The sequence below is a fragment of the Polymorphospora sp. NPDC051019 genome (assembly GCF_040683055.1).
Lineage (GTDB): Bacteria > Actinomycetota > Actinomycetes > Mycobacteriales > Micromonosporaceae > Polymorphospora > Polymorphospora lycopeni.
The window spans coordinates 248,495-306,165 of the sequence record NZ_JBFBCH010000001.1 but is presented as its reverse complement, the minus strand read 5'-3'; the positions used below and the strand labels follow the sequence as shown (position 1 = coordinate 306,165).

Genomic DNA, 57,671 nt, shown 5'->3' with positions numbered 1-57,671 from the left:
TGCGGGAACCGCCGGCGACACTGACCGGTCGCGCCGAATCCGACATACGTGCCGGTGCGGCCGCCCCGCACCGGCTGCCCGGCACCGGGACGGCGTTGCCGCCCGCCCGCCGCGGTCCGCTGACCGGGGGGCCGGCCGCGTGACCGGATGGCAGCCCGCGAACGACAGCGAACGGGAGATGGCGCGGGCCCTCGCCGCCGACGACCGGGCCGGCTTCTTCCGGATCGTCGCCGAGACCACGCTCTACCTGCCGCAGAGCGCCACCGCCCGCGACGAACCCGGCGCGCAGACGTTCGTCACCGCCGACCTCTTCGGGCAGACCTTCCTGCCCGTCTTCACCTCGATGGAGGCGATGCTGCCGCAGGTGACCGGCATCGCCGACGCCTACACCGTCACCGACTACGCCGAACTGCGCGAGAAGTGGCCGTCGCCGGCGTGGCGGCTCGCCGTCAACCCGGGCACCCCACTCGACGCGTACGTCGCCGTCGAGACGGTCGAGGAGGCCGCCGCCGTCCGGGCGACCGTTCCCGACGCCGCCGAGGCGCTCCAGGGGGTGGCCGAGGAGGACGCGCTCGCCGAGATGGACGACGCCGACCGCGTTTCCGCCGAACGGCACCTGGACACCCCGGACGGCCTGCTCGCCGACTTCGGGGCGGCGACGGCCGGCACCCCCGGCCCGGCCCCGGACACCGACGCGCTGCTGCGGGCGGCCGCCGGGCGCGGCGACGCCGTCGCCTTCATCGCGGCGCTGCTCGACGCGATGGTGCACCTGCCGACCACCGGCCCGGTCGACGATCCGGCCCGCGTCGTCGACGCCGACTTCCCGTGGCGGGTGGTCGGTCACGACGGCGAGCCGGCGATCGAGGTCTTCACCTCCGAGCGGCTGATGACCGCGGCCCACCCGGCCCGGCCCCCCTACCTCACGGTGACGCTGGTGTCGCTGCTCACCGTCTGGCCGGAGGAGCACCTGCTGCTGGTCAACCCCGGCACCGACCTGTCGGTCACGGTGCCGGCCGACCAGGTGCCGGCGATGCTGCTCTTTCCCGACCAGGACCCGACGAGTTGACGGAGGATCCGCGTGTTTCGCGTACCCGGTGACCGGGCCGGCCGAGCCGGTCTGGTCGGCGTGCTGGCCGGCGCGGTCCTCGCCGGACCGGCCCTGGCCGCGCCGGCGGCCGCCGTGCCCCCGCCGGCCACCCTCCCGGCGCCGGCCGCTGTTCCGGTGCCGGCCGCTGTCCCGGTGCCGGCCGCTGTTCCGGTGCCGGCCGCTGTCCCGCCGCCCGCGCGGGCGCCGCAGAACTGCGCCGACCCCGGACAGGCCGTCACCGAGGTGCCCTGGGCACAGTTGACGCTCACCCCGGAACGGGTCTGGCCGTTCACGACCGGGGCCGGCACGACGGTCGCCGTACTGTCGTCCGGGGTCGACGCCGACCACCCGCAACTGCGCGGCCGGGTCGCCGCCGGCCTGGACGCGGTCGCCGGCAGCGGCCGCGCCGACGACGACTGCCTCGGCCTCGGCACCCAGGTCGCCGGGCTGATCGCCGCCCGGCAGACCGACTCGCAGGGCTTCGCCGGGCTCGCCCCGGGCGCCCGGATCCTGCCCGTACGCGTCGTCGACGACGCCGGCTTCGGCCGCCCCCAGGTCCGGGCCGCGGTGCTGGCCCGCGCCATCACCTGGGCCGTCGACCAGCGCGTCGCGGTGATCGCGGTCCCGATCCCGGTGTACGACGACGACCCTGCGGTCCGGGCCGCGGTGGCCCGTGCCGTAGCGGCCGGAATCGTGGTCGTCGCCGCCGCCGGTGACGAGGGCGGCACCAACGCGGCGAACCCGACCCCGTACCCGGCCGGCTACGAGGGCGTGCTCGGCGTCGGCGCGATCGGCCCCACCGGCGCCCGCTGGGACAACTCCCAGCACGGCCCGTACGTCGACCTCGTCGCTCCCGGTGACCAGATCCTGACCCTGCAGCGGGGCAGCGGGCTGACCGGCGCCAGCGGCACCGGACTCGCCACCGGCTTCGTGGCGGCGACGGCGGCGCTGGTCCGCAACAAGCGCGGCGCGCTCGACCCCGGGCAGATCGAGCGGCTGATCCTCGGCACCGCCGTACCGGCCCCCGGCGGCCCCGGGTTCGGCCACGGCATCGTCAACCCGTACGCCGCCGTCAACGACCAGTTGGCCGGCGGTGGCCCCGCCGCGCTGCCCGGCCTGACCCCGTCGGAGCCGGTGGTCGACGCCGCGTGGCTGCGCAGCCGAAACGTCGCCGTGCTCGGCGCGCTGGTCGCGGTGCTGCTCGTCGGGGCCGTGTGGGCCGGGGCGGTGGCGCTGCCGCGAGCCCGGCGCCGGTCCTGGCGGGCGGCGGTGGCCCCACCGACCCCGCGCGGCGGCGAGCCGGTCGAGCCCGGCCCGCCGCTGCAACTGTTCGACGGGGCGTCCGGCGGCCGGCGGTGACCCTTCACCGGCCGGACCCTCCCGCCCGGCATCCCGACGGACGATCACCGGAGCATCCCGCCACCGGGGATACTGTCCGCATGACCACCACCGCCGAGCGTCTTCCGGACGTTCTGCCCATCACCCCGCTGACGGCGCCACCGGTTGCCACCATGCGGCCGCCCGGCTCGAAGAGCATCACCAACCGGGCGTTGCTGTGCGCCGCCCTCGCGTCCGGCACGAGCACCCTGCACGGTGCGCTCTTCGCCGACGACACCCGGGCCATGATGGACGCCGTCACCGCGCTCGGCGCCACGGTCGTGTCCGACCAGGACTCGAACACGGTCACCGTCACCGGCACCGACCCGCGCGGGTCGACCGGAGCCGCCACGGTCGACGCCCGCCAGTCCGGCACCACCTCCAGGTTCGTCCTGCCGGCGGCGGCCCTGCGCCCCGGCCGCACCGTCGTCGACGGCACCGCCCAGTTGCGGGCCAGGCCGTTCGGGCCGGTGCTCCAGGCGCTGCGCGACGTCGGCGCCGCCGTCGAGGAACTCGATCACCCCGGGTTCCTGCCCGCGGCGGTGCGCGGGCCGGCCCGGGGCGGACCGGTCCGGGTGCCCGGCCACCTGTCGAGCCAGTTCCTGTCGGGCCTGCTGATGGCCGCACCGCTGATGGCCGACGGGCTGACCGTGGAACTGACCTCACCGCTGGTGTCGGTGCCGTACGTCGACATGACGATCGCGGTGATGGCGGCGTTCGGCGTCGAGGTGCGCGACCTCACCGTGCCGCCGGGCACCTACCGTCCGACCGAATACGTCGTGGAGCCGGACGCGAGCGCCGCCTCCTACTTCCTCGCCGCCGCGGCGATCACCGGTGGCCGGGTGACCGTGCGGGGGCTCGGGTCCGCGAGCCTGCAGGGCGACGTCGGGTTCGCCGACGTGCTGGAGCGGATGGGGGCACGGGTGGACCGTGGCGCGGACGAGTTGACCGTCACCGGTGGTGGCCCGCTGCACGGCATCGACGTGGACATGGCCGACATCTCGGATACCGCGCAGACCCTGGCCGCGGTCGCGGTCTTCGCCGACGCCCCCACCCGGGTGCGCGGGATCGGCTTCATCCGGGGCAAGGAGACCGACCGGATCGGCGCGGTCGTCACCGAGCTGCGCCGTGCCGGCATCGACGCCGTCGAGGACGACGACGGCTTCACGATCCGGCCGGGGACGCCCCGGCCGACCCGCTTCGCCACGTACGACGACCACCGGATGGCGATGAGCCTGTCGCTGGTCGGCCTGCGGGTGCCCGGGATCGAGATAGCCGACCCGGCGTGCGTCGGCAAGACGTACCCCGGCTTCTTCACGGACCTGAGCCGCCTGTCCTGACCGGACCGGCTGTTTCTGACCGCACGGGTGGTCCGGCCGTCAGCCGCCGGTGAGCGCGGGCCGGATCGCCGCCTGCGGATCCAGGGTCGGGCCCTGCGGGATGCGGCTGACCAGGGCCGCCGGCACCGCGACCGCCTCGGCCGCCGGATAGCCCAGCATCTGTAGCGCGGCGTCGCTGACCACCGGGTAGCGGATGCCGAGGTCGGTGATCACCTGGTAGCTCGCCGGCGAACCGAGCACCCGTACGACGGCGACCCGACCGGACGGCACCAGGATCCGGTCGGCCAGCCGGGACCCGTCCGGCGCCGCGCCGACGGTCGGGATCGAGGCCCGCACGCCGGGGAGTTCCCCACCCGTGGTCAGTGCCGGTACGCCGTCCGGCTCGCCGGTCACCGCGCACAACTGGTCGGCCCCCGGCGCCGACAGTTGCGGCGGTGCCGGCGGCGGCTGCACACCACCCGACGGGCGCCGCAGCTGGTCGCTCTGCGGCGCGGAGGTGGCCTCGGAGACGGCGATCGGCGCCGGCTCGCCGGCCGACTCGGCGTTGAGGATGGCCCGCTGCAACGCGGTGATCGGGGCGAGGCCGTCGCCGAGGACGAGGTAGTACTGCGGCCCGGCACCGGTCTGCGCGACCAGGATGTCACCGACCGTACGACCGGGCAGCGCGGCCGACGCCCGGCCCCGGTCGCGGACCTGCACCGGCGCGATGTCCGCGCCCGCCGGCAGCGCGTTGATCCAGGCGGTGCCGACCGGGGTCGCGGTGACCGACCCGAACAGGGCCGGGATGACCACCCGGGACGACTGGATCAGGTGCCGGTGCCCCTGCCAGACGAGGTAGTTCATGCCGAGTTCGGCGTCGCGGACGAGCAGTCCCTGCTCGCCGGTGCCGCGGCCGCCGGTCGGCGCGACACCGACCCCGACCACGACGGTGCTGACCGGCCGGCCGGCGTCGTTGGTGCCCGGTACGGCGCACACCGTCCACGGCAGGCCGATCCGCTGCTTGGCCACCGGCAGCGACTGGGGTGCGCCGACGATCCCGACGGTGATCCCGCGCGGCACCCCGGCCAGCGACGCGGCGGCGACCCGGGCGGCGGCCTGGCCGGGCCGGCCGGCGGCGAGCAGCGCGGAGGCGTAGTTGACGGTGGGGTGCAGTTGCCCGTCGAGGAAGACGAACGTGGCGCCGGTCTCGCGCTCGATGACGACCGAACCGTCGGTCTTCCACCGGTCGCCGCCGACCTTCGTGATCAGCCCGTAGATGCCGACCCCGGCGGCGATCAGCACCGCGACCATGACCCCGCCGAAGACGGCGCCGATGCCGCGCCGCAGCGGCGACTGGGCCGGGTCGGTCTCGCGCATCACGAAGGCGGAGATGACCCGCTGGGTCATGAACTGGTAGGAGTGCAGCTGGTCGCGGCGGGACGGCATCGCGGCGTCACCCGCCGATCGAGGCGAACAGGGCCCGGATGGCGCCGAACAGGCCGGTGACCGCGCAGGTCAGCGGGATCAGCGCCATGATGGCCAGCACGTCGGCGATGTCGGCGGCCCGTCCCACGTACGGGGTCGGCGACCGTCGGCTGTAGATCAGGCCGGCGGTCAGCGCGACGGCCGCGGCGGCGATCACCACACCCAGCAGCACGATCCGGGTGCCGGCCGACCCGGCACCGAGCAGGCCGCCGAACACCAGCGCGGCGAGGGCGGTCAGGCCGCCGACGATGAGCGGCACCCGCTGCTGCGGCAGCGGGAAGAGCCGGGCCCGTAGCAGCAACGCACCACCGGCGCAGACGGCGAGCAGGACGCCGGACACCGTCCCGTCGCGGGCGACCACGAGCGCCACCGCGCACGCGCTGGAGACGGCCGCGCCCAGCAGCATCCCGGTCAGCAACTCGGTCGACCGGGCCACCGTCGCGAAGACGTCGGAGCGGCGGGGGACCGGCCGGTCGGCGAGGATCTCCTCGGGCCGCCCCGGCAGCTCCGGCATCGGCATCCGGCCCATCCAGCTCGCCATCAGCGGATAGCTCGGCAGCAGCCCGATCGCCACGGTCAGCGCGACCGCCGCCGCCCCGGCGGCGGACAGCCCGACGAGGCAGAGCAGCCCGGCGAGGCCGCCGACCAGACCGGTCACGATGCCGGCCATGAAGAGCCGCTGTACGGCGGCGACCGCGGTGTAGCCGACGACGGCGGCGACCAGGAGCGCGGCACTGCCGAGCAGCACGCTCGGCGCACCGAGGGCGGCCAGCGCGGCACCGGACGGGGCGGCCAGCAGCGCGCCGCCGGCGAACGCGTACGGCAGGCCGGCCGCCGCGACGACCGCCCCGGCGGAGGCGTCGGAGAACGCCCGCGAGAGCAGGACGCCGACGACCGCGAGCAGGGCCGCGACACCGAGCGCCACGCCGCCGGCGAGCTGTCCGGCCGGGCCGGCGGTGAGCAGCCCGACCAGGCCGGCGCCGAGCGCCGCGGCGGCGACCGCCAGGCCGCAGCGGCGGGTGGCGAGGCCGCCCCAGGACCGCCCCGACCGCCGCGCGCCGCCGGCGATGATCTCGACGACGTCGTCGTACGCCATCTCCGGCCAGTCGTCGCGGCCGGGGGCCAGGTGCAGCACCTCGCCGTCGCGTACGCCCTGCACGGACAGGCTGCGGCCCGGCTCCAGGAGTGCGCCGGTGGCCCGCCGCAGCACCCAGCCACCCTGCTGCTCGCCGGTGTCACCGAGATCGTCGCCGGCATGCCGCAGCAGGTGCGGCATGAGTTCGGCGAGGAGCATGTTGTCGGGCAGGGCCACATCCATGCGCCGTTTCGGCGCCGCGACCGTCACCCTGGCCAGACTGAGGCCGCCGGGGGCCGTCACGCTGGTCACCTCCCCGTCACCCTGCGTCTTTGCCCGTCGCCCGGTCGTCGCCGGCCGGGCGGGCGGTCCCGCGCGGGATCGCGGACCGGACCCGCGGACGGTCAACCTAGCACCCGCCCGCTGCCGACGGTGCGGGTGCCGGTGCTGGTTAGGATGGCGCGGCTGGTTCGCGGTTGACTGGGGGGTCAGGGCAGGTGGCATCGACGATCGTCAAGCGTCCACCCCGCCGGCCGGCGCCGGCCCTGCCCAGCGGCGAGGTGCTCCTCGATCCACCACCGGAGATCCCGCCACCCGGCGGCAAGGCGTGGGGCCGGCTCCTGATGGTCCTGCCGATGGCGGCGGGCGCCGCGGCCATGGGCCTGATGATGGGCATGCAGCGCGGCGGCCCGATCACCTACGTCGTCGGTGCCCTCTACGGCGTCTCCATCCTCGGCATGATCGCGATGATGGCCACCCAGCAGAGCGGGCCGGGCAAGAAGGAGATGGTCGAGGCCCGCCGGCAGTACATGCGCCGGCTGTCGCAGTTGCGGGCCCAGGTCCGGGCCACGATCCGGGCCCAGCGGGAGGCCATCCACTACCGGCACCCCGACCCGGACAAGCTGTGGTCGACGGTCGGCAGCGGCCGGTTGTGGGAGCGCCGGCGCGGCGACGCGGACTTCGGCGTCGTCCGGATCGGCCTCGGGCCGCAGGAGGTCGCCACCCCGCTCGTCCCGCCGCAGACCCGCCCGGTCGACGAACTCGAACCGCTGTGCGCGATGGCGCTGCGCAAGTTCGTCTCCACCTACTCGGTGGTGCCCGACCTGCCGGTCGCCATCGCCGTACGCGACTTCTCCCACGTCTACCTGCGCGGATCCGACGCCGCCACCCGGGACCTGGTGCGGTCGCTGCTGGCCCAGATGGCGGCCTTCCACGCCCCCGACGACCTGCTGATCGGCCTGTGCGTGCCGGACGCCAACCGGGCCCAGTGGGAGTGGGCGAAGTGGCTGCCGCACGCCCAGCACCCGAGCAAGCTCGACGCCGTCGGCCCGGTACGTCTCTTCGCCACCGCGGTCACCGCGCTGGAGGCGATGCTCGACGACGTGCTGGCCAACCGGCCCCGGTTCGACCCCTCCACCGCCCGGCAGTCGCCGGGGCCGCACGTCGTCGTGCTCATCGACGGCGTACCGACCGCCGGCTCCGACCACCTGATGACCGAGGGCGGGGTCCAGGGCGTCACCATCCTCGACCTGTCCACGCCGCCACCCCGGCTGCTCGACGAGTCGTCGGTGGTCCTCGACATCGCCGACGACGGCACCGTCAGCGGCACCACCATGGACGGCAGCACCCAGGTCGGCCGCGCCGACGCGCTCGGCCCGGCCCAGGCCGAGGTGCTGGCCCGCGAACTCGCCCCGCTGCGGCTGTCGGTGTCGTCGTACGCCGACCAGCCGTCCGCCGTCGCCGACCTCGGCCTCGCCGACCTGCTCGGCATCGACGACCCGCAGGAGTTCGACCTGGCCCAGCTCTGGGCCAGCCGGCCCAACCGCGACCGGCTGCGGGTCCCGATCGGCGTCGGCGCCGACGGCCGGCCGATCGAACTCGACCTCAAGGAGTCCGCGCAGGACGGGATGGGGCCGCACGGGCTGCTGGTCGGCGCCACCGGCTCCGGCAAGAGCGAACTGCTGCGCACCCTGGTCCTGGCCCTCGCCGCGACGCACAGCTCGGAGATCCTCAACCTGGTGCTGGTCGACTTCAAGGGCGGCGCCACCTTCACCGCACTGGACCGGCTGCCGCACACCAGCGCCGTCATCACCAACCTCGCCGACGAGCTGTCGCTGGTCGACCGGATGCTCGGCGCGATCCAGGGCGAGCTGACCCGCCGCCAGGAACTGCTGCGCCGCGCCGGCAACTACGCCTCGCAGCGCGACTACGAACGCGCCCGCGCCGCCGGGGTCCCGCTGGCGCCGCTGCCCAGCCTGCTGATGATCGTCGACGAGTTCAGCGAGCTGCTGACCGCGCGCCCCGACTTCATCGACATGTTCGTCCAGATCGGCCGGGTCGGCCGGTCGCTCGGCGTCCACCTGCTGCTCGCCTCGCAGCGGCTGGAGGAGGGCCGGCTACGCGGCCTGGAGACCCACCTGTCCTACCGGCTCAGCCTGCGCACCTTCTCCTCCATGGAGAGCCGGGCCGTGCTCGGCGTCGCCGACGCGTACGAACTGCCGCGCTCGCCCGGTCACGGCTACCTCAAGGCCGGCACCGAGGGCCTGGTGCGGTTCAAGGCCGCGTACGTCTCCGGCGTCGTCCGCCGCGACGGGCAGCTTCCCGTCGTCGGCGGGCGCACCATCGACCCGGTACGCGAATACAGCACCCGGTTCCTCCCGCTGCCGCACGACGACCGGCCCGCCGACGCCCCCGCCGAGGTCGAGGAGACCGTCGTCGGCGACACCCTGCTCGACGTACTCGTGCGCCGGATGGAGGGGCAGGGCCCACCGGCGCACCAGGTGTGGCTGCCGCCGCTCGACGACTCGCCGACCCTCGACCAGTTGCTGCCGCAGATCTGGCCGACGCCGGACCGCGGTCTGAGCGTCGACGACCAGGCCCTGCACGGCGCCCTGCGGGGCATGGCCGGCCTCATCGACAAGCCGTTCGAGCAGCGCCGCGACCCGATGTGGCTCGACCTGGCCGGTGCCGCCGGCAACGTCATGGTGGTCGGCGCCCAGCAGAGCGGCAAGAGCAACCTGCTGCGTACGCTCGTGCTCAGCCTGGCCCTGACGCACACGCCGCGCGAGGCGCAGTTCTACTTCCTCGACTTCGGCGGCGGCACGTTCAGCGCGCTGGCCGACCTGCCGCACGCCGGCGGCCTCGCCACCCGCCGCGACGTCAACAAGGTCCGCCGTACGATCGCCGAACTCTACGGCCTGATGCAGGCCCGCGAGTCGCTGTTCGCCAGCCGGGGCGTCGAGGGCATCGCCGCCTACCGGCGGGCCAAGCGCGACGGTCACTTCACCGAGGACCCGTTCGGTGACCTCTTCCTGATCGTCGACGGCTGGCCCACCCTGCGCGGCGAATACGAGGACCTCGAACCGCTGGTCACCGAACTGGCCAACCGGGGCCTCGGGTACGGCGTCCACATCCTCGCCTCCAGCAACCGCTGGATGGACGTACGCGCCGCCGTCCGCGACATGTTCGGCACCAAGATCGAACTGCGGCTCGGCGACACCAACGACTCCCTGATCAACCGGCGGGCCGCCGTCAACGTCCCCGAGGGCCACGGCCACGGCCTCACCCCGGACGCGCTGCACTTCCTCACCGGCCTGCCCCGCATCGACGGCCAGCAGCGCGTCGACGACCTCGCCGACGCCGTCGCCGACCTGGTCAAGCGGGTCCGGGCCGGCTGGACCAGGGCCGGCGCGCCACCGGTGCGGCTGCTCCCCGACGAGCTGCGCCTCGACACCCTGCCCGCACCGCAGCGCGGCCGGATCCCGATCGGCATCGCCGAGATCGACCTCCAGCCGGTCTTCCTCGACTTCGACGCCGAGCCGCACGCGATCCTGTTCGGCGACATCGAGGCCGGCAAGAGCTCCTTCCTGCGCAGCCTCGGCCGCGGCATCGCCGCCAGCTATCAGCCGCACGAGGCACGGATCATGCTGGTCGACTTCCGGCGCAGCCTGCTCGGCGCCCTACCCGAGGAGAACATGCTCGGGTACGGCACCTCGCAGCAGGTCACCGCCGACCTGATCAAACAGGTGGCGACGGTGATGAAGGAGCGGCTGCCCGGCCCCGACGTCACCGCCGAACAGCTGCGCGACCGGAGCTGGTGGAAGGGGCCGGAACTCTACGTCCTCGTCGACGACTACGACCTGGTCGCCGGCGCCGCGGTCAACCCGCTCGCCCCGCTGATGGAGTTCCTGCCGCAGGCCCGCGACGTCGGCCTGCACGTCGTGCTGACAAGGCGCATCGGTGGCGCCAGCCGGGCCATGTTCGACCCGTTCATCGCCCGCATCCGCGAACTCGCCTCACCGGGCCTGATGATGTCCGGCCCGAAGGAGGAGGGGCCGCTGCTCGGCAACATGAAGCCGCAACTGCTCCCGCCCGGCCGGTCCTGGCTCTTCACGCGACGTGAGGGCGCCCGCCTGGTCCAGCTCGCCTGGACCGACCCCCCGAACTGAAACGGAGCGACCAGCGACCCGGGGGTCAGCCGTGGACGGTTGCCGGCCCGGTCAAGGTCTGCCCCGTGGGCCAGGTACGACCGCCGCGACAGCCGGCCGTGGCGACGCGCCGGGACCCGACGGCAGGTATTCCCCATGCACCCGGCGGAGGTAGGCGGTGGAGGCGTCGAGGACGAGTTCCTCACCACGCTGTTCGGAGCGCTCGCCGAAGTAGCGCCGCAGTTCGCCGCGGGCTACCTCGATCAGGGAACTGAACGGCTCGACGCCGAAGTCGGCGAGTGCGACCTCTGCCGTCCGTTCCCGGAAACCATCCCACCGCAGGTATGCGGTGAAGTCGAACCCTGGAGCCTGGATTCCGGCCCGGATCGCGTGGAGGGAGGCGCCGTTGCCGTCGCAGAGATGGAGCAGGCGGTTGCGTTGGTGCTGCTTCCACTCGATCACCACCAACGCCACGGGATCGTCGACGCCGTCGACCCGTAGAACCCGCTCATGCCGGCGGCTCTGGATACTGGCCGCGTCGAGGCGCTCGCCCCGCCACGAGATCTCCATCGGGTACTGCTCGAGAGCCAGGGCGAACGTCGTGGTGAGTTGGCCGGCCACGTCGTCGTGGCGCAACGTTTCCAACGCGGCGTCGGTCAACTGGTCGATCCGCACCAGGGTTCCGCACGGCCGGTGATCCGGACCTGCGTGAACGTTCATTCTCGGCCTGTGTCACCGAGATCCAGGTGACGACCTCGCCGAGACCGTACGACGCCCACCTGCCCTGTCCGGCCCGACCGTGTAGTTGCCGACCGCCGCTCGTGGTGACCGCGTGCGCCTTCCACGATCCGCCGAGGTGGCTGAAGTGGGCATCGGCCACCTGCCGGCTGATGCCGGTGCCGTCGTCGCGGATCTCGATCGCCCCGGCACCGCCGAGTTCGTTGAACACCACGTCGACCGTGATCCGGCCGGCATCGGCGTCGACGGCGTTCCACAGCAGCTCGTCCAGGCCACCCACCGGCCGTTTGATGAGCCGCTCAAGATGGTCTTGTTTGACTTCCACGATCAGCCGGGCCACCCGGACAGCTTCGGCGCGGAGTCGAGGTTGAGCACGGGGTCCGACACACTTTTGTGGGCCTCCATCAGCGGCCCGGCGGGCCGGTGAAGTGACGCTCGATCTCGGTCTGCGCCAGCCACAGGTAGCGGCTCGTGCCGTCGCCCATGACCGCCACCATGTCGTGCGCCATCACCTGGAGGAACTGCTCGCTGTGCGCCGCCAGCCGCAACGTCGACGCGGCCAGCGGCGCCTCCAGGCCGTCGAGGCGCTGCATCAGCACCAGCTGGCTGTCCTGGACGGTGGAGACCGCGGACTGGTCGAGGCGGCGTAGCACCGTCAGCCGGGTCTGCCAGGCGCCGAGAGGTGGGGCGGCGGCAGCGGCCGCCAGGCCGAGATCCTGGACCAGCAGGGCCGGCTGCTGCGGATTGCCCGCCGGCAGCTCCGGCTGGCCGCCGGGATGCACCTGCAGGCGGTCGTCGTGGCCGGTGACCCGCTCGCCGAAGCCGTACCAGGCCGCCGGGTCCGTGGTCACCACGACGACGCGGGCGCTGAGCGCGAGCGCGCGCAGCACCACGAGCTGGGCCGCCCAGGTGCCGCCGACCAGGGCGGTCCGGGTCGGCTCCGGGCGGAAGAACCGGACCGGCACCGGGATCCGGTTGCGGTCGACGCCGAGCACCAGGCCGGCCGTCGCGGTCGGGACCCTCAGCCGGGACAGGGCGGCCCGGGACACCGTGTGCGAGCCGATCCGCAGCCGGGCCAGGCGTCCGGCCGGCCCACGTCGGGGGTCGCCGGGCGGCGGCTGGCCGTAGACGGTGCCGGTCGTCGCCGGGGCCGGTGGCGCGGCGGCGGCGACCGCGGCGGCCCGGCCGGTGGCCCGGGTCACGGTGGCGGCCGCGACGGCCGCCTGGGCGGCGGCGGCCGGCGCGGCGACGGCGGCGGTTCCGGCGTCCGCCCCGGCCGGTGCGGCCACCTGCCGGTCCGTCGGCCCCACGGGTACCGGGTACGCCGCCGCGGCGTCGGGCTCCGCCGGCTGCCGTATCGCCGGCTCCGGGGCCGCCTGCACGGCAGCCTGGTACGGATGCCGTTCTTCGCGGGGGCCGGTCACCGGGCACCTCCACCGGTCGGGGCCGACGCGTACACCGCCGGGCCGTGTTCGCCGTCGAGCGGGAACAGGTCGGCGCCGGCCAGTTCCGCCGCCCGGGCGGCGGCCAGGCACACCGGGCCGAGTTCGGGGGGCGGCGCGGCCAGCCGGACCAGGCCGCGCAGGTCGACGCCGTCACCGTCACCTTCGGCGGCCAGCGTCAGCGCGGCACTGGTCAGCGCCGACGGCGTGGCGCCCACCGCGTCGAGCAGCGCCCCGATCTGGTCGGTCGCCGGCCACCGGCGGACCCAGAACGTGCGGTGTGCCAGCCGGCCGGAGTGCCAGCGCGACCATTCCTCACGCGGTTCGCCGCGGCCGTTGCCGGGGGCGGCCGCCCCGTCGAGGTCGCACGACTGCACCAGCGCGTCGAGCAGGCCGGCGTCGTCGAGCGGCTGGACGGTGAACCCGGCCCGGCGCAACGTCTTGGTCACCCGGTGCAGCAGCGCGGCGACCAGTTCGGGTACGTCGTCGAGCGCCGTACCGTGCTCGTCGACGACCGCCTCGGCGAGCGCCCACGCGTCGAGCCGTACGGTGATCCAGACCGCGCGGTGCGCCGGCACGACGGCCGACCCGAAACCGGTCAGCAGCTGCCGGTAGGACTGGCCGGCGTGCGAGGCGGGCGGGGTGTCCATGCCCGGTGCCGGCACGGTGAGGGTGACGACCTGGAGGACGGCACCCGGCTGCCCGGTCTCGGCCAGTGCCGCCACGAGCTGGTCGAGCGGCAGCGCGCCGTCCTTGCGCCGCCGGCCGGTGGACACCGCCGCGCAGGCGTACCAGCCGGCGTCGTCGCGGGCCACGCCGATGTCGGCGCTGTCGCCGACGGAGGCGTTCTGCACGGTCAGGCCGGGAGCGAGGTGGCGTAGCGCGGTGACCCTCGGGTCGCCGTGCGGGATCGGCCGGCCGCGCCGCCGGCGCCGCTGGGCCACGGACATCATCCAGCGTTCGAGCCACCAGCGGCCGCCCCGCCGGGCCAGGGTCGCCGCGACGACGGCGGCGCCGGCGACGCCGGTCGCCACGGCCGGCACCGCGCCCTGGGTGGCGGCGGCGAGCGTGCCGACGACGGCCGTCTCGATGAGCAGCAGTTGCAGCAGGTGGACGCGGCCGAGGTGGCTGGGGCGTCGGCGCGGGCGGGGCACCTCGGCCGGGCCGCTCGGCGCCGGTTCGCCCGGGGCGACCCGGGCGACGGCGCGGACGGACTGTGACGGTGCGGTCATGTCCGGCTGCAACCTCCACGTCGTCGGTCCGCCCCGGGGGCGGAGGGCGCGGCCCCCATCATAGGAACCGGTCCACCCGTGCATTCCGGACCCTTCGCGCCATGATCGTCGGGCGGGCGCCGGGGCGCCGGGCCGCACGTCGACCGGCCGCCACCTGACGATCACCCGCCGCCCGCCGCGGTCACCGTACCCGGAAGCCCAGCCGGTCCCCGCGCGCCGCCTCCCGCCGGTACGTCGCCAGCGCCCGCTGATCCCGGTCGATCACCCAGTCGCCCGAGCCCTTCTGGTTGAAGTAGACGAACCCGAGCAGCTTGGGTTCGGTGCGTACGGCCTCGAACAGTTCGCGTACGGACCGTTCCCGCATCGCGCCGGGCTCGGAGCCGGTCTCGACGACGAGGAACGGCCGGTCGGTGAACTCCTCGACCTCGCGCATCGTCGGTCCGAACAGGCCCTCGAAGGTCTTGGCGCCGGAGTGCGTGAAGTAGCCGTCGATGCCGATCCAGTCGACGTAGGCGTCGCCGGGGTAGAGGGGTTCCAGCGGCACCGTCGGCACCGGGTTGACGACGTTCGGGGTCCAGGTCCAGATGACGTTCGTGGCGCCGGCCTCGGCGTAGAGGGCGTGGATGTGCCGCCAGGCGGCGACGAAGTCGGCGGGGTCGTTGGTGTCGGCGCCCCACGGGTACCAGTGCCCGTTCATCTCGTGGGCGATGGTGAGCGCGATCGGGAGATTCACCCGGCGCACCTCGGCGGCGAACCGCCGGATGTACGGGTCGTGCCGGCCGGCGGCGATGTCGGCGAGTTTCGCCTTGTACGGCTCCCAGCGCAGGATCGGCAGCGCCCCGTACTGGAAGATCTTGCGGATCTCGGCGGCGGCGAACTCGTCGTCGAAGCTCTCGTAGATCGTGATCATGTTGGGTCGGTGGCCGGTCAGGTCGGCGAACCCGTCCACCTTGCCCATGTCCCGGGGCGCGCCGGCGAGGGCGACGCCGAGGTACCGACCGGGTGGTTCGCGCAGGTGGCTGACGTCGTACGCCGGTGCCGCCCCGACCGCGGCGGTCGGTGCCGCCCCGGTGGACGCGGCCGGCGGCGGCCCGGGGGTGTCGGGGGCGACCGCGGCGTAGCCGAAGACCAGGGCCACGAAGAGGACCATGGTGACGAACAGGTGGCGCGACCTCACCGCGAACCGCCCGCCGGCAGGTCCTTCGCCGGGTCGACCAGCAGCGCCTGCATCGCGATCGTCAGGAAGAACACCCCGCCCAGGAAGGCCGGTGCGAACGCCGCCAGGTCCGTGTGGACCATCTGGTACGCCGCGGCCAGCGTCCACACGATTCCGCTGCCCGCCGTCCACACCGCCATACCGGTCCACAGCCGTCCCGTCCTGTTCTTGCGTGCCGTACCACCGGTCGGCTGCCAGCCCATGCTCTGCCCGCGCAGCAGGTCCCAGACCGCGAACGCGTGCGACCAGCCGTAGATCATCTTGGTGGTCCAGGCCTCGAAGCCGTACGCGCAGCGGTGCCAGGACGGGAAGACGACGACGTTGTAGACCAGGCTGGGTGCGATCAGCAGGTAGTTCGAAAGCTTCACGTACTGCGGGAACACCAGCAGCATCAGGATCGGGATCAGCGGGCCGACGAAGGTGAACAGCGCCGTGTGCAGGTAGTAGAAGAAGCCGGACAGGTACGACAGGCGCTGGCGTACCGGCATCCGGGTGTTCCAGAACTTCGTCGACCCGAGCAGGCTCATCGACCCGGCGCACCACCGGTACTGCTGGGTGAAGAACGAGTTGACGTCGGCCGGGCACAGCCCGGTCGCCAGCGGCACCGGCACGTACCGCAGCCGCCAGCCCCGGCGGCGCATGTCGAACCCGGTGTGCACGTCCTCGGAGTGCTCGATCAGCGTCGACCCGCCGATCGCGTCCAGCGCCGTACGCCGGTACACCGCGCAACTGCCGACGCAGATCGCCGCCTCGTGGTGCTGCCTAGACACCTGCACCGACCGGTAGAACAGTTCCTGCACCGCGCCGGCGCCGCGCTCCAGCCAGCCCTGGTCCTGGTGCACCCGGAAATACTGCGGCGACTGCACGATGCCCACGTCCGGGTACGCGTCGAAGTACGGCATCAGTTCGTCGAGCAGGTCGTGACGCGGGGTGAAGTCGGCGTCGAGCACGAGGATGAAGTCACCCATGGTGCGCTGGTACGCGTACCGCATGTTGCCGGCCTTCTTGTACCACCCCCGGTTGGGCCGGCGCTGGTAGACGAAGCCGAAGCCGAGCGCCATCGCCTCGCGTTCGGCGGTGGCCGAGTCGTCGAGCACGTAGACGTGGACCGGCCCGGGATAGTGCCGGGCCATCGCGGCCACGTGCTCCCACGTGTTGCGCAGTACGTCGATCGCCTCGCCGCACACCGGCAGGAACACGTCGACCGGCGGATGCTCGTCCGGCGCCCACGACGCCACCAGCCGGCGGTGCCGGTCCAGGTCGAAGTCGGGGGTGAACAGGTTGACGCACAGCGAGACGAGGTAGTACGCGATGGTGAACGCCATCAGCGGCAGGAGCAGCAGCAGCCACGGCGACATCCGTACGAACAGCACCTGGCTCACGGTCAGCGCGGTGAAGCTGACCGCCGAGGCGACCATGAGGTACGGCAGCCGCCGGTGGCGGTAGGCGGCCTTCTCCCGTCGGGAGGGCGGCTGCGGCAGCGCCGGGTCGACCGGCACCACCGGCGGTGTGGTCCGTCGCCGCCGGGCCGGCGGCGGGGTGGCCGGGGCCGGCGTCGCCAGCCGGTCGTGCAGAGCCGTCACCGCGGTTTGCTCACGTACAGGACGATGGTGAACGCGCGCACCCGCCAGGTCTGCATCACCACGTAGCCGGACTCCAGCACGCCCGTCTTCCCGGCACCGAGCCCGGCCAGCGGGTCGTCCCGGTTGCCCTTGCGGACCAGCCAGATCCGGTCCGGCTGGCCGAGACAGTCGGCCACCTCGCCCGCCGCGCACTCCCGCGCGCCGACGCTGCCGCCGGTACGCGGCCGGGTGCGGGCCAGCCGGTCCTGCGGCGCGATCCCCGGTGGTACGTACCGCAGCACGGCGTCGCGGGCGAGCCGCTGGTCGCCTCCCTCGGTCGGGCCGTAGACGACGGTGTCGCCGGGGGCGGCGTGCGCCCGCATCACCGCGGCGATGTCCCGGGTGCCCTGCCCGTGCCCGGTCGGGGTGCGGATGTCGAGGTGGCCGGGCAGCCCGAGGAGGCCGATCGCGAGCACCACGCCGACGCCACGGGCGATCGTGGTGCGCCGTACCGCCAGCGAGGCCAGCAGCACCCAGGCCGGCAGGGTGAAGAGCAGGTAGCGGGGCAGCCAGGTCGGGACGACCAGGCTGACGGCGAGCAGGCCGGCGGTCGGCAGCAGGGCCCAGGCGGTCGCCACCGCCGCCCGGCCCCGCATCGACATCGCCAGGAACGCGCACGCCAGCAGTGCCCCGCCGATGAGGAGGTCGCCGAAGAGCACGGCCGGGGCCTCGGCGACCCGGGCCAGGCTCACCGGCGGAATCCAGTCGCCGTCGCCGCCGGCCTGTCGCCTCGCGAAGTGGACGACCGGTCCGACGAGGACGACGGCGAGCACCGCGGTCAGCGCCCAGCCGGCCACCGTACGGCCGTCCGGCCGCAGCCGCCAGGCGATCACCGCGTGTGCGAGCAGCAGGAGCAGACCGAGCACGTGCCCGAGGCCGAGCAGCACCAGCGCGGCGAGGTAGCCGAGGTAGCGGCCGATCCGGGGCCGGTCGAGCAGGCGGACCAGCAGCAGCGTCGCCAGTGCCGCGGCGAGGACGGTGAACGCGTCGGGGCGGGCCTCCTGGGCGTAGCGGGAGGTGGTCGGCAGGACCGCGAAGAGCAGCCCGGCGGCCAGCCCGACCCGCAGCCCGCCCAGCCGGACCCCGAGTGCCGCCACCAGTCCGGTCGCGCCCACCATCGCCAGCGCCGACGGCAGCCGCAGCATGGCGTCGGAGGTGCCCGCCAGGTCGGTCCAGACGCGCAGCAGAAGGTAGTAGGGCGCCACCCCGGCGTCGGTGCCGGCGAGCACCGACCGGAAGTCGGGCCACGACGCGGTCACCATGCCCCACGTCTGGAGTTCGTCCTCCCACAGCCCGGGCGTGCCGATCCCGATCAGGGAGAGTACGGCCACGACCACCATCGGCGCGGCCCACGCGACGACCCTCAGCCACGGCGCGTCGAGCGGCTCGGGTGGTGGCGGGCCGTCGTCGCGGCCGGGGCGCCACGGCTGTGCGGGCGGTTCGGAGCGTACGGGAGCGGTCTGGCGGGGGATGAACGCGGTCAGATCATTGCTTTTGACAGGCATCTTCTCGAGCGATGACGTGGCCGCGGAGGACGACGCCGTGGTTGACGGGCGGACTGTCGAATCTTCGACAGGCTAGTAGTAGTGCTTTGTTAGGTTCTGGTGTGTCGTTGCGTGACTCTTCCGGCCGGTCGTGATGGATTGTTCGGGTGGAGTCTGGTGAGTTGGCGCGTCTGCGGCCGCGGTTGGTCGAGTTCACCGCGCGGATGTTGGACGGTGCGGTCCGGCGGTCGGACCAGCGGGCCAAGGGCGAGTTGTACGTGCGCGGCCTGCTGACCGACGGGCAGCGTAAGTCGATGCAGCCGATGGCGGAGCGTCTCGGTGTCGATCATCAGGGGCTGCAGCAGTTCATCACGTCCTCGACCTGGGACCACCGGATCGTGCGGGCGAACGTGGCCCGGTGGGCGGTCGGGGCCGTCGACCCGACCGCCTATGTGATCGACGATTCCGGGTTCCCGAAGGACGGCACCGCGTCGCCGTGCGTGGCCCGGCAGTACTCCGGCACCCTGGGCAAGACCGGCAACTGCCAGATCGGGGTCAGCGTCCACCTGGCCACCGACACCGCCTCGGTGGCCGCGAACTGGCGGCTGTTCTGCCCCGCCTCCTGGGACGACACCACCATCGGCGACCCGGCCCGGGCCGCCGAGGTGCGGCGCAAGCGGGAACGGGCCGGTATCGGCGACGACATACGCCACCGGGAGAAATGGCGTCTCGCGCTGGACATGCTCGACGAGATGACCGACGAATGGCGGCTACCGAAACTGCCGGTCACGGCCGACTCCGGCTACGGCGACTGCACCCTGTTCCGGCTCGGACTCGCCGACCGCGGCCTGGCCTACGTGGTCCAGGTCGACCCGACCGCGACCGCCCACCCCGGCGACGCGACCCCGGTCACCCCCGCCCACACCGGTCGGGGCCGTCCACCCCGACCCGCCGACCACCCTGAAAACCCTCGCCCAGACCGCCCGCCGCCGGGTCCGGCCGGTCACCTGGCGCCACGGCAGCCGCCCCACCCCGACGAACCCGGACGCGGCGCTGCGCTCCCACTTCCTACGCCTACGCGTCCGCCCCGCCAACCGCGACATCCCCCGCGCCGACAATGGCAGCCTGCCCGACTGCTGGCTGATCGCCGAATGGCCACCCGGAACCGACGAACCCGTCAAGTACTGGCTGTCCAACCTCGACCAACACACCCCGCTGAAGACCCTCGTCCAACTCGCGAAACAACGCTGGCGCGTCGAACACGACTACCGCGAACTCAAAACCGGCCTCGGCATCGACCACTTCGAAGGCCGCAGCCACACCGGCTGGCACCGCCACGTCACCCTCACCGTCCTGGCCCAGGCCTTCTGCACCCTGCTCCGCCTCGACCCAAAAGCACATGCGCCGGCCTGACCCTGTACGCCGTACTCCGGCAGATACAACAACTCCTCACCGTCATGGCCGGCGCATGCCACACCTGCAACCGCCCATACCACGACACAACCTAACAAAGCACTAGTAGGCGAATGCCGCCAAACCGGCGCCGAGCCCGTGAAATGTGATCAACTCGTCGCGGCGAGCAGGTCGTCCAGGGTGAGGGTGCGCAGGTCGTCGCGGGTGGGTCGGCGGCCCAGCGCCCGCAGCCGGCCGGACTGCGCCTTGCGCATGCCCTCGAGCAGCTTGCGCGCCTCGCGGGCGTTACCGAAGTTGCGGTCCCGCTCGACCTGCCCGAACCATTCCAGCAGCCCGTCGTCCAGGCCGTCGGCGAGCAGGTAGTCGTCGTTGCGCGCGATCCGGTCGACGATCATGACGAGCTGGTCGGCGGTGTAGTTCTCGAACTCCAGCGTCTTGGCGAACCGGGACGCCAGGCCGGAGTTCGCGTCCAGGAAGTCACTCATCTCGTGGGTGTAACCGGCCACGATGACGGCCACCCGGTCGCGGTGGTCCTCCATCAGCTTCACCAGCGTGTCGATCGCCTCCTGGCCGAAGTCGGCGTTCGCGCCACCGGCCCGCGACAGGGTGTACGCCTCGTCGATGAACAGCACCCCGCCGAGCGCCTCCTCGAACACCGACGTCGTCTTCTCCGCCGTGTGGCCGATGTACTGCCCGACCAGGTCCCGCCGGGACACCTCACGGAACTGCCCGTTCGGCAGCACACCGAGCGCCTTGAGCAGTTGGCCGTAGACGCGGGCCACCGTCGTCTTGCCGGTGCCCGGGGCCCCGGTGAAGATCAGATGGTGGCTGGCCGCGCCGACCGCCAGCCCGGCGTCCCGCCGCCACTCGTTGACCTGCAACTCATCGATGAGCGCCCGCACCTCGGCCTTCACCCCGGGCAGGCCGATCATCGAGTCGAGTTCGGCGAGCAGCGTGTCCATCTTCTCGGCGTCCTGCCGGACCGCGCCGTCGCCGGCCTTTGCCCCGGCCATCGGGGCGGCACCGCCCGGCTCGGCCGGTTCGCGGACCACCGGGGCCGCCCCCTCGTCGAGCCGGATCGCGGGCGCGGCGGTCTGCTCGATCCGGCAGCCGTCGACCAGCCCCGTGCAGCCACGGCCGAACGCGATCCCGACCCCGCGGGTGTCGTGCACCCAGCACTCGGCGATCGTCGGCGCGCTCTGCAACGCCACCGAGATGCCGGCGTCGCCGGTGCCGGAGATGTCGCACCGTTCGAGCACCGGCCGGGCGGCCTGGTAGACGTACACGCCACGGTAGCCGCAGTCGGCGACCGTGCTGTTACGGATGGTCGGGTCGGCGCCGAGCCGGACGATGATGCCGTCGTCGCTGACCCCCCGTACCTCGCACTGGTCCAGGGTGCCGCCGGAGTCGTCGACGACGATGCCGTACTGGCCCTTGGTGACCTTCAGCCCGGTGGCCCGCAGCCGCGAACCGTCGGTGACGCTGGCGCCGGCCGCGTAGCCGGCCCGCAGTTCGCAGCCGTCGATCCGCAGCTCGCAGCGCGCCGCGTGCACGGCGGGGTAGTCGCCGGCGGCGACCGCCAGCCCGCTCAGGGTGACCTCACCGCCGGTGCAGCTCACCCCGGGGGCGCCGTGGCCGGTGGCGTCGACGGTCACCGTGCCCGGCTCGCGGGCCGCCAGGGTAAGCCGCCGGCCCGATATCCGCAGCGACTCGGCGTAGACGCCGGGCTCGATCGAGATGACGGCGCCGTCCTCGGCCACCTCCAGCGCGTCGGCGATCGACGGGAAGGCTCCCGGCTGTTGGGCAGAGACGGTCAGTGTGCGTGCCATGGCCCCGCTCGTTCGGACGGTCGGTCTGGGTCGCCCGGCCCACCGCGGACCGCCGTACGGCCGCGGCGGAGCCGGTCAGATCGTGAACGTTACATCCCGGATCGAATAGGTCAGCTTCCGCAGTTCGTCGGCCCGCTCCGGCGGGGCGGTCATCCGCAGCACCAGTTGCCGGTCCAGCACCCCTTCGGGGACGCTGCGCCAGTAGCTCAGGTAGACCATGCCGTACTGCGGTGCGTCGTCGACCCGGTCGGTCTGCGCCCAGGTCGTGAACGGTCCACTTCGGATCCACTGGAGGCCGAACGCCTCCTCGGCCGTACGCAGTTCGGTCCGCCGCCCCTCGTCGCAGGGGGCCGGGCAGTGCCGCACGATCAGGTCGCCGCCGGCCTTCGGCCCCTGTCCGGCCGGGGTGCCGCAGGAGTAGTGCGCGAAGCCCGACGTCGACGCCACGGGTTCGCATCGCCAGGTGTCCGGCATCCGGAACGAGAAGCCGAGCCCGGGCAGGTCGGTGACCTGCTGCGTGCGGTCCGCGGGACCGAACCTCGGGAAGTCCGCCGGCCAGCCGCCGCCGACCGGCGGCTCGATGCCGGGCGCGGCCGGCGCCGTGCCGGGCAGTGCGATGTCGACCGACGGCGTCGGGCTGGCGCCGGGCGCGGGCGCGGCGTCGCCGCCGAGGGCCGACATGGCGGCGGCACCGCCGGCCGCGCCCAGCGCCAGCGCGAGCACCGCGACGAGAACGGTGACCAGGATGCCGCGCCCCCGGCGCGGCCGGGCCGGTGCGGGTGGGAAGAGCGGCGGGTACGGCGCCGGGTACCCGGCCGGCGCCGGCGGGGGTGGTCCGGCCACGGGCGGCGGCCCGGGGAGCGCCGCCGGCGCCGGGAACGGGCCGGCGAGCGGCTGCGGAGGCGGGCCGGCCGGGCGCGGCGGGAACGGCCCGCTCGGTGCGGCCCGCGCCGGGGGAGCGGCGGCCGGCGGCCAGCTCGGCGGTTCGGCGGCCGGCGACGCCGGACCCCCGGAGACCGGGCCGCCCGCCACGGGACCCCCGGAGACGGGACCTCCCAGCGCGGGACCTCCGGAGACGGGACCGCCCGACACGGGAGCGGGTGGAGCCGAGACCTGGGCCGGTTGGCCGCTCACCGGGGCGGCCGGTCCGGTCGGCCGGGTGGTGGTCGCGTCCGGCGCGGCCAGTGCGACGGTCGGCGGCTCCGGGCCGCTGTCCGGCGGCTCCGGTAGCGCGGGAAGCTGGCCGGCCAGCGACACGGTCGGCTGGTCGGCCGGACCCGGGTCGGGCGGTGGGGCGGCGACGAGGTGCTGCCCCAGGGCGGTGAAGATGTTTCCCGCGCCCTGGCCGGCCTCGGCCGCGCAGGCGACCCAGGGCGTGGCCGCGACATGGTTGGCGCCGACCACCGGCAGGTCGTCGGCCTGGGACAGGGTGTTGGCGGTCGCGGCGAAGGCCGCCCGCCAGCGTGGGTCGCCGGCCACCGCCGGGTCGAGCACGGCCAGTGTCACCCGGCGGCCGGCCGAGTCCGAGGCGGCCCAGACGGTGCCGACCGGGCAGGTCGCCAGCGCGCCGAGCAGCCGGTAGGGACCGATGTGGTGCATTCGTTTTCCTCCCCGCTGTACCGGTCGGATGCTATCGACCCGGTCCGACGCCGTTCCGATCCGTCCCGCCCGACCCTTCCGCCGGCATCCGTCGCACCGGGGTGCGGGCTGCACGGCCACGGGACGTGCCCGGGCGGCCCCGGCACCGGCCGGGGATAATCGCCGCGGCGGATGCGTGGGTACGAAGGGACAGTACGGGCGGATGACGGCACCATCGATGGACACGAAGCTCTGGATTCGACGGTTCCACCCGGGGCCGGCGTGGGGACCCCGGCTGGTCTGTTTTCCGCACGCCGGCGGCTCGGCGGTCGCGTTCCACCAGACGTCCAAGGCCCTGTCGCCGGTCGCCGAGGTGCTGTCGTTGCAGTATCCGGGCCGGCAGGACCGCCTCGGCGAACCGTGCCTGGACAGCATCGGGGACCTCGCCGACGCGATCGTCGCCGTGCTGTCGCGCACCCTCGACCGGCCGCTGGTGTTCCTCGGGCACAGCATGGGCGCGGTGATCGCCTTCGAGGTCGCGGTCCGGCTCGAACGGCAGGGGGTGGTCCTGCGCCGGCTCTTCGCGTCCGGCCGGCGGGCGCCGTCGCGGGTCCGTGACGAGTCGATCCACCTCGGCACCGACGACGAACTCGTCGCCGAGGTGCAGCGGCTCAGCGGCACCGAGGAGTCGCTGCTGACCGACCCGGTGGTGCTGAGCATCGTGCTGCCCGCGCTGCGCGCCGACTACCGGGCGGTGGAGACGTACCGGCACGGCGGCGGGGCGCGCCTGAGCTGTCCGGTCACGGTGCTGACCGGCGACCGGGACCCCCGGGTCAGCATCGACGAGGCGCGCGACTGGGCCGGGCACACCACCGCGGACTGCGACGTGAAGGTCTTCACCGGCGGCCACTTCTTCCTCAACGACCATCCGGCGCAGATCAACGACCTGCTCGCCGCCGAGCTGACCCGGCCCGCCGGCTGAGTCCGGCCCGGGTCAGCGCCCCGCCGCGGTGCCGGGGCCGCCGGTGGCCGGGGCCGGCGTGACCGGCACCGGGGTGGCCGGCAGTGGCGTCGGTGGCCGGTCGGGGTGCCGCCGCCGCGCGAGCCGGGCGCCGAGCAGGACCGCGCCGGCGACGGCGAGTTCGGTGAGCAGACAGACCGCCCGGCTCGCGATCGCCGCCGCGCCCGCCCCGGTCGCCGGCAGGAGGCCGACCAGCGCGACCGCGATGAGCACCTCGCGGACCACCGCCCCGTCGGGCACCACCACGACCAGCGTGCTGAGCACGGTGGCCAGGGCGAACCCGCCGACGCCGGCGACCAGCGCCGGACCCGGCGGCGCGCCGAGCGCCATCAGCAGCAGCCACAGGTGCAGGCCGGAGACCAGCCAGCAGGCCAGTTGCCAGCCGACGGCGGCCCGGGTGCCGGTGCCGGTGCCGACGGCCGGCAGGTCCCGGCGGACCAGCCGGGCGCCGACCGCGGCGAGCCGGCCCACGACGCCGGGCCAGGCCAGGAGGGCGACGACGAGGGCGGCCGGGGCGAGCAGCCACCAGCCCCGGTCGCCGAGCACCGCCGGGCCGGCCAGGGCGCCGACGACCAGTCCGGTGAGCAGCATGACGACGACGTTGAGCAGGAAGGCGGCCACCGTCGCGGTGCCGGGCACCCCGGCGTCCGCGGCCAGCCGGGCCTGGGTGACCACCACCCAGACCCGCCCGGGTACGTACTTGGCCAGCACCCCGACGAAGTAGATCCGGGCGGCGGCCAGGTTGGGCAGCCGGTGCCCCAGGTCGGCCAGGGTGCTCGCCCACGACCGCATCGCGCACAGCAGCGCCACGATGTTGCACCCGGCGGCGGCGAGCAGGTACGGCACCGCGTGCCCGGTCACCAGCGGGCGGGCGACCGACCAGTCCTGTCCGCGTACGGTCCACCAGACCCCGGCCAGGATCGCGACCACGAGGACGGCGGTGAGCAGCGGCCGGAGCCGGGCGAGGCGGCGGGTCACCGGTGCTCCCCGGCCGGGTCGGCGACCGCCGGCCGGCCCGCCTTCCCCGGGGCGGGCACCGGCCGGCCGGCCCGGCGGGCGGTGACCGCCTCCTCGTAGACGGCGACCGTCGCGTCCACCGACGCCGACCAGCCGAACGAGCGCTCGACGTGCCGGCGGCCCCGCGCGCCGAGTTCGGCGGCGTACTCCGCGTCGGCGAGCAGGTTGCCGGCGAGCCGGGCCAGCTCGTCGGGGCGGTCGGTGGTCAGGCGCAGCGCGGTGGGACGTACGCCGTCGGTGCCGATCGTGGCGGAGAACCCGGACCCGAGCAGCACCGGCGTGCCCAGCGCCATCGCCTCGACCGAGACCAGGCCGAACGGCTCGTACGTGGACGGGAACAGGCACAGGTCGGCGGCCAGGTAGTGCCGGCGGACCTGCTCGCGGGACAGGTGCCGGTGGTAGACCCGGGTCCGGTCGGCGATGCCGAGCCGGGCGACCAGTCGGTCCACGACGGCGTCCTGGTCGGTGCCGGGCAGGCCGGTGCCGAGCAGGAACAGGCGGGCCGCCGGGTGCCAGCGGGCGATGTCGGGCAGTGCCCGCAGCAGGGTGTGTACGCCCTTGACCGGGCTGAGCCGGCCGGCGAAGACGAGGACCAGCGAGTCGGCGGGAAATCCGGCCTCGGCCAGCAGTTCGGCCCGGGTCGCCGCCCGGTCGGCCGGCGCGTCCCGGTCGGTGCCGGGCGGGTCCTCGTAGCCGTGCGGCACCACCCGGATCTTGTGAGCCGCGAACCCGTGCCGGACCAGCAGGTCGCCCATCTCCGGGGTCGGCACCACGACGAGGGCGGCGAGGCCGGCCATCAGCCGCTGGCAGGCCCCGATGATCCGCAGCGGGTCGGCGACGTCGGGCTGCGGTGCCATCGTCTGTTCGGTGTTGTGCACGTGGTAGACGACCGGCAGCCGCAGCAGGGTCGCGGCGAGGATGCCGGCGGGGGTGCTCTGCCAGTCGTGGACCGCGACCACCGAACCGCGCCGGCGGCCCCGGCACAGCCCGAGGAACACCCCGAGGTTGAAGGCGATCAGGGCGATGGCGAACAGGCCCTGCCCGCGGGCGGACAGCGCCCGGTGCGGGTCGAAGAGCCGCCGGCCCAGCCAGCGCGGCATCCGGGGCCGGACCACCGGCACCCCGCCGCTCACGCCGTGCCGCGGCTGGTCGCCGGGGTGGTTCATGGTGTAAAGCCGCAGCCGCAGGTCGCCGCGCCGCCGGTGCAGGTGGTGCAGGCAGCGTTCGGCGTATTCGGCCAGCCCACCCATCCGCCACGGCGGGAACTGGTGGCAGACGACCGTTACCTGGTGCAGTACCGGCACGGTGGCTCCTCGGTCACGATGCGGGCGCGACGGGTGTGGCGACGGTGCCCCATTGATTGAGGGGTTGACCGTCGACAATGTCAACCCCCGCACCGAATTGTCTCGGTCGAGGTCGTACGCGCCTCGTGGGCGGTGGTCGTACGACGGTCGTAGGCCGGTAACTGCTACCTGGGCGGGCCGGTCGGGCGTACCTAGGATGCGAATGCCGCGCTATTCGGAACCCGCTTTGTGGAGGGTCGATGGCTAGTGAACAGGGCTCGTCCTTGATTGGGCTCGACTCCGCTGATCGGCTCTCCGTCGATCAGGTGCAGGACATGTACCGCAAATACATCAATTCGAGCCAGGTCAATCTGATGACGTCGTTCGGTTTCGGGCGCGAGCTGATCGACCATGCCGAGGGCAGCTACATCTACACCCGGGACGGCCGGCGGATCCTCGACTTCACCGGGGGAGTGGGCGTGCTCAACCACGGCCACAACCACCCGCGCATCATCGCCGCCCGCCAGCGTTTCCAGCAGGAACGCCGGATGGAGGTGCACAAGACGATCTTCTCGCCGTACCTGGCGGTGCTCGGCCACAACCTGGCGGCCGTGCTGCCCGGCGACCTCAACAAGTCGTTCCTGCCCAACTCCGGCGCCGAGGCGGTCGAGGGCGCGGTGAAGCTCGCGTACAAATACCACGGCGGGCGGCGCAACACCGTGCTGCACTCCGACATCAGCTTCCACGGCAAGCTGCTCGGTTCGGGCAGCCTGACCGCCGCCCGCAACACGTTCCGGTTCCCCGGCATCCCGGGCGTGGTCAGCTACCCGTACGGCGACCTGGCCGCCCTGCGCGCCGAAGTGGACGCCGCCCGCGACGCCGCCGGCCGGTGCGACGTGTACGCGATCCTGGTCGAGCCCTTCAGCGCCTCCACGATGCGCTCGTGCAGCGAGGAGTTCCTGCGCGGGCTGCGCGAGCTGTGCACCGAGCGCAACATCGTGCTCATCTTCGACGAGATCTACACCGGCTGGGGCAAGACCGGCACGCTGTTCTACTTCATGCGCTATCCCGGCCTGCTGCCGGACGTGCTGACCACCTCGAAGTCGTTCGGCGGCGGCAAGTCGTCGATCTCGGCGTACGTGGCCCGCGACCCGATCTTCCACAAGGCGTACGAGAACCTCAACGACGCCCTGCTGCAGAGCACCAGCACCACCTACTACGGCTTCGGCGAGGAGACCGCGACCGCCATCGAGGCGATCAACGTCGCCGTGGAGGAGGACTTCCCGGGCCGGGCCCGCGAGATCGAGGCGATCCTCGCCCCCGGACTGCGCCGGCTGCGGGCCGACTATCCCGACCTGATCGCCGACGTGCAGGGTGCCGGCGCGCTGTGGGGCGTCTTCCTCCAGAACAACGTCAAGGTGCTCGACCTCGTCACCCGGCTGCTGCCGGTGGGATTCGCCAAGGACCCGCAGTTCGCCACCAAGGTCATCACCGGCGCGGTCATCGACACCCTCTACCGCGACCACGACATCTACGCCTACTACACCCTCAACGGCCGCAACCCGCTGGTGGTCGGACCGCCGCTGGTCGCCACCGAGGCCGACGTCAAGCACTTCCTCGACTGCTTCGACGCCACCCTGGCGATCGGGCTGCCCCGGCTGCTGAGCCGGTTCGTACGCGAAAGGTTGTCGACACTGTGGTGACCCGGGTGCTGGTGACCGGCGGCTGCGGCATGCTCGGACTGAACCTGGTCCAGCGGCTGCACGCCGACGGGTACGCCGTACACAGCCTCGACCTGCGCGAACCGGCGGAACCGCTGCCCGGGGTCCGCTACACGGTCGCCGACGTCCGTGACGCCGGGGCGGTGGGCCGGGCGGTGGCCGAGGTCGACGTCGCCGTCCACACCGCCGCCGCGCTGCCGAGCTATCCGGAGCCGGAGATCCGGTCGGTGATCGTCGACGGCACCCGTACGGTGCTCGGCGCCGCCGTGGCGGCCGGGCTCGAACGGGTCGTGCACATCTCCTCCACCGCCGTGTATGGGCTGCCCGACGTCGTACCGACCACCGAGGAGCACCCCCGGGCCCCGGTCGACGCCTACAGCCGGGCGAAGGCCGGCGCCGAGGAGGTCGCCGAGGAGTTCCGGGCCGGCGGGCTATGCGTGCCGATCCTGCGCCCGAAGACGTTCCTCGGACCCGGCCGGCTCGGACTGTTCGCCATGCTGTTCGAGTGGGCCGACGAGGGCCGCAACTTCCCCGTCATCGGCCGGGGCGACGTACGCATCCAGATGCTCGCGATCGAGGACCTGGTCGACGCGGTGACCCGCGCGCTGACCGCGCCCGCCGAGGTCGCCAACGACACCTTCAACATCGCCGCCGCCGACTTCGGCACGCTGCGCGAGGACTTCCAGGCCGTACTCGACGCGGCCGGGCACGGCCGGCGGATCGTCCCCGTCCCGGCCGGCGCCGCGGTCGCCGTACTCGACCTGCTGCGCCGCGCCAGACTGTCCCCTGTGTACGGACGGCTGGTGCACAAGCTGCGCGCCGACTCGTACGTCAGCGTCAGCAAGGCCCACGAGCGGCTCGACTTCCGGTCCCGGCGCTCCAACCGCGACGCGATCCTGGCCACCTACCGGTGGTGGCGGGACCGGGCCGCCGCCGACACCGCCGACGGCACCGGCCCGGCCGCGCCCGCCGGCCGCACCAGCCGCGAACCGTGGCGGCAGGGTGTGCTCTCGCTGGCCAAGGTCTTCTTCTGACCACCGCTTCGAGCCGCGTCCAGGAGGAGGTCACGGTGTATTCGACGAACCTCGGCCAACCCGTGCCGCCGGTGCCCGACGTGCCGGCCGCGGCGGTCGGCGCGACCGCCGCCGTGACCACCGGCGTGCGGACCGGGCTGCTGCGCGACCTCGTCGCCCTGGCCCGCCCCGCCCAGTGGCCGAAGAACCTGCTGGTCGTCCCGCTGGCCCTGATCGACGCGCCCCACCTCGGCCTCGGCGCGCTCGCCCGGATGGGGCTCGCCGTCGTGCTGTTCACCCTGCTGTCGGCGTTCGTGTACGTGTGGAACGACATCGCCGACCGGCACCGCGACCGGCTGCACCCGGTGAAGCGGCACCGGCCGATCGCCGCCGGACGCATCGGCGTCGGCCCGGCCCGGGCGTACGCGCTCGGCCTGATCGTGCTGGTCGCGGTCCTGCTCGCGGTCGGCCCGGCGATGTCCTGGTGGCCGCTGTTCGGCTATTTGGCGCTCAACCTGTCCTACGTCCGCTGGCTCAAGCACCTGCCACTGCTCGACGTCTTCGCCGTCGCGGCGGGCTTCGTGCTCCGGGTCGTCCAGGGCTATCTGGCGGTGCCGGCCCGCGCCTCGGTCTGGCTGCTCGCCTGCGTCTTCACCCTCTGCCTGCTGCTCGCCGCCGGCAAGCGACGGCACGAGATGTCCGTCGGCGGCACCGCCCACCGGCCGTCGCTGGCCGGCTACACCACCCAGTACCTGGACTACCTGATCATCCTGTACGCCACGCTGACCGTGACCGTGTTCCTGCTCTACCTGGTGAACGGCCGGTTCGCCGCTCCCTATACCGACGCCTCCCTGCTCGTCTCGCTGCCCTGCGCGATCTTCGCGGTCGCCCGGCACCTGCACGTCGTGGTGGTCGGCAAGGGCGGCGGCGACCCGGTACGCCTGCTGCTGCGCGACCGCGCCATGGTCGTCAACACGCTGATCTGGGCGGGCGGGCTCGCCGTCATCCTGGTGGCGGCCCGCTTCCCGGTGCTGGTCGAATTCGCCGGACAACTCCTGGAGGGCCGATGAGCCACCCCCCGCACACCCCGCGGCTGCTGCCGGCCTCCGCGGTGCAGCCGACCGGTCCGGTCGACCACCCGGACTGGAACTACCGGCCGGTGCTCGGCCGGGTCCAGCGGCTGCGCTTCCGGATGGTCGTCGACCTGCTCGGCGGCGACCGGTTCGACCGGATCCTGGAGATCGGCTACGGCAGCGGCGTGTTCCAGCCGGAGCTCGCCCGCTGGTGCCGGGAACTGCACGGCATCGACGCGCACCCGCTGACCGGGGAGGTGGCCGGACGCCTCGCCCAGCACGGCGTCACGACCACGCTGACCCGGGGCAGCGCGGAGGCACTGCCGTACGACGACCGGTTCTTCGACTGCGTCGTCGCGGTCAGCACCCTGGAGTACGTCGAGTCGATCGACACCGCCTGCCGCGAGATCGACCGGGTGCTCGCCCCCGGCGGGTCGCTGATCGTCGTCACGCCCGGAGCCAGCGCCCTGTGGAGCCCGGTGCTGGCCGTCGCCACCCGGCAGGGAGCCAGCCAGTACGGCGACCGCCGGCAGCGGCTGCAGCCGGCCCTGTACCGGCACTTCCGGCCGGAACGCGAGGTCCGGGTGCCCCGGTTCGGCGGCAGCGTGCTGCGGCTCTACACCGGCCTGCGGTTGCGGGCCGGCGGGACGGCCGCGTGATGGCGACCCGCCCGCTGCACCTGCTGCCCCGGTCCGCGCTGCTGCTCACCGGTCCGGTCGACCACCCGGACTGGAACTACCGGCCGCTGCTCGGCCGGGTCCAGCGGCTGCGCTTCCGGATGATCCTCGACCTGCTCGGCGACACCCACCACCGGCGGATCCTGGAGATCGGCTACGGCAGCGGTGTCTTCCTGCCCGAACTCGCCCGCCGGTGCGACGAGATCCACGGGGTCGACATCCACCCGCACGCCGGCGAGGTCACCACCCGGCTCGCCGCGTACGGCGTCGCCGCGACCCTGGCCCAGGCCGGCGCCGAGGACCTGCCGTACGCCGACGGCCACTTCGACTGCGTGGTGGCGGTGAGCACGCTGGAGTGCGTGCCACGCATCGACGACGCCTGCCGCGAGATCCGGCGGGTGCTCGCCCCCGGCGGCACGCTGGTGATGGTGACGCCCGGCGTCAGCCCGTTGTGGGACCTGGCCCTGCGGATGACGACCCGCGTCGATGCCAGCCTGTACGGTGACGGTCGGCAGCGGTTGCGGCCCGCCCTCGACCGGCACTTCCGGCCGGCCCGGGAGATCGCGGTGCCGAGGGTCGGCGGCCGGCCGGTGCGCCTCTACACCGGTCTGCGACTGGAGGCACTGTGAACGACGACCGGGCCGGTGCGCTGACGGCGGGGAAGCCGGACACCCTCGCGGACCCGGCCCCGCCCGGTGGTCCGACCGGGGCCGGCCCGGATTCCGCCCCGGCTGACAGCGCCACCCCCGCCGGCGGGCCCGGCCAGGCGGTGGACGCCGCCTCGCCGGTACGACGGCGGTGGTGCCTCGGCACCCGGCTGGTGGTCGCCGGCACCGCACTGTGGACCCTCTTCCTGGCCGCCCACGTCCTGCTCACCGGTCGCTGGTGGCCGTGGCTGATCGTCGAGTCGACGCCGCCGGTCGCGCTGGTCGTCGTACCCCTGCTGTTGCTCGCCGTGTCGCCGCTGGCCCGGCCGGTCCGGCGGTGGCTGTCGCCGCTGCTGGCCGCCCTCGTCGTGGCCGGCCTGTCGCTCGGCGGCCTGCACGTGCGGGTGCTGGGCGGCGAGCCGACCGGGACCACCCCGCCGGCCCCGTCGGTCAAGGTGATGGCCTGGAACACCGACATCTGGACCATGGACGACGACCCGGACGCCTTCTTCGCCTACCTGCGCGAGCAGCGGGCCGACGTCTACCTGCTCCAGGAATACCTGCGATGGGAGGACGACGCGGTCCGGGTCGACGACCTGGCCCGGATCCGGGCCGCCTTCCCCGGACACGAGGTCGTCGTCGAGGGCGAACTGGTCACCATCTCGAGGCTGCCGGTGGTCGCCACCCACCCCCGGCCGGTGCCCGGCGAGGGCACCGACTGGTACTGGCGGGGCAACAAGGCCCAGCGGGTCGACGTACGGTTCGGAGACGCGGTGCTGTCCATCTACAACGTGCACCTGTTCGTGCCGCTGCGGCGCGAGCTGAGCCCGCTCGGCCGCGAGTTCTACGACTTCGTCCGCGACCAGTACCACCTGCGGCAGGCCGAACTGGCGACGCTGCGCGCCGACGTCGCCGCCAACCCGAACCCGGTCGTGGTCGCCGGTGACTTCAACACCCCCTGGGTCGGCAGCCTCGTCGACGTCGGGCCGGGCCTGCGCCGGCACGACCCGGCCGGGGGATCGGTGCTGGCGTCGAGCTGGCCGACGGCGAGCTACAACCTGCCCCGGCTGTGGCGGCTGGACTGGCTGCTGACCACCGACGACCTCGACGTCGCCGGCTACCGCTTCGCGCCCAACCCGGGCTTCTCCGACCACCTCGCCCAGCACTTCGTCGTCTCGCAGTCCTGAGACCTGAGAGGAAACCCGTGATGCGGCCGGACGACCGGTTCGACGTGACCGTCGCGCTCGACTACTACGCGCCGTACGTCAGCGGCCTGACCGAGACCGCGCGGATGATCGCCGAAGGGCTCGCCGCGCGCGGCCTGCGGATCGCGGTCGCCTGCTCCCGGCACGACCGGTCCCTGCCGCCGTACGAGGTCATCGCCGGCGTGCACGTGTTCCGGGCACCGGTGCTCGCCCGTATCCGCAAGGGTGTGCTCAGCCCCGGCCTGCCCGCGCTGGTGGCCCGGCTGGCCGCCCGGTCCGCGGTCCTGCACGTCCACCTGCCGATGCCGGAGGCGGTCGCCGTCGCGGCGCTGACCCGCCGGGTCCCGCTGGTGGCGACCCACCACATCGACGCGTTCCTGCCGGCCGGGCCGGTCAACGACATCGGCATGCGGCTCGCCGACGCCTCGGCCGGCGCGGCGATCCGGCGGGCCGCCCTCGTCGTGGTCAACAGCGACGACCAGGCCCGCGGCTCGCGGCTGTGGCCGCTGCTGCGCCGCCGGCCGACGCTGGCCGTCCCGGCACCCTGCGCCGACCGGGGTGGCGGCCGGCCGGCGCTGCGGGACGGCTCGGGAACGCACATCGGCTTCCTGGGCCGGATCGCCGACGAGAAGGGGATCGAATACCTGATCCGCGCCTTCCGTACGATCGACGACCCGGCCGCCCGGCTGCTGGTCGGCGGCGACTACGAGGGCGTCGCCGGCGGCAGCAACATCGGGCTGCTGCGCGCCGAGGCGGCCGGCGACCCACGGGTCCGGTTCCTCGGCCTGCTGCAGGGCGACCGGATCCGCGACTTCTACGCCTCCATCGACGTCTTCGCGCTGCCGTCGATCGCCGAGTCGTTCGGCATCGTCCAGGTCGAGGCGATGATGGCCGGCATCCCGTCGGTCACCACCGACCTGCCCGGCGGCCGGTTCCCGGTGCAGGCGACCGGATTCGGGCGGGTGGTGCCGCCGCGTGATCCGGCCGCGCTGCGCCGGGCCGTACTCGAACTCGCCGCGTTGCCGGCCGAGGCGCGCGAACTCGGCCGCAAGAAGGCCAACGAGCTGTTCGGCCTGGAATCCTGCGTCGACGCCTACGAGACGGCGCTGCGCGCGGTCATCGCCGGCCGCACCCCGGCCGGCGCGACCGGCCAGGGCTGACCCGGCCGCCGGCCGGCGGGAGCGGTCAGGGCGTGGTACGCGCCGGCAGGCGGCCGGCTGGGGCGTGGTATGCGCCGGCAGGCGGCCGGCTGGGGCGTGGTACGCGCCGGCAGGCGGCCGGCTAGGGCTGGTAGAAGTTCCGCTCCCAGCGGTGCTTGGCCAGCGTCGCCCGCTGCTCCGCCGGCAGCGGCTGGCCGTCGCTGACCGCGACGTTGCGCTGCACGTTGCGGACCGAGCGCATGCCCGGGATGATCGTCGACACCTCGGGCGCGTCGAGGACGAACCGCAGCGCGAGTTCGGCGAGCCGGTCGCGGGGCACCCCGAGGTCGGCGACGAGCGCGTCGACCCGCTGTTCCACCTGGGCCGGCCGGTCGCCGGCGAAGTAGTTGTTGCGGAAGTCGTCCGCGGGGAACGTCGTCGACGCGGTGATCTGCCCGGTGAGGCCGCCCTCGTCGAGCGGCACCCGGACGACGACACCGACGCCGTGCTCGGCGCACGCCGGCAGGAAGCTCTCCTCCGGGGTCTGGTGGAACACGTTGTAGATGAGTTGCACGGCGTCGACGTGTCCACTTCGGACCAGGTCGAGGACGCTCCCCGGCTGGTAGTCGTTGATGGACACCCCGAAGAAGCGGATCTTCCCCTCCTCCTTGAGCGCCGCGATCGTCTCCAGCCAGTCGCCGCGCCCGATCCACTCGTCCTGCCAGACGTGGAACTGAAGCAGGTCGAAGGCTTCCAGGCCGGACGCGCGCAGGCTGGTCTCCAGGCTCTCGCGGATGTGCGCGCCCGGGAACGCCTCGTCGGGGTGGACCCCGGTGGGTGCCGGCCAGATCATGTTCGCCGGCGGGACCTTGGTCGCCACGTAGACCGGGTCGCCCCGGTGCTCGCGCACGACCTGACCGACCAGGCGCTCGCTCTCGCCGTATCCGCGGGCCGTGTCGATGAAGTTGACGCCCTGTTCGATCGCGGTGTGCAGGGCGCGTAACGACTCCTGCTCCTGCGCGCCGACCCAGTAGAGGCCGCCGATACCCCAGGCGCCGTAGCCGATCTCGGAAACCCGCAGGCCGGTCCGGCCCAGTGGACGGTACTGCACGTGGAACCTCCAGGGGATTGGAAGACTGGGAAACTGACCCCGCCGGGCGCCGACGATAGCAACGGTGGCACCACTTTCAGTGACCTGACTCGCCATCGGCGGTGATGATTCCGGTCGCCGCCGCGCGGTGGACCGCGTCCATTCGCGACCGAGCGTCGAGTTTGGCGTAGATGTTCGTCAGATGCCGTTTCACGGTCGCCTGGGTGACCCCCAGCCGCGCGGCGATCTGTGCGTTGTTCATCCGGGCCGCGACCAGCCGGAGGATCTCGCGTTCGCGGGCGGTCGGCGCCCGGTCGGCGGCCGGCCCGCCGGCACCGGGATCCGGTGGCGGGCCCGCCGGGTGACCGCCGAACCGGCCCAGGGTCCGCCGGGAGACCGACAGCAGCACCGTCTGCGCGTCGCGGCAGACCGACCGCGCGGCGGCCAGCAGTTCGTCGAGCAGGATCGCCTTGGTCAGGTAGGCCGCCGCGCCGCTCTCGAACACTTCGCGCATCAGGCCGTCGTCGTCATGCATGGTGAGCACGATGACCCTGGTCTGCGGCCGGGTCCGGTGCACCTGCCGGATGACGGCGGCGGCGCCCGGCCCGGGCATCTCGACGTCGAGCAGCAGGACGTCCGGGCGATGCTCGACGGCGACGGCGACGGCCTGGTCACCGGTGGCGGCTTCCCCGACGACGACGAACCCGTCGTCGGTGGACAGCAGTTCGCGGATTCCCTCCCGGAACAGGGCGTGGTCGTCGGCGAGCGCGACGCGGATGGGGTCCGCGACGACGGGCGCGCTCACGGCCGCGCCCCGGGCATGGGTACGGTGACGGCGACGGTGGTGCCGTGGCCGGTCATGCTCGACAGGCGCAACCGGCCGCGCAGCAATTCGGCCCGGTCCCGCATCGACAGTAATCCGCCGTACGAGGTGGCGATCGCGGCTTTTTGATCGAACCCGCTTCCGTCGTCGGCGACCGAGGCGTCGACGCGGTTTCCGTTGATTCCGAGCTGGATTCGAAGTGTCGCCGGATGCGCGTGGCGGACGGCATTCCGGATGGCTTCGCAGAGAATCAGATACAGTTCCTCGGCGACTTCGGGCGGTAGTGTGTCCACCCGGTCCGAAACGGTCAGGTCGACCCGTACCGGTGGTGGGACATGGTGGTCCAGATAGGTCCGCAGGGCGTGTTCGATTCCGCGGTCGCTCACCGACCGGCGCAGTTCCGAGGAGAGCTGCTGGATGGTCCGGGTGGTCTCGCCGATGGTGGTGATCGCCCTGGTCAGCCTGGCCGCCGCCCGGTCCGCGTCGGTGGCGAGATAGCGCCGGTGCAGGTCCAGGTTCTGTAGCGCCAGCGCCATGCCGTGGCCGACCCGGTCGTGCAACTCGCAGGCGATCCGGCGCCGTTCCTCCTGGCGCGAGGTGCGCAGGCGCGCGGTCAGCAGGCTGTCGTGGGCGGTCGAGGCGAGCGCGGCCCACTCGGTCACCGCCCGGTGCAGGGTGGTGCTGGCCCTGACCAGCAGTTTCTGGTCGCCGCCGGCCCAGCGGGCGGCCAGGATCGGCAGGGCCACCTCGAAGAGCAGCGTGCCGGCCCGCAGGTAGTCGACCGGATGGCCGGGATAGTCGGTCTCGTCGGGTGGGGCGTCGCCGGTCCGGGCGCTGTTCCTGGTGGGGCCGGCGGCGGGTGGGACGGTCCCGCCGCCGGTCGTCCCGGCCGGTGCCGCGGCGCCGTCGACGCCCGCCGGGGTGCCGAGTTCGCGGAGCACCTCGTGCACCACCCGTGCCGCCCCGCCCGCGATCGGGCCGGAAATGTCACCGGCCGGCAGGCGTCGGAGGAATTCCCGGACAACGTGCACGGCGATCGCCGTCCCGTCCACATGGGTGATTGCGTCCGATTGTTTCACCACGAAACGGACCTCCTTGGGCGGCGCCGAACGGCGTCGCCTGACACTCTGGGACACGGTAGCAGTCGTGCTGACGAGCGTCGATGAATGTCCCATTGGTGGCCTGGTCCGATGTATCTGTGGTGAAGCGCTTTCCGGCGCGTCGGCGGGGTGCGTTTCCGGACGTACGCCCGCCGGGTCGCAATAGTGGTTGATGAAGCTGCATAAGCAGTGAAACGGGTGGATATCAGGGGTTGCCGCCCCCGGTCGCCGCGGCCGTCCCCGGTGCCGGACCGTGCGGCTGCGGTGCCGGGGTGACCAGGGGATTCACCCGACGGGAGGATCACGTTCACCTGGCCGGGAGGACCTGGACAGCCGGCTCCGGTTGGGTCCGGCCTCATGACCGATCCAACCGCGAACGAAACCCTTCCGACGACGGAAAACCCCGCGCCGGGCAGCCTGTCCCGCCGTACGGTGCTCGGCGCGCTCGCCGGCGGCGCCGCGGTGGCGACCGGGGTGGCCGTACCCGCCGCGCCGGCCGTGGCGGCGGCCCCCGGCACGGACCCCGACGACGTACCGGCGCCCCGGCTGGGCGGCCGGCCGCTGCTGTGCGAGCCCTACCTGCTCGACCCGCAGGCGTCCACCGTGTACGTCGTATGGCACACCGAGGAGGCCGGCACCGCACAGGTGGTGCTCGTCGGCGCCGGCGTGACCACCCTCGACGACCAGCAGGCCCTGGACGCCGCCACCGGCAGCCGCCGCAACGGCCCCGGCTGGCGGCGGATCACCGCCACCACGAAGCGGCTGACCCGGACCCGGGAGGACAGCGCCTCGGCGGTGCCCGGCCGCAGCTTCTCGGCGGTCGTCGACCGGCCGGTGCACCGGCAGCTGGCGCTGGTCGACAAGCTGCCCGCCGGCCGTACGCCGTACCGGGTGGTGTCGGTCGACCACGCCGGCCGGGCGACGGTCACCGCCGTCTACACGCTGGCCCCGGTGGCACCCCGCAAGCAGGCGGTGAAGCTGCTGCTGACCAGCGACCACCAGCTCAAGAACATGACCCCGGCCAACCTGGAGAAGGTCGCCGAGACCGTCGGCGTACGCCTCGACGGCGTGCTCGTCGCCGGTGACCTGGTCAACGTGCCGGACCGGGCCAGCGAGTGGTTCGACAGCACCACCGGGCTCGCGTTCTTCGCCGGCCTGACCGGACGGGCCAGCAAGACGCTGCACGGTCGCACCTGGCGCGGCGCGCCGCTGCTCCAGCACACCCCGATCTACCCGGCGATCGGCAACCACGAGGTGATGGGCCGCTGGTCGGACACCGCCGGCCTGGACAGCCAGTTCAACGACCCGCAGCCGCTCGAGGTGGCCCGCCGGAAGTGGCGCGACAGCCGGCCGTCCGGTGTGGACGAGGCGACCTGGCTGGCCGAGCAGTCCTGGGACGTCACCACGTACGAGGAGATGTTCCCGTACCCGAGCAGCCCCAACGGCGGCCAGCGCTGGTGGGCCCGGACGATCGGCGACGTGCACCTGGTCACCCTCTTCGCCACCCAGATCTGGCGCTCGGCGTCGCCGACCGCCCGGGGCAAGTTCCAGGAGGCGCCGGCCGACCTGGAGAACGCGGAGAAGTGGGGCTACGGACAGTTCATCTTCGAGCCGGTCAAGCGCGGCTCGCGGCAGTACAAGTGGCTGGAGCGCGAGCTCGCCTCGCCGGCGGCGCAGCGGGCCCGGTACCGGGTCGTCATGTACCACCACCCGGGGCACGGCCTCGGCGACAACTCCGCGCCGCCGTTCACCGACCCGGTGCAGACCGTCACCCGCGACCCGCTGACCGGTAAGGTCACCGCGGTCACGTACGACTACCCGCTGGCCGACGACCACATCCTGCGCGACCTGGAGCCGCTCTTCTCCGCCAACGGCGTGCACCTGGTCCACAACGGACACTCCCACCTGTGGAACCGGTTCCGCAACGCCGCCGGTGTCAACTGGCTGGAGACCTCCAACGTCGGCAACAGCTACGGCGCGTACGACGTCTCGTCCGGCGCCAGCCGCAACCTGCCCGAGGACCCCGACCACATCCGGCAGGGCGACCCCGGTGGGCTGGCCCCGATCGTGCCGACGGTCGCCCCGCTGACCGACGCCGCCGGCAAGCCCCTGCCGTACGTCGCCAGCAACGACATCACCGTCTTCTCGGTCCTCGACTCGGGGGCGGGCGTGGTGCGGTCGTACCGGTTCGACACCCGTGACCCGGGCTCGGCCGTCGTGCTCTTCGACGAGTTCCCGCTGGCCTGACCCGACGGGGCCGGCGCGGTGGACACCGCGCCGGCCCCGTGCGACGGTCAGCTCGCGCAGATCGCGAACGCGCGGACCTTCCAACTGCCGCTGAAGCCGTCCTCGTCCTCGACCGCGCTCGCGGTCACCGAGGTGGTGTCCGGGGCGTGTGCGGCGGTCAACCGGACCTGTCCGTTCCCGCCGAGGATCTCGGCGCCGATCCCGTGCACCTGCCGACCCGGCGAGCAGGTGACGGTCACCGACTTGCTGGAGACGGAGTCGTAGTCGCTGTCGTCGAGCAGCCGCTCGTAGCCGGCCGGCTGGTTGGCGCACATCGCCCGGGCGTGGATCTGCCAGTTGCCGGCGAACCCGGTGCCGTCCTCGGCACCGGCGACCGTGACACTGCCGGTGTCGATGCGCAGGTCCTCCAGCAGCACCTCGCTGTTGCTGGCCCCGATCACCGCGCCGCCGACCCCGAGCGCCACCTTGCCGAGCGGGCACGGGATGGTGAGCCAGTCCTCGTCGACGGACGTCGGGCTGGAGGTGCCGGAGACCACCTCGAAGCCGGCCGGTGCGGGGGCGCACAGCGCCGTCGCGGTGACCGACCAGGTGGCGTTGGTGCCGGTCTCGTCCTCCCGGCCGGTGACCGAGAATCCGGTGCCGTCGACCAGCGGCAGCATGAAGTCCATGCCCACCTGCTCGGGCACCGCGCCGCCGATCCGGCCACCGCCGCCGAGCACGGTGTCGCCCGGAGCGCAGAAGGCGGTCCGGCTCTTGGCGTCGCTGTTGCGGGGGCCGACCGAGTTGACCCGGTCCAGCCCGGGTACGGCCGCCGCCGGTGCCGCGCCGAGCAGCGGCGTGATCAGTACGGCGGTCGACAGGACCGCGCCGGCGATGATCCGGCGGCGCCCCTGGGTCGTCTCGTGCTGCATCTCTGTCCTGGTTTCCCTTCGTGGTCGCCGGCTGTTCCCAAATGGACGGTCGAACGCCGGGCGGTGGTGGGGTGGTGCGACCCGGTCAGCCCCGGGCACGACCCAACGTAGAAGACCCCCGCAGGTGCCGACGGCCGCCGCATGGCGCCCGAGCAGCCAAGACGCCAATCGATCTATCTGAATCGCCAACCCGACTGTCGCACTGTCGACATCCCCTTGATCGCGGTGATCAGGGACTCCGTCTCGCGTTTCGTCGGCGTGTCGTGCCACGAATTCCCTGATCACGCGGATCTTCGGGGGAGGGGGGTGCTATAGGCTCGATCACATGTCGACCGTGTCCGCGGACGGCGGCCGCCCGCCCACCCTGGAGCAGGTCGCCCGCTACGCCGGCGTGTCCCGGTCCACCGTGTCCCGGGTCATCAACGCGGTGCCGACCGTCGCCCCGGAGATCCGGGAGACCGTCGAGCGGGCCATCGCCGCCACCGGGTACGTCCCCAACCTCGCCGCCCGCTCGCTGGTGACCCGGCGCACCGACTCGGTCGCGATCGTCATCTCCGAGCCCGACCGCACCAGCGGCACCCCGTTCCTCAACCGGATGTTCACCGACCCCTACGTCGGCCGGGTCACCGCCGGCGCCCAGGAGGTGCTGCTGCCGCAGAACATCCACCTCGTCGTCATCCCGGTCGACCCACCGGCCCGGCACCTGGTGCTGCGCTACCTGCGACAGGGGCACGTCGACGGCGTACTGCTGGTCAGCAGTCACATCGACGACCCGATGCCCGGCCTGCTCGACGACCTGGACATCCCGACCGTGCTGTCCGCCCGGCCCGGTCCGCCGGTACGCGCCAGCTACGTCGACGTCGACCAGCGGGCCGGCGCCCACCTGGCCGTCGAGCACCTGGTCGGCCGCGGCCGCCGGCGGCTGGCGACGATCTGCGGACCGCTGGACATGACCGCCGGCCAGGAACGGCTCGCCGGCTTCCGCGCGGCCCTGCTCGGGTACGGGCAGCCGGACCCGCCGGTCGTCGAGGCCGACTTCACCCGGGCCGGTGGCGAGGCGGCGGCCCGACGGTTGCTGGCGACCCACGCGGACGTCGACGGCCTGTTCGTCGCCAACGACCTGATGGCCGAGGGCGCGGTACGGGTGCTACGGGAACTCGGCCGGCGGGTGCCCGACGACGTCGCGGTCGTCGGCTTCGACGACAGTTCGGCGGCGGCGGAGGCGCACCCGGCGCTGACCACGATCCGGCAGCCGGTGGAGGAGATGGCCGCCGAGATGGCCCGCCTGTTGCTGGCCCGGATCCGTGACCCGCGCCGCCTGTCCCGCGCGATCCTGTTCCACCCCACCCTGGTGATCCGCGCCTCCACCTGACCCGCCCTCACCGCGTCCCGCCCGCGCGTCGTCCGCCCGCGCGCCGCCCGCCCTGCGCGCCGCGCCCCCCGTCGCGCGCTGCCCCCCCGCGCAGCCGCCCGCGCCCCGCGATCACGGGATCAATGCCGCAAATTGGGCGCGATCTTGGCAACAACTCCTTGATCAACGCGGCCGGCGGCCACCCCCCGCCCCGGGCAGTCCCGGGGGCAGGGCAGGGGCCGCGCCCGTGCCCTCGGCGTGGGCACGGGCGCGGCGGCTTGGGGCGACCGGGGTCAGGGGCGGCCGTTCACCCCGCACTTGATGATCGGGCGGATGCAGTCGTTGACCCGGCGGGCCATCTCCGCCTCCGGCCAGGCGTTGAAGAAGTCGCCGTGCATGGTGTAGCCGGGTCCGGACGCCAGCCGGAACCGGGCCGGGTCGCCGTTGACCGGATAGCGCAGTACCTGGCGCAGTTTCGGCACCGGGACCGGGTGGCTGGCCGGGCAGGCGCCGGCGACCGGATAGGCCATGTGGCTCTTGTGGTCGGGCGAGTCGAGGTCGCGGCCGTTCCAGCACTGTGGGAAGTCCAGATAGGACTCCAGCATGGTGCCGGTCGGGCAGTTGACGAAGTTCGTCGACGACCCGACGTGGCCGGCGTGCAGGCACGACCAGCGGGCGATGGTGTTGTCGCCGGGGCTGGTCGCCCGGGCGTTGCCGGCGACGATCCGCAGGCCCAGCGGCAGTGGCTGGGTGCGGGCGATGATGTCGTCGCGTACGCCCTCACCCAGGTAGTAGAAGGTGGTGCCGGTCGGTTCCACCGGCACGTTGTTCACGTACAGGGTCGGTACCCAGTACGACGACACGTCGATGCTGGGCGAGCAGGTGCTGGTGCTGCCGAGCAGGTCGTCGAGGTCGGTGTGGGCGTTGGTGACCCGGCTGCCGAAGAAGCTGTGCATGTGCGAGGCGCCGGGCAGTCCGGGGAAGATGATCGGGTCGTCGGGCAGCCGGTGGCTGTACGGGCACTCGGCGAGGAACTCGGCGACGCGGACGATCGGGCCGCCGGGCGGCGGGGTGCTCGGCGGTGGGGTGCCGCCGCCGGTGCCGTACACCTGGAATTCCCACAGCGAGACGCCGTACGGGGTGGCGCGGGCGGTGGTGTGGACGCGGACGTACCGGCCGGTGCCGGAGACGGCGAGGTCCTGGACCCCGCCGTTGCCGTTGGTGGTGGTGTGGACGGTGGTCCAGTTGGTCGCGTCGGTGGAGGTCTGGACGGTGAAGGCGCGGGCGTACGCGCTCTCCCAGCGCAGGACCACCCGGTTGACGGTGGCGGTCCCGCCGAGGTCGACGCGTATCCACTGTGGATCGGCGAACCCGCTGGACCAGCGGGTGCCGTTGTCGCCGTCGACGGCCGCGGCGGCGGGCGTGCCGCCGTTCTCCGTCGACGACGCGGTGGCCGACCGCCCCTGCGAGAGCAGGGTGTCGGCGGCGCCGGCCGGTAGGGCGGTGCCGGTCAGGTAGCCGGCCAGCAGGACGAACAGCGCGCCGGTGGCGGCCGCCCTCCTGGTCCGGATCTTGCGGGGTGCCCGTCGCATGGTTGCCTCCTTGGCGTCGATGGCATACGAGGGGGCTTGTGCATCCGGTGGCCGGTGGCCGGACGCGTCCGGCCACCGGCCACCGCCGTCACTGGTAGACGCGGACGTAGTCGACGTACATCCGGGACGGGAACGGCGTCGTGCCGTCGACCGGTCCGGGGAAGTCACCGCCCACGGCCAGGTTGAGGATGATGTAGAAGGGGTGGTCGTAGACCCACGGGCCGCGGGTCGACTCGACGGTGTCCTTGCTGGCGTAGAAGACGGTCTGGCCGTCGACCTTGAAGGTGATGCCGCGGCTGTCCCACTCGGCCGACCACACGTGGTAGTCGTTGGCGAAGTCGACGCCGCCGGGTGCCGGATACTTCAGGCCGTAGCCGCCGGCGCCGTTGTACTGCGGGGCGTGCAGCGTCGAGTAGCCCTCCAGGGTGTTGCGGCCGAGCACCTCCATGATGTCGATCTCGCCGTTGTACGGCCACGGCCGGCCGGTGAGGAAGTCGGCGCCCATCATCCAGAACGCCGGCCACAGGCCGTTGCCCTTGGGCACCTTGACCCGGGCCTCGATGCGGCCGTACTGGACGTGGAACTTGTTGCCGGTGTTCATCCGGTGCGAGGTGTACTCGCGCCCGCCGGCGCTCTGCCGCCGGGCCTCCAGCACCAGCGAGCCGGTGCCGTCCATCGACACGTTGTCGTTGTTGGTGTAGTACTGCAACTCGTTGTTCTGGCCGGTGCCCGGGTCGATCGTCCACTTCGTCGGGTCGGGCTTGCTGCCGGCCGGACCGTTGAACTCGTCGCTCCACACCAGACGCGTCGCCGGGAAGACCGGGTCCGGCGGCATCGGTGGCGGGGCGACCGGGTTGCCGCCGGTGCCGTACACCCGGAACTCGTAGAGCGAGTAGCCGTACGGGGTGGCCCGTGCGGTGCCGTACATCCGCACGTAGCGGCCGGTGCCGGTGGTGTTGATGGTCTCCTTGAAGCCCCGGCCGCTGGTCGTCGAGTAGATCGTGGTCCAGGTTGTCGCGTTCGGCGAGACCTGGATCTGGTACGACGTCGCGTAGGCCCGGTCCCACTGGAGCACGACCTGGGTGATGGTGGCGGTCGCGCCGAGGTCGACGTAGATCCAGCCGGGGTCGACCCAGCCGGTGGTGGAACTGGTCGCCCAGCGGGTCGCCGGGTCGTTGTCGAAGGCCCGGGCCGGCACACACTCGTAGCAGTTGACGTCGCTCTGGTCGGAGGAGGCGACGGCGGGCTTCTGGTACGACAACAGCCGGCTCCCGCCCGGCGGGGGAGTGGTCGGCGGCGGCGTCGTGGGTGGCGGGGTGGTCGGCGGCGGGGTGCCGGTGGTGCCGGTGCGGATCTGGAACTCCCACAGCGAGTAGCCGTACGGGGTGGCCCGGGTGGTGCCGTGCACCCGGACGAAGCGCCCCGACCCGGTGACGGTGAGGTTCTGCACGCCGCCGGTGCCGTTCGTCGTGGTGTGGACGGTGGTCCAGGTGTTGCCGTCGGCGGAGGTCTGGATCGTGAAGGCGACGCCGTACGCCGCCTCCCAGTTCAGGGTCACGCCGCAGATCGCCTGGGTGCTGCCGAGGTCGACGCGCAGCCACTGCGGGTCGGCGGCGGCGCTGGACCAGCGGGTGCCGGTGTTGCCGTCGACGGCCGCGCTGGCCGGGTAGGCGCCGGACTCGACCGAGGAGGCGAGTGCCGGGCGGCCCTGGGCGGCGTTGGTGGTGCCGCAGCCGCCGGGTGCGCTGCCGCCGTACACCTGGAACTCGAACAGCGACACGCCCCAGGCGGTGGCCCGCCTCGTGGTGTGCAGCCGTACGTAGCGGGCGGTGCCGGCCACGGTCAGGCTCTGGTCGCCGCCGGTGCCGCCGACGGTGGTGTGTGCCGTGGTCCAGGAGGAGCCGTCGGTCGACAGTTGGATGGTGAAGTCGCTGGCGTACGCGGTCTCCCAGCGCAGCGCGACCCGGCTGACCGCGACCGGTGAGCCGAGGTCGACGCGTAGCCACTGCGGGTCGGCGGCGGCGCTGGACCAGCGGGTGCCGTTGTCGCCGTCGACGGCGGCGGAGGCCGGGAACGCGATCGACTCGGTCGACGACGCGGTGACCGGCCGGCCCTGCGAGAGCAGGATCTCCGCCGCGCTGGCGGTCACTGTGGTGGCCACGACGTATCCGCCGAGCAGGGCGACGAGGGCGGCGCCCAGGGCGCCGAGGCGTAGCCAGGTGGGGCGGGCGGGCCATCGGCCGGTCGGGGGCGGGGTGGGACGCATGGCAGCTCCTCTTCGACAGGGCGTGGTGTGTCGACCCGGTTACCAACCGATGACGACCGCATGAGAGAGCGCTCTCTTAATCGGACACTCTGAACCGTGTTTCGAGGTATGTCAATGCCTAGTCAACGCTCGGGGAGCGCTCCCCGGCAAGATCAACTATGCTGACGGCCGGTTCCCGGCGCCGGGCGGGGTGGTTTCAGGAGCCGTCGGGCAGCGCGGCCGCGTCGCGGGTGGTGTACGGGGCACGGTCGGCCGCCACCAGCAGCACCCCGATCGTCAGCCCGGTCGCCGACCCGACGGCCGCGTACAGCGAGTCGGTGTCGGCCGAGTTGACCGGGACACTGCCGGCGAGCGCGGTCAGCAGGGTCGCGATCGGCGTACCGAACATCAGCAGGAACAGCCAGAACATCGTCAGCACCGGATAGCCGATGGCCAGGAGGACGATCGTCGCGCCCTGCGCGTCCCACGCGGGCCGGCCGGCGGGCCAGCGCGCGGACAGCAGCGAGAGCCCGGCCAGCAGCACCACCCCGAGCAGCAGCGACGGACCCAGCCGCTCGTACGGCTCGACCAGCCGGATCCAGGCCGCACCGGCCGCGCCGAGCGCCAGCACGGCCGTGGCCGGCGCCAGCCGGCGGAGCAGGTGGTTCGGGATGGCCCGGTCGGCCGCCACGGTGCCGACACCGGCCGGTGCCGTCAGGACACCGGCGGCGAGCGCCGAACCGACCGTCAGCACGAGCAGTGTCCCGCTGACCGTGAGCGCGGCCGGCGTGAGCGCCGGCTCGGTGTCGGTCGGGGATTCGATGAGCGCCGCCAGCGGTGTCAGGGCCACGCCGACCGCGGCGGCGACGACCAGCGCCCGGCGGTCGGGACGGCGGGACCGTCGCCCGGTCGCCGCGACCGTGCCCACGGCCAGGCAACCGAGCACCGCCAGCGCGGTGGCCGCCGGCCAGCCGGCCAGGTCGGAGCGGTCCAGCGCCACGTCGGCGCCGATCCAGAGCAGGCCGGCGGTGACACCGGTCCGGGTGGCCCGCCGATCCCCACGAGCGGCCAGGACCAGCCCGAGTACGACCGCGACGATGGCCATGAAGCGCAGGTCGCGCACCCAGTAGGTGTTGTTCTCCGCGTACGCGTCCGGGCCGCTCGGCTCGGTGAGCGGCTGCAACACCGCCAGCCCGACCGCCCAGCCGACCGCCGCGGCGGCGGCGGCCACGATGCCGGCCAGCGACACGGCGCCCGCCGGCGACACGATGCCGGACCGGCGTGGGGCCTCGGTCGGGGGCGGGGGGTCGGACCCGCGTCGCCATCCTGCGCGCACGCGTGGACCGTACCGCACCGCGGTCGGTTCCGGGGTGCCCCCCGGCCCGGTCGTTTCGTGTCTCACGCGACACGCCGCGCCTAGATGTTGGGTGTGACTTTTGCAGGTCCCCTATATATGGTGTCCCCCGTAGCTGGTTCGGCCGCCCGTCCGGGGCGGTCGAGGCAAGAGGGAACCCGGTGCGAGTCCGGGACTGCCCCGCAGCGGTGAGTGGGAACGACAGCCGTCAGAAGCACTGGGCGCCACCCGGCCACGAGCCGGGCCGCCTGGGAAGCGACGGCCGGTAGGCGAACGCGGAGACTCCGCGCCGGCCCACGAGTCCGAAGACCTGCCAGCACACCGCGCACGCCCGTGCGCGGTGGTCCGAGGCCGCGCGGGACGGCCGACGCCATCGTGATCCTCGCCGGCCCGGCGGGGCCGTCGGTGTCGTCCGCGCGCCGCCATCCGGACCCCTGGACCGAAGTCGCGAGGAGAGTGTTGTGACGGTCACCGAGGTCGCCCCGGCACCGGCGGACGCCGGAGCGCCCGCTGCCAGGCGGACCCAGATGCAGGTGCGCAAACGTAACGGCTCGACCGAGCCGGTCGACGTCAACAAGATCGTCCGGGCCGTCGACCGGTGGGCCGACGACCTCGCCGACGTCGACCCGCTGCGGGTCGCGACCAGGACGATCAGCGGCCTGTACGACGGCGCCACCACCGCCGAACTCGACCGGCTGTCGATCCAGATCGCCGCCGAGATGATCGGCGAGGAACCGCAGTACTCGCGTCTCGCCGCCCGGCTGCTCGGCGCCTACGTCGACAAGGAGGTACGCGGCCAGGGCATCGCCTCGTTCAGCCAGGCGATCCGGCTCGGCCACGCCGAGGGGCTGATCGGCGACGAGACCGCCGAGTTCGTCCGGATCAACGCCCGCAAGCTCGACGACGCCATCGACCCCGACGGGCACCTGCGGTTCGAGTACTTCGGACTGCGCACCGTCTACGACCGCTACCTGCTGCGGCACCCGACCAGCCGGCTGGTCGTGGAGACCCCGCAGTACTGGCTGCTGCGGGTCGCCTGCGGACTGTCCACCAACCCGGCCGAGGCGATCGCCTTCTACCGGCTGATGTCGTCGCTGGCCTACCTGCCCAGCTCGCCGACGCTGTTCAACTCCGGCACCCGGCACACCCAGATGTCGTCGTGCTATCTCGTCGACTCGCCGCGCGACGAACTCGGCTCCATCTACGAGCGCTACGCCCAGGTCGCGCACCTGTCGAAGTTCGCCGGCGGGATCGGCATCTCGTGGTCCCGGGTCCGCTCGCGGGGAGCGCTGATCCGGGGCACCAACGGCAAGTCCAACGGCATCGTCCCGTTCCTGCGTACCCTGGACGCCTCGGTCGCCGCGGTCAACCAGGGTGGCCGGCGCAAGGGCGCCGCCTGCGTCTACCTCGAACCGTGGCACCCCGACATCGAGGAGTTCCTCGAGCTGCGCGACAACACCGGCGAGGACGCCCGCCGTACCCACAACCTGAACCTCGCCAACTGGATCCCCGACGAGTTCATGCGCCGGGTCGAGGCCGACGGGGTCTGGTCGCTCTTCGACCCCGACGAGGTACCGGAACTGCCCGACCTGTGGGGCGAGGAGTTCGACGCCGCCTACCGCGCCGCCGAGGCCGACGGCCGCCACGTGCGCCAGGTCAAGGCCCGCGACCTGTACGGCCGGATGATGCGCACCCTCGCCCAGACCGGCAACGGCTGGATGACCTTCAAGGACGCCGCCAACCGGCTGTGCAACCAGACCGCCGAACCCGGCAACGTGGTGCACCTGTCCAACCTGTGCACCGAGATCATCGAGGTCTCCAGCGACACCGAGACCGCCGTGTGCAACCTCGGCTCGGTCAACCTGGCCGCCCACGTCGCCGGCGACGACATGGACTGGCCGAAGCTGCGCGCCACCGTACGCACCGCGGTCACCTTCCTCGACCGGGTCATCGACATCAACTACTACCCGAGCCCGGAGGCGGCGGCGAGCAACCCCCGCTGGCGCCCGGTCGGCCTCGGCGTCATGGGCCTGCAGGACGTCTTCTTCGCGCTCCGGCTGCCGTTCGACGCGCCCGCCGCCCGGGAACTGTCCACCCGGATCGCCGAGGAGATCTACCTGACCGCCCTGGAGACCTCCGCCGACCTCGCCGAGCGCGCCGGCCCGCACCCGGCGTACGGCCAGACCCGCGCCGCCCGCGGCGACCTCCAGCCCGACCTGTGGGGGGTCACCCCGACCCAGACCGACCGCTGGGCCGCGCTTCGCGAGCGCGTCTCCCGCTACGGCCTGCGCAACTCGCTGCTCGTCGCGATCGCCCCGACGGCCACCATCGCCTCGATCGCCGGCTGCTACGAGTGCGTCGAGCCGCAGGTCTCCAACCTGTTCAAGCGCGAGACGCTGTCCGGCGAGTTCCTCCAGATCAACACCGCGCTCGTCGGTGAGCTGAAGGCCCGGGGGCTGTGGACCGAGCCGGTCCGGGCGGCGATCCGCCGCGCCGAGGGCTCCGTGCAGGGCATCGCCGAACTGCCCGGGGACGTCCGCGAACTCTTCCGCACCGCCTGGGAGCTGCCGCAGCGGGCGCTGATCGACCTCGCCGCCGAGCGGTCGCCGTACATCGACCAGAGTCAGTCACTGAACCTGTTCATGAGCGCACCCAGCATCGGCAAGCTCAGCTCGATGTACCTCTACGCCTGGAAGTCCGGGCTGAAGACGACGTACTACCTGCGGTCGCGACCGGCGACCCGGATCCAGCAGGCGACCGTCGCGGTCACCCGCCCGGACGCCGCCATCCCGGCGCCGGCCGTGATCGTGCCGCCCGTCGACGAGGCGCTCGCCTGCTCCCTGGAGAACCCCGAGTCCTGCGAGGCCTGCCAGTGACCACCGAAACCCGTACCCCGATGCTGCTCGACCCGGGCATGGACCTGACCCTGCGACCGATGCGCTACCCGCACTTCTTCGACCGGTACCGCGACGCGATCAAGAACACCTGGACCGTCGAGGAGGTCGACCTGCACTCCGACCTCGCCGACCTGGCCAAGCTGTCGCCGGCCGAACGGCACCTGGTGAGCCGGCTCGTCGCGTTCTTCGCCACCGGCGACACGATCGTCGCCAACAACCTGGTGATCAACCTCTACCAGCACGTCAACTCCCCGGAGGGCCGGCTCTACCTGTCCCGGCAGCTCTTCGAGGAGGCGGTGCACGTCCAGTTCTACCTGAACCTGCTCGACACGTACGTGCCCGACGACGAGGAGCGGTTCGCCGCGTTCGCCGCCATCGAGAACATCCCGTCGATCCGGCGCAAGGCCGAGTTCTGCTTCCGCTGGATCGACTCGATCTTCGAGCTGCGTGAGCTGCGGACCCGGGAGGACCGGCGGGCGTTCCTGCTCAACCTGATCTGCTTCGCCGCCTGCATCGAGGGCCTGTTCTTCTACGGCGCCTTCGCGTACGTCTACTTCCTGCGCTCGCGCGGCCTGCTCAACGGCCTTGCCTCCGGCACCAACTGGGTGTTCCGCGACGAGTCGATGCACATGGCGTTCGCGTTCGACGTGGTCGAGACCGTACGCCGCGAGGAACCCGATCTGTTCGACGACGACCTCGCCGAACAGGTCCGGCAGATGCTCGCCGAGGCGGTCGAGTGCGAGGTGCAGTTCGCCGAGGATCTCCTCGACGGCGGGGTGTCCGGGCTGTCGCTGCCGGACATGCGCGAGTATCTCCAGCACGTCGCCGACCGGCGGCTGGCCCAGCTCGACATCGCCCCGCTCTACGGCTCGTCGAACCCGTTCGCGTTCATGGAGTTGCAGGACGTGCAGGAGCTGTCGAACTTCTTCGAGCGGCGGGTGTCGGCGTATCAGGTCGGGGTGACCGGCGCCGTCACCTTCGACGACGACTTCTAGCCAGCCGTCGCCGGTCGCGCCCCCGGGTGCGGCCGGCGACGGCTAGCCGGAGGCGCGCAGGTGGCGGCCGTCGCGGCGGCGCTCCTGGACCAGGGTGACGAGGTCTTCCCGGGCCCGGGCGACCCGCGACCTGATCGTCCCGACCGGGCAGCCGCAGACCTCGGCCGCCTCGGCGTAGCTCAGCCCGGCGACCTGGGTGGCGACGAACGCCTCGCGCCGGTCGGCGGGCAGCGCGTCGAGCAGGTCACGCAGCACGATCTCGTCCTCGAACCGGTGCGGGGCGCTGCGGGCCAGGGTCGCCTCGGCGGCGTGCTCCCAGTTCTCCAGGGCGGCGACGCGCGGCCGTACGGTGACCGCCCGGACGTGGTCGACGGCGACCCGGCGGGCGATCGCCAGCAGCCAGGTCTTCGCCGACGACCGGCCGGCGAAACGGGGCAGCGACCTCATGGCCCGCAGATAGGTCTCCTGCGCCAGGTCCTCGGCCTCGGAGGCGTCGGTGAGGTGGCCCAGGAAACGGATCACCTGTTGCTGGGTGGCCTGGATGAACGACGACGCGGCGGCCCGGTCACCGCGGCCGGCGGCCAGCGCCCATCGGGTGATCTCGTCGTCGCTGTCCGGCGTCTGCATGGGGAAAGGCTAGCCCCCTGATCCGCGCTCCGGACAGGTGTACCCCGGATGGAACCGGCGTGCGGTGCCGTCCGACTATGGGGTGATGGGGTGCGATGAGTGTCGCGAGGCGCTGTCAGCCGGCCTGGATGGCGAGGACGGTCCGGTCGAGCGGGGGGCAGCTGACGCACATTTGGACATTTGTCCGCAGTGTCGGGAATGGTACGACAATGCGGCATTGGTGACACGGCTGACCCGTACCAGCACGGTGCCGGTCACGTTCCAGGTCGACGACGCGGTGCTGGCCGCCCTGCCGGCGCGCCGTACGGCGCGCGCCGCCCTCGGACACCTGCTGGCCCGGGCGGGCCGGCCGGCGGCGGTGCCGCTGCGGGTCGTGCTCGGCGTGCTCGGGCTGGCCCAGTTCCTGCTCGGGGCCGCCCAGATCGGCGGGCTCACCGCGACCGGCCACCTGCACGGCGTAACCGGCGTCGAAGGGGCCAACCACCTGTGGCACGAGTCGGCGGCCTGGAACGTCGCCCTGGGCGCCGGGTTCGCGTGGATCGCCCTGCGCCGGGTACGGCCCACCGGCATCCTGCCCACCCTGACCGCGTTCGTGGTCGTACTGACCCTGCTCACCACCGACGACCTGATCGGCGGCCGGGTCGAGTTCACCCGGGTGCTCAGCCACAGCCTGATCGTGCTCGGCTTCCTCGTCGTGCTGGCCCTGTCGCGGGTGCTGCCGGACCCGGCCACGCCACCGGTGCGCCGTCCGGACCGTGGCCGCTGGCGGGCCACCTTCGACGACGTCGCCGAGCCGGCCGAACCGGCACCCGGCCTGCGGATCGTACGGTCGGTCTCGTCCGCCCAGGTCACCGCCGACACCCGCCGCGCCGCCTGACCGGACGCCCGCCCGAGGCGCCACTCGCCGACTGCGACCTGACGTCGTACGAGGATGCGCTGCCGACCCTCGCCCGGGACATCGCGGCCTGCTGGCGGGCGGTCCTGGCCCAGCGCCACCCCGGCCGTGCGATCCAGGTCGAGATCGCGGACGGCCCGGCCGTCACCTTCTGGACGGCGGCACCGCAGGCCTGACGGTCGTACGTCAGGCCGGGCGGTCGGGGTCGCGCCCGGACCGGCGGGCCAGTTCGGCCAGCATCCGGTTGTAGGCGGCGTGCGCGTCGTCGACCCCTTCGGCCTCGGCCCGGTCGGCGGCCCGGTCGACGCGGCGCTGTTCCCGTTCGTCGGCGCGGATCCACTGCCGCAGCAGGGCCAGGATGACCAGCAGCGCCGGCACCTCGCCGAACGACCACGCGATGCCGCCGGCGGTGTGCTGGTCGTCGAGCGGTGACGGCCCCCACGGCCGGGGCAGTGCGGTGAACCACTCCGGGGCCAGCAGCGTGGTCGACTGCATGATCGCGACGCCGAGGAAGGCGTGCAGCACCATGCTGATCAGCACCAGCAGCATCCGCAGGGGAGGGGTCGGGCGGGGCCGGGGAGTGGGGTCGACGCCGATCGCGATCCAGAAGAAGAGATAGCCGGCCGCGAGGAAGTGCCCCACCATGAACAGGTGCATGGCGTGCGAGCGCAGCGCCAGGTCGAACAGGCCGGTGAAGTACATGACGTACATGCTGAAGACGTAGATCGGCAGGGCGACCAGCGGATGTGACACGGTCACCGCCCACCGGGAGTGCATCACCGACACCAGCCACTCGCGGGGGCCGGGCCACGCCGGGTCGGCCGACGGGGGCAGGGCCCGCAGCGCGAGGGTGACCGGGCCGGCCAGCACCAGCAGGATCGGGGCGACCATGGTCAGCAGCAGGTGCTGGGTCATGTGCATGGAGAACAGCACCGGGGCGTAGCGGGCGAGCCCGCTGGAGGTGGCCGCGACGATCACCGCGCAGCCGGCGAGGAACGCGGCCGTGCGGGCCGCCGGCCAGGCGTCGCCGCGGCGGTGCAGCCGCCACACCCCGGCGACGTAGAGGCCGGCGGCGGCAGCGGCGAAGGTGATGAAGAGCGGGTCGGGCAGCCACTGGCCGACCAGCCGGCCGGCGGTCATCTCGGGCGGCATCGGGAAGCCGAGCAGGGCGGTGGCGAGGTCCTCCTCCGGCACGTCGCCGGTCGGGGCGGGGGTGCGGCCGAGCGCGACCGCGGCGCCCATCGCCGCGCCGAAGAGCAGCACCTCGACGAGCGCGACCCGGGCGAAGGTCCGCCGGTCGCCGCGCCGCAGCGCGGGCAGCGCCGCCCGGCGCTGCCACCAGCCGGCGGCGACGAGGCCGAGCAGCAGCAGCGTCTTGAGCACGACGATCTGCCCGTACCGGGTGCCGAAGAGGTCACCGGGTCCGGCGAGGCGTACCCCGGCGGAGAGCAGGCCGGACAGTGCGACGGCGGTGACGCACCAGGCGGCCAGCGGCGAGAAGCGGCGTACGGCGACCGGCAGGTCCGCCGACCGGGACCGGCCGGACAGGGCGAGGGCGAGCAGCCCGCCGGCCCACAGGGTGACCGGCACCACGTGCAGCAGCAGGGCGGAGACCGCGAGCTGGTGATCGCTGGCCGCGGCGGCGTGCCCGGTGAAGACCGGCGGCACCACGGCGAGTACGGCGACGGCCAGCGCGACGGCGGCGCCGGCCGGTCGCAGGCTGGTCCGGCCGAGCACGAAGACGGTGCCGGCCAGCGCGGCCGAGACGGCGAGCGCCTTGCCGAGGTCGACCGAGGTGGCGAAGTTGAACAGCGAGGTCGTCGACACCGCCCGGGACACGGGCTGCCCGAGCAGGTCGGACAGGGTGAAGCAGAGACCGGCGACCGTGCACAGGCACCAGGCCAGCGCGGTCCAGCCGGCCAGCCGCAGCCGCCGGTAGCCGATCGCGGACAGCCCGCCGTCGGAGCGGGGGGACAGCACGACGGCGGCGAGCAGCAGGCCGATCGTGGCGACGGCCGAGACCTGTGTGCCGAGCCGGGCGACCGGCAGTCCCCAGGCGGTCAGCGGGCCGGGGTACGGCAGCCCCGGCAGTGCCTCGTCGACGACCGCACCGCCGTACCGCAGCAGGATCAGCAGCGCGGCCAGGGCCGCCGCCCCGCCGGCCAGCACGGTCGGCCAGCGCCGCCCGCCGGCCGGTGGCGCGGCCACCTCCGGTCGGGGCGGGGCGAGCTCGGTGGTCACGGACGGGCCCGCCGCGCCCGCCAGACGCCCGCCGCCACCACGGCGACGACGAGGGCCAGCCCGGCGCCGGCCAGCGCGAGGAGGGTGCCGGAACCGCCGCCGTCGTCGACGACCGACGCCGCGTCGACCGGGGCGTCCGTCGCCGGCGCCGAGACGGCGTCGGTCGCGTCGGCGGCCGGTTCCGGGCCGGCGACGGTGAACGGGTACGACCCCTGCACGGGGTGTCCGTCGAGCGAGACGACCCGGTACGCGACCGTGTAGGCGCCGCCGGCCAGCGGCGCGGCGAACGTGACCGCGCCCCGGTTGCCGGTGATCTCCGGCTGGCCGTCGGACACGGTCATACCGGCGGCGTCGGTCACCACGATCGCGGTGTACCGCGGGTTGAGCGGCTCGACGAACTCCAGCACGACCTGTTCCGGCGAGGTGTCGAGCGTGCTCTGCGGCGCCGGCTCGGCCGTCGTGAGCTGGTTGTGCGCCCACGCGGGCGCGGCCGGCAGCGCGGCGGTGGCGATCACGGCCAGGGCGGTCGCGGCCAGCGCGGCGAGGACGCGCGCCAGCACGGTGCGGCGCGGCCCGCGGTACGGGTGGGTGGTCATCGGAACTCCATTCACGGCTTCAGCCGAGCAGTTGCCGGCCGATCCAGCCGCCTTCGTCGCAGCCCGGCGGGATCGCGAAGACCGCCGACCCGATCGGGGTGGTCCACTCGTTGAGCAGGTCCGACTCGGCGAGCCGCTGCTGCACGGGAAGAAACTGCCGCGCGACATCCGCCTGGTATGCGGCAAATATCATACCGCTGTCGGCCTGGCCAGCGGCGTCGGGTTGCCCGTCGTAGTTGTACGGCCGGCGCAGCATCCGCGCCCCCTCGTCGGCCACGTGTGCCCGTGCGACGTGCGAGAACTCCGGGATGACGGTGAAGCCGGTCGGGTCGGTGGCGGTGAAGTCGGGTGCGTCGTGCTCGGCCGTACCGGTCAGCGGGGCACCGGTGTCGAGCCGGCGCCCGACCGCGAACTCCTTGTCGGCGCGCCCGAGCAGGTCCCAGGTCTCCAGCTCCAGCCGGATCCGGCGGATCACCACGGTGGTGCCGCCACGGAACCAGTCCGGCCCGTCGGTCGCCCAGACCGCCCGGCCGAACCCGGCGTCGCCGGGCGCCGGGTTGGTGGTGCCGTCGAGCTGGCCGAGCAGGTTGCGTTGGGTACGGCCGGCCGGCTCGACGCCGTGCCCGCGGCGGAAGCCGAGCTGGGTCCAGCGCGGCGTGCCGAAGGCGCGGGTGTCCTTGACCAGCATCCGCTGGGCGTGCGCGACCGTGACCGGGTCGTCGGCGCAGAGCTGGATCAGCAGGTCGCCGCCGGACCAGCGGTCCTCCAGCCGGTCGATCGGGTACGCCGGCAGCGGGGCGACCGACGGCGGCCGCAGCCCGTCGAGCCCGGCCGCCCGGAACAGCCCCGGCCCGAACCCGAAGGTGACGGTCAGCCGGGCCGGGAGGACGGCGAGTTCGGGCTCGGTGTCGGCCAGCGCCGGCCGGCCCTGGGTGAGCCGTACGGCGTCGTCGGTCAGCAGCCGCATGAGCCGGCCGAGCGCCGCCCGGTCGGTGCCCGGGTGCAGGTCGAACGCGAGGAAGCTGGCGTGTGCCTGCGGGCTGGTGGCGACCCCCGCCTGGTGCGGGCCGTGGAACGGCTCGACGGCCGTACCGGGGTCGGCGGGAAGCGGCGGGGCGGGTGCCGGTGCGCCGCGGGCGGCGGCGGTGACGGTGGCGCCGGCCACCGCGCCGCCGGCGGCGAGAGCGCCGCCGGCGAGCAGGTGCCGCCGGCTGACCGGCGCGGAGAAGGTGCCCATCTAGCCGGCGTGCCCGCTGGGGCTCGGGGTGCCGCCGTGGCCGGGGTCGTAACTCTCCTGCGCCCCGGCGAACGGCTTGGCCAGGGCGGTGAACGCGACCGTCCCGCCGTCGGCCAGGGTGAGGGTGATGTCGACCTCGTCGCCGGCGCGGACCGGCCGGCCGAGCGCCATCAGCATCAGGTGGTCGCCGCCGGGTTCGAGGACGTGACTGCCGCCGGCCGGCACGGTGAACCCGTCCGGCTTGGCCCGCATGACCATCTCGCCGTCCCGCATCGCCATCTCGTGCAGTTCCATCGGCGAGACCGGCGAGGTGGCGCCGGTCACGGTCACCGGCGTGGCCGACTCGTTGACCAGTGTGGCGAAGGCCGAGGTCATGCCGCTGTCGGCGACCTTGACCCAGGGATCGCGCACGGTCAGCGCGGCCGCCGCCGTGGGCGTGGCCGACGGTTCGGGGTCGCCGGCCGTCGCGTCGTCGGTGCCGCAGGCGGCGACGGCCAGCAGGGCGAGTACGGCGATACCGGTGCCCAGCCGGCTCGCCGATCCCGGCCGCCGGGTGGGTACGGGGATGCGCGCCATCGTTTCTCCAAACTGTGTGTGCACTGGTGGTCGGCCGGCGGCGGCGGCTGGTTCCGGCGGGCCGGAAAGTCAAGGCGTGACGCGCGAGACTCCATCGTGGATGATCGATGGTGGCTCCTCGTGGCCGTACCGGATCGGCCCGGGCGTGTCGGTCACGCCCGTTCGCGGGGGCCGGACCGGGAGGGTGCGTGTGGCACACATCGACCTTGGCGTGGACGAGCGGAGCTACCCCGGGATCAGCGGACCGATGCGATACCGCCCGGAGACCGCGAAGCCCCTCAACGATCTCGTGAACGTGCTGCTGCGCGGCGAGCACCCGTTGACCCCGGGGGAGCGGGAGCTGATCGCGGCGTACGTCTCCGGGCTCAACGAGTGCGAGTTCTGCTGCTCCTCGCACTCGGCGTTCGCCGCGGTGCAACTCGACGAGGGGATGGCCCTGGTCGACCAGGTCCGCGCCGACCTGGACTCGGCGCCGGTCAGCGAGAAGCTGCGGGCGCTGCTGCGCATCGCCGGCGCGGTGCAGGAGAGCGGCCGGAAGGTGACCGCCGACCTGGTGGCGGCGGCTCGCGCGGAGGGCGCGACCGACCTGGAGATCCACGACACGGTGCTGATCGCGGCGGCGTTCTGCATGTTCAACCGCTACGTCGACGGCCTGGGCACGGAGCCGGCCGCCGATCCGGCCGCCTACCTGCGGACCGCGGAGCGGATCGCCGAGTTCGGCTACAGCTCCTGACCTCGATCGAAGTACACCCATGCAGGTACTTGTCTAATTGA

Annotated in this window: 44 protein-coding genes, 2 pseudogenes and 1 riboswitch (1 of these 47 cut by a window edge); of the genes and pseudogenes, 22 read left to right on the top strand and 24 right to left on the bottom strand. The window is 73.4% G+C overall.

The features are described from left to right. The 4 genes from AB0M79_RS01340 to aroA all read left to right on the top strand — a co-directional run. Positions 1–143: the 3' end of an SMI1/KNR4 family protein gene (locus AB0M79_RS01340; RefSeq protein WP_364206628.1), read on the top strand. 841 nt of this gene lie to the left of the window's left edge; only the last 143 of its 984 coding nucleotides appear in the window; its start codon lies beyond the left edge, outside the window; the stop codon is at positions 141–143. Then, positions 140–1,066, top strand: a complete 927-nt coding sequence (locus AB0M79_RS01335; protein ID WP_364206626.1) for an SseB family protein — start codon at positions 140–142, stop codon at positions 1,064–1,066. Before AB0M79_RS01340 ends, AB0M79_RS01335 begins: the two co-directional genes overlap by 4 nt. A 12-nt stretch (positions 1,067–1,078) precedes the next feature. Further along, positions 1,079–2,446: a S8 family serine peptidase gene (locus AB0M79_RS01330; protein ID WP_364206624.1), complete on the top strand. Its 1,368-nt coding sequence runs from the start codon at positions 1,079–1,081 to the stop codon at positions 2,444–2,446. Between the two features lie 80 nt (positions 2,447–2,526). Beyond that, the gene (gene aroA / locus AB0M79_RS01325) at positions 2,527–3,804 is read left to right on the top strand and encodes a 3-phosphoshikimate 1-carboxyvinyltransferase (RefSeq protein WP_364206622.1); all 1,278 of its coding nucleotides are present in this window, start codon (positions 2,527–2,529) and stop codon (positions 3,802–3,804) included. A gap of 39 nt (positions 3,805–3,843) precedes the next feature. Here aroA and eccB read toward each other — a convergent pair whose 3' ends face one another. Further along, positions 3,844–5,229: a type VII secretion protein EccB gene (gene eccB / locus AB0M79_RS01320; RefSeq protein ID WP_364206620.1), complete on the bottom strand. Its 1,386-nt coding sequence runs from the start codon at positions 5,227–5,229 to the stop codon at positions 3,844–3,846. 7 nt (positions 5,230–5,236) lie between these two features. Then, positions 5,237–6,655, bottom strand: a complete 1,419-nt coding sequence (eccD, locus tag AB0M79_RS01315) for a type VII secretion integral membrane protein EccD (protein WP_364206618.1) — start codon at positions 6,653–6,655, stop codon at positions 5,237–5,239. A 185-nt stretch (positions 6,656–6,840) separates the two neighbouring features. Here eccD and eccCa point away from each other — a divergent pair, with 185 nt between their 5' ends. Then, complete coding sequence (eccCa, locus tag AB0M79_RS01310; RefSeq protein ID WP_364206616.1) at positions 6,841–10,791, top strand: type VII secretion protein EccCa; 3,951 nt, start codon at positions 6,841–6,843, stop codon at positions 10,789–10,791. A 487-nt stretch (positions 10,792–11,278) separates the two neighbouring features. Here eccCa and AB0M79_RS01305 read toward each other — a convergent pair whose 3' ends face one another. Then, positions 11,279–11,719, bottom strand: coding sequence for an ATP-binding protein (locus AB0M79_RS01305; protein ID WP_364207590.1), 441 nt, complete (start codon positions 11,717–11,719; stop codon positions 11,279–11,281). Between AB0M79_RS01305 and AB0M79_RS01300 the strand changes: the two genes are divergently transcribed. Next, positions 11,627–11,935, top strand: a complete 309-nt coding sequence (locus AB0M79_RS01300; RefSeq protein ID WP_364207639.1) for a hypothetical protein — start codon at positions 11,627–11,629, stop codon at positions 11,933–11,935. The two genes, AB0M79_RS01305 and AB0M79_RS01300, sit on opposite strands and share 93 nt — an antisense overlap. On the opposite strand, the gene AB0M79_RS01295 is transcribed toward AB0M79_RS01300, so the two are convergent. The 5 genes from AB0M79_RS01295 to AB0M79_RS01275 form a co-directional block, all read right to left on the bottom strand. Continuing rightward, complete coding sequence (locus AB0M79_RS01295; protein ID WP_364206614.1) at positions 11,913–12,932, bottom strand: hypothetical protein; 1,020 nt, start codon at positions 12,930–12,932, stop codon at positions 11,913–11,915. The genes AB0M79_RS01300 and AB0M79_RS01295 overlap by 23 nt on opposite strands. Continuing rightward, the gene (locus AB0M79_RS01290) at positions 12,929–14,182 is read right to left on the bottom strand and encodes a type VII secretion protein EccE (protein WP_364206612.1); all 1,254 of its coding nucleotides are present in this window, start codon (positions 14,180–14,182) and stop codon (positions 12,929–12,931) included. Before AB0M79_RS01290 ends, AB0M79_RS01295 begins: the two co-directional genes overlap by 4 nt. 181 nt (positions 14,183–14,363) lie before the next feature. After that, entirely contained in the window at positions 14,364–15,359 is a 996-nt protein-coding gene (locus tag AB0M79_RS01285) for a glycosyl hydrolase (protein ID WP_364206610.1), read from the bottom strand. Beyond that, positions 15,356–16,981 (bottom strand): glycosyltransferase family 2 protein, encoded by a 1,626-nt coding sequence (locus AB0M79_RS01280; RefSeq protein ID WP_364206608.1) that lies wholly within the window; start codon positions 16,979–16,981, stop codon positions 15,356–15,358. Before AB0M79_RS01280 ends, AB0M79_RS01285 begins: the two co-directional genes overlap by 4 nt. Further along, complete coding sequence (locus AB0M79_RS01275; RefSeq protein ID WP_364206606.1) at positions 16,978–18,525, bottom strand: glycosyltransferase family 39 protein; 1,548 nt, start codon at positions 18,523–18,525, stop codon at positions 16,978–16,980. The genes AB0M79_RS01280 and AB0M79_RS01275 overlap by 4 nt, the downstream gene beginning before the upstream one ends. Before the next feature lie 146 nt (positions 18,526–18,671). On the opposite strand from AB0M79_RS01275, the pseudogene AB0M79_RS01270 reads away from it, so the two are divergent. After that, a pseudogene (locus AB0M79_RS01270) lies at positions 18,672–19,917 on the top strand (IS701 family transposase). Between the two features lie 149 nt (positions 19,918–20,066). Here the strand turns inward: AB0M79_RS01270 and AB0M79_RS01265 are convergent. Both AB0M79_RS01265 and AB0M79_RS01260 read right to left on the bottom strand, forming a co-directional pair. Next, positions 20,067–21,746, bottom strand: coding sequence for a right-handed parallel beta-helix repeat-containing protein (locus AB0M79_RS01265; RefSeq protein WP_364206604.1), 1,680 nt, complete (start codon positions 21,744–21,746; stop codon positions 20,067–20,069). 75 nt (positions 21,747–21,821) lie between these two features. Further along, positions 21,822–23,345 (bottom strand): hypothetical protein, encoded by a 1,524-nt coding sequence (locus AB0M79_RS01260; protein ID WP_364206602.1) that lies wholly within the window; start codon positions 23,343–23,345, stop codon positions 21,822–21,824. 202 nt (positions 23,346–23,547) lie between these two features. Between AB0M79_RS01260 and AB0M79_RS01255 the strand changes: the two genes are divergently transcribed. Next, positions 23,548–24,306: an alpha/beta fold hydrolase gene (locus tag AB0M79_RS01255; RefSeq protein WP_364206600.1), complete on the top strand. Its 759-nt coding sequence runs from the start codon at positions 23,548–23,550 to the stop codon at positions 24,304–24,306. 12 nt (positions 24,307–24,318) lie between these two features. Here the strand turns inward: AB0M79_RS01255 and AB0M79_RS01250 are convergent, their stop codons facing one another. Continuing rightward, the gene (locus AB0M79_RS01250) at positions 24,319–25,323 is read right to left on the bottom strand and encodes a lysylphosphatidylglycerol synthase domain-containing protein (protein ID WP_364206598.1); all 1,005 of its coding nucleotides are present in this window, start codon (positions 25,321–25,323) and stop codon (positions 24,319–24,321) included. Further along, entirely contained in the window at positions 25,320–26,666 is a 1,347-nt protein-coding gene (locus AB0M79_RS01245) for a glycosyltransferase family 4 protein (protein ID WP_364206596.1), read from the bottom strand. The genes AB0M79_RS01250 and AB0M79_RS01245 overlap by 4 nt, the downstream gene beginning before the upstream one ends. Before the next feature lie 353 nt (positions 26,667–27,019). Between AB0M79_RS01245 and AB0M79_RS01240 the strand changes: the two genes are divergently transcribed. Genes AB0M79_RS01240 through AB0M79_RS01210 form a run of 7 tightly spaced genes read left to right on the top strand, consistent with a single transcriptional unit; the run spans position 27,020 to position 34,141 of the window. Then, positions 27,020–28,348, top strand: a complete 1,329-nt coding sequence (locus tag AB0M79_RS01240) for an aminotransferase class III-fold pyridoxal phosphate-dependent enzyme (RefSeq protein ID WP_357544041.1) — start codon at positions 27,020–27,022, stop codon at positions 28,346–28,348. Beyond that, on the top strand, positions 28,342–29,400 hold the full coding sequence (locus AB0M79_RS01235; RefSeq protein ID WP_364206594.1) for an NAD-dependent epimerase/dehydratase family protein: 1,059 nt from the start codon (positions 28,342–28,344) through the stop codon (positions 29,398–29,400). The genes AB0M79_RS01240 and AB0M79_RS01235 overlap by 7 nt, the downstream gene beginning before the upstream one ends. Before the next feature lie 35 nt (positions 29,401–29,435). Further along, complete coding sequence (locus AB0M79_RS01230; protein WP_364206592.1) at positions 29,436–30,449, top strand: UbiA prenyltransferase family protein; 1,014 nt, start codon at positions 29,436–29,438, stop codon at positions 30,447–30,449. Continuing rightward, positions 30,446–31,111 carry a class I SAM-dependent methyltransferase gene (locus tag AB0M79_RS01225; protein WP_364206590.1) on the top strand — a complete coding sequence of 222 codons (666 nt, stop codon included), beginning with the start codon at positions 30,446–30,448 and terminating at the stop codon, positions 31,109–31,111. Before AB0M79_RS01230 ends, AB0M79_RS01225 begins: the two co-directional genes overlap by 4 nt. Then, positions 31,111–31,758, top strand: coding sequence for a class I SAM-dependent methyltransferase (locus AB0M79_RS01220; RefSeq protein WP_364206588.1), 648 nt, complete (start codon positions 31,111–31,113; stop codon positions 31,756–31,758). The genes AB0M79_RS01225 and AB0M79_RS01220 overlap by 1 nt, the downstream gene beginning before the upstream one ends. Next, positions 31,755–32,963, top strand: a complete 1,209-nt coding sequence (locus AB0M79_RS01215; RefSeq protein ID WP_364206586.1) for an endonuclease/exonuclease/phosphatase family protein — start codon at positions 31,755–31,757, stop codon at positions 32,961–32,963. The genes AB0M79_RS01220 and AB0M79_RS01215 overlap by 4 nt, the downstream gene beginning before the upstream one ends. Positions 32,964–32,983: 20 nt before the next feature. Continuing rightward, on the top strand, positions 32,984–34,141 hold the full coding sequence (locus AB0M79_RS01210; RefSeq protein WP_364206584.1) for a glycosyltransferase family 4 protein: 1,158 nt from the start codon (positions 32,984–32,986) through the stop codon (positions 34,139–34,141). Between the two features lie 121 nt (positions 34,142–34,262). Here AB0M79_RS01210 and AB0M79_RS01205 read toward each other — a convergent pair whose 3' ends face one another. The 3 genes from AB0M79_RS01205 to AB0M79_RS01195 all read right to left on the bottom strand — a co-directional run bounded on the left by AB0M79_RS01205 (position 34,263) and on the right by AB0M79_RS01195 (position 37,115). Further along, positions 34,263–35,231 (bottom strand): aldo/keto reductase, encoded by a 969-nt coding sequence (locus AB0M79_RS01205; RefSeq protein WP_364206582.1) that lies wholly within the window; start codon positions 35,229–35,231, stop codon positions 34,263–34,265. Between the two features lie 76 nt (positions 35,232–35,307). Then, a complete protein-coding gene (locus AB0M79_RS01200; RefSeq protein ID WP_364206580.1) occupies positions 35,308–36,015 on the bottom strand; it encodes a response regulator transcription factor in 708 nt (235 codons plus the stop codon). Continuing rightward, a complete protein-coding gene (locus AB0M79_RS01195) occupies positions 36,012–37,115 on the bottom strand; it encodes an ATP-binding protein (RefSeq protein WP_364206578.1) in 1,104 nt (367 codons plus the stop codon). The genes AB0M79_RS01200 and AB0M79_RS01195 overlap by 4 nt, the downstream gene beginning before the upstream one ends. A 375-nt stretch (positions 37,116–37,490) precedes the next feature. On the opposite strand from AB0M79_RS01195, the gene AB0M79_RS01190 reads away from it, so the two are divergent. Continuing rightward, positions 37,491–39,380, top strand: coding sequence for a hypothetical protein (locus AB0M79_RS01190; protein ID WP_364206576.1), 1,890 nt, complete (start codon positions 37,491–37,493; stop codon positions 39,378–39,380). 47 nt (positions 39,381–39,427) lie between these two features. Here AB0M79_RS01190 and AB0M79_RS01185 read toward each other — a convergent pair whose 3' ends face one another. Then, positions 39,428–40,291: a hypothetical protein gene (locus AB0M79_RS01185; RefSeq protein WP_364206574.1), complete on the bottom strand. Its 864-nt coding sequence runs from the start codon at positions 40,289–40,291 to the stop codon at positions 39,428–39,430. Positions 40,292–40,616: 325 nt separating this feature from the next. Between AB0M79_RS01185 and AB0M79_RS01180 the strand changes: the two genes are divergently transcribed. Beyond that, the gene (locus tag AB0M79_RS01180) at positions 40,617–41,663 is read left to right on the top strand and encodes a LacI family DNA-binding transcriptional regulator (protein ID WP_364206572.1); all 1,047 of its coding nucleotides are present in this window, start codon (positions 40,617–40,619) and stop codon (positions 41,661–41,663) included. A 272-nt stretch (positions 41,664–41,935) separates the two neighbouring features. On the opposite strand, the gene AB0M79_RS01175 is transcribed toward AB0M79_RS01180, so the two are convergent. From AB0M79_RS01175 to AB0M79_RS01165, 3 genes are all read right to left on the bottom strand, one after another. Beyond that, positions 41,936–43,234: a DUF1996 domain-containing protein gene (locus AB0M79_RS01175; protein ID WP_364206570.1), complete on the bottom strand. Its 1,299-nt coding sequence runs from the start codon at positions 43,232–43,234 to the stop codon at positions 41,936–41,938. Between the two features lie 88 nt (positions 43,235–43,322). Continuing rightward, complete coding sequence (locus AB0M79_RS01170; protein WP_364206568.1) at positions 43,323–45,500, bottom strand: discoidin domain-containing protein; 2,178 nt, start codon at positions 45,498–45,500, stop codon at positions 43,323–43,325. A gap of 196 nt (positions 45,501–45,696) precedes the next feature. Beyond that, positions 45,697–46,815 carry a hypothetical protein gene (locus AB0M79_RS01165; protein ID WP_364206566.1) on the bottom strand — a complete coding sequence of 373 codons (1,119 nt, stop codon included), beginning with the start codon at positions 46,813–46,815 and terminating at the stop codon, positions 45,697–45,699. A gap of 117 nt (positions 46,816–46,932) precedes the next feature. Next, positions 46,933–47,166: riboswitch (cobalamin riboswitch) on the top strand. 128 nt (positions 47,167–47,294) lie between these two features. Here AB0M79_RS01165 and AB0M79_RS01160 point away from each other — a divergent pair. Both AB0M79_RS01160 and AB0M79_RS01155 read left to right on the top strand, forming a co-directional pair. Next, positions 47,295–49,709, top strand: a complete 2,415-nt coding sequence (locus AB0M79_RS01160; RefSeq protein ID WP_364206564.1) for a ribonucleoside-diphosphate reductase subunit alpha — start codon at positions 47,295–47,297, stop codon at positions 49,707–49,709. A 20-nt stretch (positions 49,710–49,729) separates the two neighbouring features. Further along, positions 49,730–50,725, top strand: a complete 996-nt coding sequence (locus AB0M79_RS01155; RefSeq protein ID WP_357540362.1) for a ribonucleotide-diphosphate reductase subunit beta — start codon at positions 49,730–49,732, stop codon at positions 50,723–50,725. A 42-nt stretch (positions 50,726–50,767) separates the two neighbouring features. Here AB0M79_RS01155 and AB0M79_RS01150 read toward each other — a convergent pair whose 3' ends face one another. After that, positions 50,768–51,352, bottom strand: coding sequence for a sigma-70 family RNA polymerase sigma factor (locus AB0M79_RS01150; protein WP_364206562.1), 585 nt, complete (start codon positions 51,350–51,352; stop codon positions 50,768–50,770). 85 nt (positions 51,353–51,437) lie between these two features. Here AB0M79_RS01150 and AB0M79_RS01145 point away from each other — a divergent pair. Further along, positions 51,438–51,536, top strand: a pseudogene (locus AB0M79_RS01145) (zf-HC2 domain-containing protein); the annotation flags it as partial. Between the two features lie 36 nt (positions 51,537–51,572). Beyond that, the gene (locus tag AB0M79_RS01140; protein WP_364207637.1) at positions 51,573–52,229 is read left to right on the top strand and encodes a hypothetical protein; all 657 of its coding nucleotides are present in this window, start codon (positions 51,573–51,575) and stop codon (positions 52,227–52,229) included. Between the two features lie 204 nt (positions 52,230–52,433). Here AB0M79_RS01140 and AB0M79_RS01135 read toward each other — a convergent pair whose 3' ends face one another. From AB0M79_RS01135 to AB0M79_RS01120, 4 genes are all read right to left on the bottom strand, one after another. After that, on the bottom strand, positions 52,434–54,416 hold the full coding sequence (locus AB0M79_RS01135; RefSeq protein WP_364207588.1) for a cytochrome c oxidase assembly protein: 1,983 nt from the start codon (positions 54,414–54,416) through the stop codon (positions 52,434–52,436). Between the two features lie 68 nt (positions 54,417–54,484). Continuing rightward, on the bottom strand, positions 54,485–55,084 hold the full coding sequence (locus AB0M79_RS01130; protein ID WP_364206560.1) for a copper resistance CopC family protein: 600 nt from the start codon (positions 55,082–55,084) through the stop codon (positions 54,485–54,487). Positions 55,085–55,103: 19 nt separating this feature from the next. Beyond that, complete coding sequence (locus tag AB0M79_RS01125) at positions 55,104–56,321, bottom strand: Dyp-type peroxidase (RefSeq protein WP_364206558.1); 1,218 nt, start codon at positions 56,319–56,321, stop codon at positions 55,104–55,106. Beyond that, positions 56,322–56,897, bottom strand: coding sequence for a copper chaperone PCu(A)C (locus tag AB0M79_RS01120; RefSeq protein ID WP_364206556.1), 576 nt, complete (start codon positions 56,895–56,897; stop codon positions 56,322–56,324). A 190-nt stretch (positions 56,898–57,087) separates the two neighbouring features. On the opposite strand from AB0M79_RS01120, the gene AB0M79_RS01115 reads away from it, so the two are divergent. Next, on the top strand, positions 57,088–57,630 hold the full coding sequence (locus AB0M79_RS01115) for a carboxymuconolactone decarboxylase family protein (protein ID WP_357540178.1): 543 nt from the start codon (positions 57,088–57,090) through the stop codon (positions 57,628–57,630). The last annotated feature ends 41 nt before the right edge of the window (positions 57,631–57,671 follow it).

What these genes read in the sequence shown, in the direction of transcription:
- aroA (WP_364206622.1), top strand. Translation starts at nt 2,527, where the DNA reads ATGACCACCACCGCCGAGCGTCTTCCGGACGTTCTGCCCATCACCCCG.
- eccB (WP_364206620.1), bottom strand. Translation starts at nt 5,229, where the DNA reads ATGCCGTCCCGCCGCGACCAGCTGCACTCCTACCAGTTCATGACCCAG.
- AB0M79_RS01290 (WP_364206612.1), bottom strand. Translation starts at nt 14,182, where the DNA reads ATGACCGCACCGTCACAGTCCGTCCGCGCCGTCGCCCGGGTCGCCCCG.
- AB0M79_RS01275 (WP_364206606.1), bottom strand. Translation starts at nt 18,525, where the DNA reads ATGCCTGTCAAAAGCAATGATCTGACCGCGTTCATCCCCCGCCAGACC.
- AB0M79_RS01265 (WP_364206604.1), bottom strand. Translation starts at nt 21,746, where the DNA reads ATGGCACGCACACTGACCGTCTCTGCCCAACAGCCGGGAGCCTTCCCG.
- AB0M79_RS01260 (WP_364206602.1), bottom strand. Translation starts at nt 23,345, where the DNA reads ATGCACCACATCGGTCCCTACCGGCTGCTCGGCGCGCTGGCGACCTGC.
- AB0M79_RS01255 (WP_364206600.1), top strand. Translation starts at nt 23,548, where the DNA reads ATGACGGCACCATCGATGGACACGAAGCTCTGGATTCGACGGTTCCAC.
- AB0M79_RS01240 (WP_357544041.1), top strand. Translation starts at nt 27,020, where the DNA reads ATGACGTCGTTCGGTTTCGGGCGCGAGCTGATCGACCATGCCGAGGGC.
- AB0M79_RS01225 (WP_364206590.1), top strand. Translation starts at nt 30,446, where the DNA reads ATGAGCCACCCCCCGCACACCCCGCGGCTGCTGCCGGCCTCCGCGGTG.
- AB0M79_RS01220 (WP_364206588.1), top strand. Translation starts at nt 31,111, where the DNA reads ATGGCGACCCGCCCGCTGCACCTGCTGCCCCGGTCCGCGCTGCTGCTC.
- AB0M79_RS01210 (WP_364206584.1), top strand. Translation starts at nt 32,984, where the DNA reads ATGCGGCCGGACGACCGGTTCGACGTGACCGTCGCGCTCGACTACTAC.
- AB0M79_RS01190 (WP_364206576.1), top strand. Translation starts at nt 37,491, where the DNA reads ATGACCGATCCAACCGCGAACGAAACCCTTCCGACGACGGAAAACCCC.
- AB0M79_RS01185 (WP_364206574.1), bottom strand. Translation starts at nt 40,291, where the DNA reads ATGCAGCACGAGACGACCCAGGGGCGCCGCCGGATCATCGCCGGCGCG.
- AB0M79_RS01180 (WP_364206572.1), top strand. Translation starts at nt 40,617, where the DNA reads ATGTCGACCGTGTCCGCGGACGGCGGCCGCCCGCCCACCCTGGAGCAG.
- AB0M79_RS01175 (WP_364206570.1), bottom strand. Translation starts at nt 43,234, where the DNA reads ATGCGACGGGCACCCCGCAAGATCCGGACCAGGAGGGCGGCCGCCACC.
- AB0M79_RS01170 (WP_364206568.1), bottom strand. Translation starts at nt 45,500, where the DNA reads ATGCGTCCCACCCCGCCCCCGACCGGCCGATGGCCCGCCCGCCCCACC.
- AB0M79_RS01155 (WP_357540362.1), top strand. Translation starts at nt 49,730, where the DNA reads ATGCTGCTCGACCCGGGCATGGACCTGACCCTGCGACCGATGCGCTAC.
- AB0M79_RS01150 (WP_364206562.1), bottom strand. Translation starts at nt 51,352, where the DNA reads ATGCAGACGCCGGACAGCGACGACGAGATCACCCGATGGGCGCTGGCC.
- AB0M79_RS01130 (WP_364206560.1), bottom strand. Translation starts at nt 55,084, where the DNA reads ATGACCACCCACCCGTACCGCGGGCCGCGCCGCACCGTGCTGGCGCGC.
- AB0M79_RS01125 (WP_364206558.1), bottom strand. Translation starts at nt 56,321, where the DNA reads ATGGGCACCTTCTCCGCGCCGGTCAGCCGGCGGCACCTGCTCGCCGGC.
- AB0M79_RS01120 (WP_364206556.1), bottom strand. Translation starts at nt 56,897, where the DNA reads ATGGCGCGCATCCCCGTACCCACCCGGCGGCCGGGATCGGCGAGCCGG.